A 57,671-nucleotide genomic window follows, 5' to 3' on the forward strand; every position below is an offset into this window, starting at 1 on the left:
GACGTGAAACGCAACAGCGCCGATGATAGTGTGGGGTTTCCCCATGTGAAAGTAGGTCACTGCCAGGCTTCGAATCAGACCCTGTCCGAATGGACGGGGTTTTTTTATGCCTGTCATTTAGGTTAACTCACCGCAGTTATCCTTTTGATCACATCTCTCATGCGGGCTTTCATTTTTTAATTTCATTTTCTTATGTCATTAAGTTATCCGTATTCTTTAGCCATTGCTTTAATGATTGCGCTCTAATTTATTTTTATCCAATACTGGCAGCTTGTGCCAAGAGTCGTTGTCTATCTGCTCCTATTTAATCGGTTATTTTTATATAATTATGCTCAATACATGCGTTATTAGATATTGGTTGTAAATTTATGATTGAGAGCTATCAGTCACTATATCAGCGAGCGGTCGAACGGAAGGGATCGGTTGCGGCTCTGGAGCAGTTGTTATCAAAACCGAGAACTTATGAAGAGCTGATTGCATTAGAAGATTGTGAGTGGCTGGAAGAGTTTACTCGAAAGATTTTTCAAAGTGGCTTTTACTGGTCAGTGGTCAATGCTAAGTGGGCTGGTTTTCGTGAGGTATTTTGGAATTTTTCGATTGAAAAACTATTGTTGATGCCCCCAGAGATGCTTGAGCGTAAAGCGAGCGATCCGCAAATTATCCGTAATTTTAAAAAGGTGAAGACTCTCAGAGATAATTGTCTGATGATCCACGATATTGCGCAAAAGCATGGCAGTTTTAGCACTTTTATCGCAAATTTCGCGAGCGAAGATATTGTGCAGCTATGGGATTATTTGAAAACTCATGGCTCTCGTCTAGGGGGCAATACTGGGGCGTTTGCTCTGCGTGCAATGGGTAAAGATACATTTATCTTATCGCGAGATATTGAGGGCTATTGCCGCGCCTACGAAGTCATTGATGGCGGTTTACATACCAAGCGTTCTCATCAAGCTATTCAGGCAATGTTTAATCAGTTCCGTGAACAAAGTGGTCGTTCTTATCAGGAATTAAGCCAGTTGATTGCTTATAGCTTTGGCGATAATACAGTGGGTTGGCAGAACTAAGCTCGGATTTTTTGGTCTTATCTGAACTTAATTACTGTTAAGATAAGTGATTATCTTACGCCTCTTTATGGATTCTATTTAAATTACCATGCATATCGTTCAAATTCTTATCCTAGCTATTGTTCAGGGTGTCGCTGAGCTATTGCCTGTTTCGAGCTCTGCTCACGTAATCCTCGCTGAAAAATTAATGGGGCTCGATCCCACCACTCCCACCATGACCTTGTTGCTAGTGATGTTACACACCGGAACGATGTTTGCGGTGATCGTCTATTTTTGGCGGAGCTGGAAAAAAACCTACTTTCAATCCACTCAACAATTTTTCCAAAATTTAAGCCGACTAATTATAGCGACCTTTGCCACAGGTGTTATTGGTCTGGCTTTTTTATTTGGCGCGAAAAAAATAATGGCAGGTTCAGCACCTCATTTTGAAATTGAACAGCTATTTGGTAATTTGCATTTAATTGCCGCATCTTTGGCTGTGGTCGGTGTTTTGATCATCGTCTCATCGTTAAGAAAGAGACACCCGCATCATAATATTAGTGCCTCCCACTCGCTCATTATTGGTGTTATTCAAGGTTTGTGCCTGCCTTTTCGTGGTTTTTCACGCTCTGGTGCCACTATTTCGACCAGCCTTTTATTGGGTATTCAACGCCAAAAGGCTGAAGAGTTTAGTTTTGCGTTGGCAGTGATTCTAACCCCTGTAGTGATTGCTAAAGAGGGCTACCGCATCTTTAAATATCATTCAGCAGCTATCACCAGCGGGGCTCCTCATCTATCTGTTTCGCTTGGGCATGCCTTTAGTATGGGATTGTTAGGCATGGTTTTTAGCTTCTTTGCTGGCCTTGGGGCAATGCGTTGGCTTTCTAGTTGGTTAGAGAGCGGTCGCTGGTATTTGTTTGGTTGTTATTGCATTGTGGTTAGTGCACTCGTTTTCACGTTTAGCTAGGGCTACTGCCCTTCGGGTTCATTTAAGCATCCTGAACTTTGTCGCATCCTGATTGCTTAACTCATTAAGCGACACAGGATGCGCCGCGTTCAAAATGCGTTTAATTTGAACAAAATTCAACCGTCAAAGATCAACAGCCCCTAATAGCGTGATAAAAAGCACTTAAATTTTAGCTTGTTAAGTGCTTTTTATTTCGTTAGCTGTAAATAGGTGTTAATCGACTCACCGTAAAAATGGTGATATTTTGAGCGTTTAAATCGTTATATCCGCCTTTGTCATAAAAGCTCTCTTGAGATGGTCTAGACTCAAATTAGGCCTCCGATTTTTCGCCCCGGAGCCGACGAAAACTTGTGCTTTACCATAAACCATGGTGTAGTCATTAAAGACTTAAGTTCAAGTTGATTATCTCTGCCATAGACGGAGGGCCCTTATGGGAAGAAAGCAAGTCTCTACGAAGTTATATATCCTCGATACGAACGTCCTTCTGCACGATCCTCTTGCTGTATACCAATTTCAAGAACACGATGTTGTTATTCCAATGACTGTCCTTGAAGAGCTAGATCGCATTAAAGATCGCCACAAAGATGTTAGTCGAGATGCCCGCGTTGCTATTCGTACACTGGAAAATATTTTCGTTGATGCTTCACCTGAGATGATTCAGGAAGGGGTGCCTTTGGCTAATGCAACGGAACATCACGCCAGTGGCAAAATAGCAATATTTGCCGATCATACACTGGACCAGCAGGCTAAAAGTTTTACCGCTGATGAACCAGATAACCGCATTATTAATACGGCGTTGTATTTACAAAAGCTGCATGAACCGCGCACGGTGGTGCTTGTTACTAAAGATATTAATATGCGTCTTAAAGCAAAAGGCGCTGGCATGGCAGGGGTTGAAGATTATCGCTCAGATCAATTGATCGATGATATTCAGTTTTTAGCGAAAGGCTTTAATCATCTTGAAGGGAGTTTTTGGGGGCGGGTTAAAGATTGTGAGAGTACCAGTGAAGGGCGCGATACTTTTCATAAAATTTCTGCCGACTTGCTCGATGGTGCTTATATCAACCAATACATCATTGATGATACACAGAGCTTTGCTGCAAGGGTTATCAATCAGGATGAGAAGCAAATCGAGCTGCAAGATCTTGGCTATGAGCGCTTAATGGGGCGCAGTGCCTGGGGCGTTCATCCTAAAAATATCTATCAAGCGATGGCTCTTGATGCACTTCTTGATCCTAATATCGAATTAGTGATTCTAACCGGGCCTGCCGGATGTGGTAAAACGCTACTCGCGATGGCTTGTGCTCTTGAATTAGTGATAGAAAGAGCAACTTACAGTAAAGTCATCGTCACTCGTAATACTCCAGAAATTGCCGAATCTATCGGCTTCTTACCCGGTTCTGAAGAAGAAAAAATGATGCCGTGGCTGGCTGCGGTAACTGATACTTTAGAAGTACTTCACAGACATGATGAGTCAATGGACGGCTCTTTGCACTATATTATGGATAAGGCCAATATCCAGTTTAAATCTGTAAACTTTATGCGCGGGCGCAGCATTCAAAATTCATTTGTTTTTTTAGATGAATGCCAAAACTTAACTGCGTCACAGTTAAAAACCATTATTACTCGCTGTGGTGAAGGGACCAAACTTGTGTGCTGCGGTAATTTGTCTCAGATTGATAGTAACTATTTAACGGCAGTAACCTCAGGTTTGACCTACATCGTCGAGCGGTTTAAAAACTTTGAAGGGAGCGCAAATGTTTATCTTAACGGCGTGGTACGCAGTCGTTTAGCGTCCTTTGCTGAAAGGGAACTTTAACTTGCATGCGATAGGAGAAAGTCAATGGTTGTTAGTGCAGAGATGGAAAAACGCTCGTTTATTCGGATGATGGTCGATTCACCCGTTCAAGTGCGTTTTGCCAACATTGAATCTCATGGGCGATGCCATGATTTAAGTGCCAGTGGTATGGGAATTATGTTTAAAGAAACCCAATTGCAATTAGGCGATAAAGTGGCACTTGAATTAAAACCAGGACGCCCGGGTGTACTGGCGTTACAGGCAGAGGGCCATGTTGTACATCTGCAACCAGATCCGGAGGGAATTTTAGTCGGAGTTGAATTCTCTAAAGTTGATTAAACCCCGTTTACGATAAATGAACAGCTGAGCCTGAATGATTCAGGTTAAGCTCATTATTGCTCGCTCTCATCTTCAACTGGCAACGTCTTGACGTAGTTGCTTTTTATATAGCGTAATGTGTCTTCAGATACTTTACCAACTGGCATAATCGCAGGTCCCGTTGGATCCATCACCAACCATGGTTGCTGTTTTATCTTCACTGTTTCTTCGTCGCCTTGCGCTGGCAATTGAACGGCCAGAAAAGCGTGTCCGGGAATATAAACAAACGCTGTTTTAAGACTCGGCTGAGCTTTGAGTAAAATCGCTGCAAGTAATGTCGCTTTGCTATCGCAATCGCCCATGTTATTGCGCAACACCTGAATCGGCGTCATGAAACCTGCGCCTCGATATTGGTCTTTTGTTTGCAGTGTGTTGTATGGAATGCTCTGAATAAATGCCAGCAATGCATCAAGCTGCTTTTTTAAATCTGCCGCTGAAGTATTATCTGATGTTTTAGGAAAAAAGTGCTCAGCAAATGCGCCCAAATATTTTGCACTTTCTCGTGCCAGCTGAGGATGGTCAGGAATGATCCCAGAAGCGCCAGATGGCATCTTGATAATGCGCATCCGATGGTCGGCTAAATACTGCTCGTAACGCTTTTTATAAATAGTATTGAGTTGTTGGCTCAGGCTCACTTGCTCGGCTTTACTGCGAGTGCGAATTTTCCAACTTAAGCGACTGCCATAGGCCTTAATATCGATGATGGCTTTTTTGGGATCTTGCGTTTTTGCTAGCTCCAACATCCCTTGGGCAATAAAGGCATTGGCAGCATGGGGGCGAAACGCGGTGAAAAAACTTAAGTCTCTTGGATATTGTTGCAAGCTAAAAGTTGCCTGCTGTGGTTTATTCTGTCCGGTTTGCCAAACATAGTTTAGCTGCTCGCCAGTGCGTTGAAACAACAGCTGTTTAGCATAAGAGGGCGTACTCAACGAGCCTAGAATCAGCGCTACAATGAGCGCTGTTCTGACTGGTTTTATCTGATTACGCAGTTTTGGAAATCCGCAGTTTTTCCTTTTCTTTAGCAATCGTTTCGGCCCGATGAATATTATTTAATACATGCACAAATGCTTTGGCTGAAGCTTGAACAATATCAGTTGCCAGCCCCATCCCATGGAAAGTACGGCCCTGATATTTCGCTACTATATCGGCTTTACCCAGTGCATCTTTAATATCAGATTTCTGATTCCCTTTACCGCCACCGGCCGCTTTGATTGAATAATCATCAATGGTAATAGCATAGCCTGTCATTCGGCTCAGACAGTGATATGCCGCATCAATTGGACCATTACCTGTGGCGGCTTCTGTCATAACATGATCGCCGCAGCGCAGTTTGACGGTCGCGGTTGAGACAACTTCAGAGCCAGATTGTGCGCTTAAATATTCCAGTTTGAAGAAGTCTTCATCTTCGCGTTGGTTATTAAAAAATACCAATGCTTCTAAATCATAGTCAAAGACCTGACCTTTGCGATCGGCCAGTTCCAAAAAGCTTTTATAAAGCTCATCCAAGTTATAGTCCTCTTCACTATAACCCAGCTCACCCATGCGATGTTTAATAACATGCCGACCTGAACGAGAAGTCAGGTTTAATACGTTTTTCGGCAGGCCAATGCTATCAGGAGTCATAATTTCATAGGTGTTCTGACTTTTTAACATCCCGTCTTGGTGAATGCCTGATGAGTGAGAAAATGCATTTGAGCCGACAATCGCTTTGTTTGGTTGCACGGGCATATTACACAAGCGACTTACCAATTGACTGGTGCGATAAATTTCCTGAGAGTTAATATTGGTTTTTACATTCAGTTGCGCTGAGCGGGTTTGAATCGCCATTGCAACTTCTTCAAGCGAAGTGTTGCCGGCGCGCTCACCAATGCCGTTAATTGTACACTCAATCTGCCGAGCACCTTGGGTTACAGCGGTCAGTGAGTTGGCAACAGACATGCCTAAATCATCGTGGCAGTGTACTGAGATAATCGCCTGATCAATATTGGGGACTCGATTAAACAGCTGCGAAATAATGCCGCCAAATTCGCTAGGGAATGTGTAACCAACCGTATCGGGAATATTGACTGTCGTTGCGCCGGCTTTAATCGCGCCTTCTACCATGCGGCACAAGTTGTCGATAGGGGTGCGGCCCGCGTCTTCACAAGAAAACTCGACATCATCCGTATATTGGCGAGCGTGTTTAACCGCTTTAATCCCCATTTCTAAAACGTCTTCAAAGCTGCGCCGCAGTTTACTCTGCACATGCACATCAGAAGTTGAGATAAACGTATGGATACGAAACGCTTCAGCGACCTGCAAAGCCTTGGCCGCAGCATCAATGTCGGCTGGCAATGCGCGAGAAAGCGCACAAACTCGGCTGTTTTTGATTTCTCTGGCAATGGTTTGGACTGATTCAAAATCACCCGGTGAAGAAATCGGAAACCCAACCTCCATGACATCAACACCTAATTTCTCTAGAGCCAGGGCTATTTGTAACTTCTCTTTAACGGTCAGACTTGCCGCTAAGGCCTGTTCTCCATCTCGCAAAGTTGTGTCAAAAATAATTACCTGGTCAGTCATGGGGCGATCCTTTCAGTTTTAAAAGTGTTCAGTTATAAAAAAACCCGCTGTTAAATAGCGGGTTAGTGATGTTTTCGTGTGAACTAATCAATCAATATACCCGCTCTCAAGCATAGTAGCTCTAGGCCTGATAGTCGTAAGGTAAGTCGTAAAGTCCACATTGATTGCATCATTCCCATCCTCAAAAGCCGGAAATATGTTTAAATCTTCACCGGAATAATTGTGAGTATACTATCTTTTAAAAAGATTCCAATAAATAAAATAAAAAAGATATAAAAAATCCAATACAGTTAAAAGTTAGCAATAAATAATCTTTTTTAAAGTTGAATTTGATGTTTTTATTCTTTTGTTATTTAATCTGATACGTCTACAGCATGATCGTGTTAATGTGATTCACTCAAACGATTAAAACAAACCAGTAGAACAACAAATAAGAGCCTGGAGGCTGGCATGGAGAAGTTATCTGGCGCCGAGATGGTCGTCCGATCGCTACAGGACCAAGGGGTAAAGCATATCTTTGGATATCCCGGTGGTTCTGTACTTGATATTTATGATGCCTTGTTTGATAACTCAGATATTGAACATGTGTTGGTGCGCCATGAGCAAGCCGCCGTGCACATGGCAGATGGGTATGCGCGCTCAACCGGAGAAGTAGGGACTGTGCTAGTCACCTCCGGTCCTGGGGCGACTAATACTATCACTGGTATCGCAACGGCATATATGGACTCGATTCCGTTAGTCATCCTATCGGGTCAGGTCGCAACATCACTTATCGGTGATGATGCATTTCAGGAAACTGATATGGTGGGGGTTTCTCGACCCGTCGTCAAACATAGCTTTTTAGTGAAGAATGCCGCAGATATTCCAACGATTATCAAAAAAGCTTATTACATTGCATCCACTGGGCGGCCTGGGCCTGTTGTTGTTGATTTACCAAAAGATATCCAGAATCCGCAGCAGAAATTTCCCTATCATTATCCGGAATCAGTCAGTTTACGTTCGTATAATCCAACGGTAAAAGGACACACCGGGCAGATAAAAAAAGCTCTGCGCGCATTGCTCAAAGCCAAACAACCGGTTTTGTATGTCGGCGGCGGTGCCATTTTGGCCAATGCTTCTGAGGCGGTGCGTGATTTGGCTCATCAGTTTCATCTGCCTGTCACCTCAACATTGATGGGGCTTGGTGCGTTTGCCGGAGACGACCCGCAATTTCTGGGAATGCTCGGCATGCATGGCACTTATGAAGCCAATCTTGCCATGCACCATAGTGATCTGATTTTTGCCATTGGGGCTCGTTTTGATGACCGCGTCACCAACAATGTGGCAAAATTCTGTCCCGATGCCACAGTGATTCATATTGATATCGACCCAACCTCTATCTCTAAAACGATTGCAGCCGACATTCCGATCGTTGGAACCGTTGATGCTGTATTAGCTCAGATACAAGAGCTCATGGCATCGCGCGAGCCGCCCGAGGCAACACGTCTTGACCCATGGTGGCAGCAGATTAAACAGTGGCGAGCAAAAGAGTGTTTAAAATATGCGACCAAAGAGAATGTCATTAAGCCTCAGCAGGTGATTGAAGCGCTTTATCGTGCGACCGATGGGGATGCTTATGTGGCATCAGACGTTGGTCAACACCAGATGTTTACAGCGCTTTATTATCCATTTAATAAGCCGCGCCGCTGGATTAATTCTGGTGGACTTGGAACCATGGGCTTTGGCCTACCGGCTGCGGTTGGGGTCAAGTTCGCACATCCGCAAGCAACCGTTGTTTGTGTCACCGGCGATGGTTCAATTCAGATGAATATTCAGGAGCTTTCAACATGCATGCAATATCACATTCCAGTGATTATTGTATCGTTGAATAACCGCTCTCTTGGTATGGTTAAACAGTGGCAGAAGATGTTTTACGGTGGGCGTCAGTCGCAATCGTATATGGAGTCCGTGCCCGATTTTGTCAAACTGGCTCAAGCTTATGGCCATTTAGGGATCCAAGTGAGCGCTCCCGATCAGTTAGATGATGCGTTTAAATGGGCATTAGCGAACCGTGATCGAGTTGTCTTTATGGATATTCTGGTTGACCCTGAAGAGCATGTTTATCCGATGCAGATTAAAGCCGGAACCATGCAAGATATGTGGCTAAGCAAAACGGAGAGAACCTGATGCGGCGAATAATATCTATTTTAATTGAAAACGAGGCTGGTTCACTGTCTCGGGTCGTGGGGTTGTTTTCTCAGCGTGGCTATAATATCGACTCTTTAACGGTTGCCGCAACAGATGACCCAACCTTGTCCCGCATGACCATCACCACTTTTGGTGATGAGCGGATGATTGAGCAGATCACCAAGCAACTGCATAAACTTGTGGATGTTTTGAAAGTCACTGAGTTAACCGATAGCGCCTATATTGAACGAGAAATAGCGCTGATTAAGGTGAAAACTCAAGGCGTGATGCGCGCCGAAGTGATGCGCTTAAGTGAAATCTTTCGAGGCCAGATTGTCAACGTCACTGCCAGTGAATATGTGTTGCAGATAACCGGTGATGGGCCAAAAATCGATGCATGCATTCGAACTTTAGCCGAGTTAACTGAGGTTCTTGAAGTAGTGCGAAGCGGAACATGCGGCATAAGCCGCAGCGATAAAATGCTCCATGCCTAAGAAACTCTTAGCAATGAAAGCCAGCTTTTTGCTGGCTTTTTAGGTTGAGCTAAAGAGAACTTGCGTTAACTAAACTGGCCATAAATTTATAACCAGCGTCATTTGGATGCAGGTGATCGCCTGAGTCATATTTTGCTGCCAATTGGGCTGGGTCGCCAGCGGTTTGCATCGCTTTGGCAAAATCAACAACGCCGTCGATATCTTTGCTGGTGCGAATCCAGTGATTGACTGCATCACGTGTTTTTTGCCCTTCAGGAGTGTCATATTTCGCGCCTTTAAATGGCAATAAGGTGCCAACTAACAATTTGATATTGTGAGCATGTAATTGTTCGGCAACTTGTTCAATGCCATTGATGATGGTTTGTGGGTGATAATTGCCGTGACCAATATCATTGATCCCTTCTAAGAAAATGACGCTGTGAACATTGGACTGACTTAGGACATCTTCATCTAATCGAGCAAGTGCTGAAATCCCAAATTTCTCGGTATCTTGCAAGATGCGGTTTCCTGAAATGCCTTCATTGAGAACGACAAAGTGATGAGATTGATTAGCGCTGAGCCGTTGATTTAAATAATCTGGCCAACGGTGATTGCTATCGACACTAGAGCGATGGCCATCAGTAATAGAATCACCAAAAGTAATAACGGTTCCTGCTGTTTTATCTTCGCTTAATACATCAACGCCATCAAGCCAAAACCAAGAGGTAATGGTTTTTGTAAACACTTTTCCATCAACTGATTTAGATTGGTCTCCTGAAGCAATGTAATTGGTTTGCACAGCGTCCTGATGCCAGCAAAGATCCTGAGCTTTCTGCTTGATATAAACGCTAACGACGAGGTTTTCATTGGCCTGAATGGGTTCATTAATGCTGTCGCTAATGGCTTGAGCGCCAGGCAGAACAGTAATTGATGTTTGCCCGTGGTTAAATGTGACGGGATGCAGTGTATTATTTATGACAGCAGCGCCAGTGGCCTGACGAGCGACGCTGACTTGAGCAAATGTGACCGGAGAATGGCCGAAGCGGTTAGAGAAATGCAGGCGTAATTTCTCACCTACCTGATTTGGATGAACAACCATACGCAAAGTTTGTTCAGCAAAGCCGTCATGAGAGATTCCTTGAGTAAACGGTGCTTGTGGTGCACTTGCCCAAGCCGGTTGCCAGTTACTTTGGCAATAGGCACTAAAACTTGAAAATGATGCTAACGCTCCCAATAAACCATAGAGCGCGAAGCGGCTTTGTTTTCCCATGAATGGTTACTCCAATACGATTAATTAAATAATTAGATGATTGTTAATAATTAATCTTGTAGATAACGTGAAGTAAGTCAGGGATTTAGCTTGATGAGATGAATGATATCAACAATAACGTGACGCAGATTAAATAAAAAAGCCCCGCAGGTGCGGGACTTTGGCTGAGAAGTTACATGCCATCGAGAAGCTGCGGCAAAAATAGTGATATTTGAGGGACATAGGTAATGAGTACCAAAAATCCCAGTAAAAGGGCCAGCCATGGCAGACAGGCGTGAATCACCCAACCGATGCTATTACCCGTTATCCCGGCGGTGACAAACAAGTTGAGCCCAACAGGCGGTGTTAACATTCCTATTTCCATATTGACCACCATGATGATCCCAAGGTGAATCGGGTCAATTCCCAGCTGAGTTGCGATAGGAAATAGAATCGGTGCCATAATCAGCAAAATGGCTGAAGGCTCCATGAAGTTGCCCGCCACGAGCAACAGGATGTTCATCACAATCAAAAATCCCCAAGCAGGCAACCCTAATGAGACAATCGTTTCTGCTATGGAGTGAGGGATCCGCTCACTGGTGAGCACATGGGCGAAGAGCATTGCATTGGCAATTATAAACAGAAGCATGATGCTAACTTTGGCGGCGTCTTTGACCACATGGCCAACCTCTTTATGCCAAATTGATTCGATCATCGATTTCGGCAGTAAGATGAGGTTACGAATGAGCGCTTGCAAGAGGCGCTCATTTTCTTTGCGCCAAGGCACACCTTTGAGTGGACCAATATCGCGATAACCAAAAATAGCGATAAAAAATGCATAAACAGCCGCAACGGAGGCTGCCTCAGTTGGGCTGGCAATCCCACCATAAATAGAGCCTAACACAATAATAATCAGCATTAAGCCACCAATGGCCCGGCTCATTGAACCTAACCAATGACCGATGCCAGGAAAAGGCTGAGCGGGTAGTTTCTTAATTCGAGCAACGATATAAATCGCCACCATCAGAATTAAGCCCATCAACGTGCCGGGGATAAAACCTGCCATAAACATGCGCGAGGCGGATACCTCGGTTGCAGCTGAATAGACCAGCATCACAATTGAGGGCGGAATGAGAATCCCCAACGTTCCGGCATTGGCGATGACTCCCGCTGCGAGTGCTTTGGGATAGCCCGCTTTAACCATACCAGCAATGACGATTGAGCCGATGGCTGCAACTGTTGCTGGGCTTGAGCCTGAAACCGCAGCAAACAGCATACAAGCCATCACCGAAGCCATCGCCAATCCGCCTCGAATATGACCGACACTATCCATGGCAAAATTGATGAGCCGTCTGGCGACACCGCCAGTGGATAAAAAAGCCGAAGACAGAATAAAAAATGGAATTGCTAACAGAGTGTAGTGTTCCGATGTTGCTTCAAATAATTTAAGAGCAATGGAAGCTAGTGAATCATTTGAGAACAACAAAATGGTGGTCATACTGGCAAATCCTAGCGCAATTGCGATAGGCATGCCCATTAACATGCATAAAAACAACAGTACAAATAAGGTAAGTGTTGTCATGGCTATTGCTCCCGTGGCGAATCATCATTGGCCAGATGCATACTGTCTCGGCCTTCATCTGCCAGTGAAAAGCCATCTTGCTTGTTGCTAATAACAGCCCAACCTAGTTGCAAGAAGCGAATGGCTAAGAGGACAAAACCGATGATTAAGACACTCATGGCTTGCCATTTGGGAAGCGGAACATCATCCATTTCAATGCCGATTTTGGCCATCTTCGATAGATAAACCCAACTTCCTTGGATAAATAATCCGCAGTAAATTAGGCACAATACGATAGCAAGTAACGTGATGATTCGGCGTTGACGGTTTGGCAGTAGTTTGACAAACGCATCAACTCCAATATGAGCGCCTTCACGTATCCCCCAAGAAGCACCCAGTAATACCATCCAGGCCGAGAGATAAAGAGTGACCTCTTGAGCCCATTCAATCCCGGTGTTAAAACCAAAACGCAGTACCACCTCAACAAACACCAATAGTGTCATTGCAATGAGCAATAATCCGATTAAGCGTTCCTCAAAGTGATGGAGCCAATTGATTAGTTTCATGGCTGCTCTCCTTGTCGGAAAATCTGGCCACCTGAGTCGGTGGCCAGTAGAGGTTAGTTACTGGTTAGATTGAACTGCTGAGTCGATAAGATCTTGACCGATATCTTTAGCAAACTTATTCCAAACTGGTTTCATTGCTTCCACCCACTGTTGACGCTCGGCATCAGTTAGTTCCACAACTTCGCTGCGTCCAGAGTCAATAATTGCTTGTTTGTCGGTTTCGGCTTTTTGAGCTGCGATTTGATTTCCGTAAGCGATTGCTTCATCCAAAGACTTTTTAAGCTCTGTACGGATGTCATCGGGAAGGGCAGTCCAAAATTCAGTGCTGGTTACCACGAGGTAATCTAAGACGCCGTGGTTGGATTCGGTAATATAAGGCTGAACTTCAAAGAATTTTTTCGAATAGATGTTCGACCACGTATTTTCTTGACCATCAATTGCACGGGTTTGCAGCAGCGTAAATACTTCAGAGAACGGTTTTTTAATGGGGACAGCATCTACTTGTTCAAATTGTGCTTGGAGCACATCGGATGACATGATTCTAAACTTCAAGCCATGGGCATCTTCTGGAACTTTGAGCACTTTATCAGCCGAGAGCTGTTTGAGACCATTGTGTAAGTAGCCCAGACCAATCAGTCCTTTGGGTTTCAGTGAGCTCAGCAGTTTTTGCCCATCAGGACCATTTTGAAAACGTTCTACCGCTGCCATATCTTTAAATAAAAATGGCAAATCAAAAATTTGGAGCTTACTGGTATAGCGTTCAAATTTAGATAGCGATGGCGCGGCCATTTGGACATCACCAAGTAACATCGCTTCGAGTACCTTGTTGTCACCAAATAGCTGTGAATTTGGGAAAACTTCTACTTTTACCTTTCCTGCTAAGCGTTCATTGACCAGATCGCGAAATTTAATTGCCATTTGGCCTTTGGGGGTGTTTTCTGCCACAACATGTGAAAACTTTAGTTCAATCGGTGCAGCCATCAGCTGTGTGCTCAATAGCAATGTTGCGCCGGCTAAAATGCTCAGTGTCGATTTGAGTAGGGTCATGGTTGTGTCCTTATTTATCCGTGTAAGGTAGACAACCTTATTAGGCAATTGCTGTACCAGTTCTGTTACATTTTTTTAACAATATGTTTTTAAAACAATAAATATTTGAGGGGCGTTTTTTAAGAAGGGTGTCGATAGTTTTTTGGGGGGAGATTGACTCATTGCATTTGGATAAATGGGGGAATATCCCCCCATTTATCAAAGCTAATCTGCGCGGCTCATGAATTTACGCTCGTTGGTATTAATGCGAACTTTTTCACCACTTGAGATATATTCTGGAACCTGAACAACGAGACCTGTCGCAAAATGAGCAGGTTTTGTCCGGGCACTGGCAGAAGCACCTTTAATTGAAGGAGTGGTTTCTTCAATTACGAGCTCAACTGAGGCAGGTAACTCAATTCCCACCCCTTTGCCATCAACTGTTAAGACTTGTAATCCTTGGGTTTGTTCGGTAATAAACAGTAATTCATCGGCAATCTTGTCATGGCTAAAGATATATTGGCTAAAGTCTTCGTTATCCATAAAGACATACTCTTCACCATCAATGTAAGAGAAGCTCACCGCTCTACGGCTGACATCAACGTCATCTAACAGGTCATCCCCTTTAAAGCGTTCTTCAACTTTTAGTCCGCTTGCTAAGTCTGTGAATCGTACTTTGTACAGTGTGGCCGCACCGCGAGCGCTAGGGCTTGAAACATCAATGTCTTTGACCAGTAAAACTTTGCCTTTATAAAGGACAGCCGCCCCTTTTTTTAACTCGTTTGCTTTTGGCACAATCCGTTCCTCATTAATAAAATTGTCCACAAATTAGCACAACTGAGTTGTCTTGCGCATGATCTGGGTAGCAATCCCTCTCAATTGGCTAAAGATCAAGAATAGGCGGCTATATTAGCGCGCAAAATGGATTTGAGCACTGATATTTAATCATCTTTAAAATCTTGTTTATCTAGCTGGTATTTGCGCATTTTTTCATAAAGCGTCTTGCGTCCCATATTGAGATCTTCTTGAACGGCTTTTAGATTTCCCTGATGGCGAGTTAGCGCATCTTGTAAGAGTGTTTTTTCAAAGCGGGCCAGCTGTTCACTCAGGCTTAGGTCGGCGCCTTGTTGTTCAGTCGATTGCATTTGTTTGAGTGCATCTTCGCCCATCAACACTAACCGTTCCGCTAGATTGCGAAGTTCTCTGACGTTGCCCGGCCAGTCATGGCCGGAGAGCTCTGTTAATACTGTTTTAGAAAGGTTGGGCGGTTCAAGCTGATAGCGGGCGCAGGCAACCTTGATGAAATTTTCCCAAAGCAGTGGAATATCTTCACGGCGCTCGCGCAGTGGCGGTATCTCAATCGTGACCACATTGAGCCGATAATAAAGATCGCGGCGAAACCAGCCTTCATCACTGGCTGTTTTTAGATTGCATTTGGTGGCGGCAACGATGCGAATATCAAGCGCAATACTTTGATTGGAACCCAATGGTTCAACGCAGCGCTCCTCAAGGACGCGCAGTAGTTTGATTTGCAATGGCATCGGCATGCTTTCTATTTCATCTAAAAAAAGTGTGCCACCATCGGCATAAGCAATTTTGCCGACTCGTTTTTTGTTCGCACCGGTAAATGCCCCAACTTCGAAGCCAAACAGCTCGCTTTCGATCATCGTTTCTGGAATCGCACCACAGTTAATGGCAACAAAGTTAGCTTGAGCGCGGTTGCTGTGATCATGTAAAAAGCGGGCGACGAGTTCTTTACCGCTGCCTGTTTCGCCATGAATTAACACATCTGCTGGCATATCTTTTATTTGCGAGAGTATTTTGCGCAGGTGTACCATCGGTGCCGATACGCCTAAAATGCGCGGGCCAGGGCTGCTTTGGGCTTCTATCTCTTGGCGCAGTGAGCGGTTTTCTTGGGTCAGTTGGCGCTTTTCGGCTGCCCTTGCGACAACTTCTAATAAATGGTCACTAGAAAATGGTTTTTCTAAAAAATCATAAGCGCCATCGCGCATGGCTTGAACCGCTGTTGAAATATCACCGTGGCCAGTGAGTAAGATAATGGGTAAGTCGGCATCAATGTCTAAAGCGCGGTGCATAAAGGTTAGGCCATCCATCTGTGGCATGTTGATATCGGTGATAATGACGCCCGGCCAGTCACTATTGAGATTCTTTAAGGCTGTGAGCGCGCTAGAAAAGCTCTGGCAAGGAAAGTCTTCAATCATCAACGTTTGGCCAAGTGAGCGCAAAATATCCGGATCATCATCAATCAACATCACCGGTATGCTCATAATCATCCTCCTTGTTGGCGTTAACCATCGCAGGCAACAGGCAATTGGATGACAAAACAAGCGCCACCCGTTGGATGTTGGTGGGCACTTAGCTTGCCATTAAATCCTTCAATAATGCGCTGAGAAATCGTTGTTCCCAATCCAAGGCCTTGTTTTTTGGTGGTATAGAAAGGATCAAACAAGGTGTCTAATTGCTCGGCTTGAAGCCCACACCCGTTATCCCATACCTTAATATAGACTGCTTTAGCGTCTCGATAGCTTTGAATGCCAATTTGGGGGGCGTAGTCATGGTTTAAAGCATCAATGGCATTGTTAAGTAGATTAATCAGCACTTGTTCAAGTTGCACCGGGTCAACATTGACCCAAAGAGAGTCATCTAGTTCGAGTTGGGGCAGTACGCCTGCGCGTAACAGTCGGTTATGTAACAGGGTTAAGGCGGCTTTAATCACTTCTTTGACGGCAGTTAACTGCGTCACCGGCTCGCTTTTGCGCGCAAAAATTTTAAATCGAGCGATGATATCGCGCATCAATCCGGCGGCTCGGACAATTTGTGACAGATTATCATCGACCAAATCCAGTTGGTTGCGTTTAAGTAGTTTTTGCGAATTTTGCGCGTAGGTCAGCATTGCCGTAAGTGGTTGGTTAAGCTCATGGTTGAGTCCGGCTGATAGTTCCCCCAACATTGCCAGTTTAGCCGCTTGTTTGAGCTCCGCTTCAGTTTGTTTAAGTGTTTGAGAGGTTTGCTGGTGGCGCTGCAGTGCCTGTTTTAGTTGGTAATTACTGTCAGTGAGTTGTCGGGTTCGTTGTGCGACCTCTTGCTCTAGTTGTTGGTTCAGTTTGGCCAATAACAACCGCCGATCTCGCAGATTTTGCCAATAATGCAAAATTAACATCACCAGTAATCCAACAAATAACGTAGCAAGCTCTGCACGCAGCACCGCTTGCCATGGAAACTGATTGACCAGTAAGGCGTACAGTTTCCAGTTGGGCTGCGCCAATTGTTGGCTAACGCTCAGATAACGCTGCAATTGGCCATCAGGGCTGGGTAATTCAACAATGCTCTGAGAGTTTTGTTCCATTGCAATGGTGCTGATGGGGTTATTTCCATATTGGCGAGAGTTTTGAAGCTTTGCTTGTACAGCTTTGCTAAGAGGTTTCAGGCTGTGATAAAGCCAGTTCTTTTGTGAGGCATAAAATATTACGCCATGTTCATCGCTGATTAAGTAATCGGCATTGGGGTACTGCCAACTGGAGTCAATAATGCTCAGGTGCACCTTTAATACCAACACCCCGACGATTTGTGAATCTTGGTAGACTGGGGCCGAAAAATAGTAGCCACGTTTGCCTGAGCGCGAACCTAATGCAAAGTAATGGCCATCTTCTGCGCGTAAAGCTTGCTGGAAATAGGGGCGAAAAAAGTAATTTTCACCTACAAACGAATCGGCCCTATCGTAATTGCTTGAGGCGATGGTTTGGGCATTGCGATTGAGTAGGTAGGTCACATCACTACCTTGGAGTTGATTGAGTTTTTTTAGCAGTTTTGAGAGCGCAATGGAGCGCTCTGAATGGGGCACAACATCTTTAATTTTTTGTAACTTCGGGTGGGCGGCACCGAGCCGTGGCAGGTGAGTGAAACGCGCTAGTTCTTGAACAATATTTTGTTCCATGCGGTTGAGCTCGGCGGTGAGCTCAATCTGGTGTTGCTGGCGTTTCTGATGATTTGTGGTCAGTGCAACTGCCAGCATCACCAGAAACCACAACGCCAGATAAGAACCAAAACGAGTAAAGCTTAATAGCTCAAATTGGAATTTACGCTTCCCCAAATACTAATCCTGTAGTTGTGGAATATTGATATTTTCCTGAAACAGGTGCCATTCATCTTTGATGACATCATCATTGATAGCATTTGCATTGGATAACAACTGCTTGGTTTGGCGAACCAGTAATTCTGGTAATTGCGCCAGTTGATTACTCCATTTTTCAATCAACAGGTCTCGCTCTTGACGATGGCAAACCTGATTAATCAGCCCCCAATGGCAAGCTTGCTCTGCACTAAATTGCTCGCCAAGTAACAATAAAGCGGCGCTGCGTTGTGGTCCGATTCGTTGTGGCAGCAGGGTGCTACAGGCAAATATTGGCATCAATTCTCGACGAATAAATGGCAGTTGGAAGTGGCTATTAGGGTCGGCAACGATCAAATCGCAGTGCAGTAATAGCGCCATACCGAAACCAAACGCATTGCCGTGGACATTAGCAATAATTGGTTTGGGGAAAATAGCAAATTCCCGCATAAAGGTCAGGGCCGGATGGCGATAGTCTAGTTCTGAGTTGGCTAAATCTTGAAGGTCTTCGCCGAGGCTAAAATGTTCTCCGCGTGAATCAATAACAATCACCCGAATATCATTATCATTGGCTGCCTGTTTGAGCCTGTCGCGCATTAAGCGGAACATAGAGCAAGTAAAGCAGTTGTCTTTTTCCGGACGGTCTAACGTGACGGTCAAAATATGATTAACTAACTGAGACTGAATCATAAACACCTCCTAGCGAACCAGTTTGTCCATGGTTAGTGAAAGGATGCTGGCATTACCTCACTGGAACCTTATTAGACTCTAGATGATAGTTTGACAAAATCATGAATATTTTGGGTAAAAAACAATCAGAAAAGCGATCGTTGTCGAGTTATTCACTTTATTTTTTCGGGATTTGTGCTCAAGCTCGGAAAATATTAGCCGATAGATAAAGTCGGCAATGACGGATTTTTCGGTTACACTTATGAAGTGTTTAATTGCGTAAAATAACGACTAATCGGACTGATAATTATGAAAAAATTTGCAGCGTTGACCATTCTTGCCTTAGCTGGGATGTTTGGCTCAACTGTCGCTCAGGCGGATACGCTAGGCTTGCATGCCGGGGTTGATTTCTGGAATACCACTCACAATGGCGAGTCAGTAAAAAAAGATGGCACTACCTATCACCCGGATTACGACACAAATATCCGTCCGGGATTTTATGTGGCGTTTGAGCATCCAATCCCAATGGTTCCGAACGTCATGCTGCGTTATCAGGACTTAGATACCGATGGTAGCTCTGGTGGCACTCATATTACCAGCGATCAACAGATGTATGATGGCGTTTTTTACTATCAGTTGTTTGATAACACAGCGTTTGGTCTGGATTACGGTTTAAACATTAAACATTTCGAAGGCACAATTCACGGTGCGGGTTCTTCTAAAGATTATACCAAGACTATTCCGACAGTTTATCTGGCTGCTAACGTCAACCTGCCGATGACTGGCGTACAAATTTTCGGTAACACATCACTGATGCATTTTGATGGAGACCATGTGGCGGATACTGAAGTTGGGATTTCATATGATGTTTTGCCGATGGTTGTGACTGATCTGCAACTGCGTGCGGGTTATCGTATCTTGGATATGGATTTAGATGATGCCGATGGCATGGATCTTAAACAAACCGCTCAAGGTTGGTTTATGGGTGTAGGTTTGCACTTCTAAGCGCTTTTTTGAGTGAGATGAAATAGCCGGGACCATCATGTTCCGGCTTTTTCGTTTATATATTTTAGCGACAATATTCCATCCTGTTATAAAGCATCCCCATTTATTCTTTCTGTTGTTGAATAGCTCTCCGGTAGACTGTTAACACTCAGTCAAAGCCAACTTATAAATAAAATAGACTAGCTAACTTGGGCTGAGCTCGTTAGTTGATCGGTGAGCGTCACAAAAATCAAATAGTAGAGTCCTAATCTAGTTGCGTTAAGATGGACTTAAATGAGTGACAATCATTGATAATTAGATGTTTAAAATTAGGAATCAGCTATGTCTTTAAAGGATCTCAACGCGTTAAGCTGTCCACTCAGTAGCGAACAGCTTAAGGCGCTGGAGCAAGCGCTCGGTGATCTAAGCCCGCTGCAGCAGGCTTGGGTGAGTGGGTATTTGTATGCGAAAAATGCGTCAGGGCAAATCGCGCCGACCACGGCTGCGACTAGTTCTGCACACGTAACGATTTTATATGCGTCTCAAACTGGCAATGCCAAAGCAGTTGCCGAGCAATTATTTGAGAAAGCGCAGCAACAAAATGTGCCAGTGCAGCTACAAAATGTTGCTGATTACAAGCCCAAGTCTCTAAAAAAAGAGCAATTTCTAGTCATGGTCGCCAGCACTAATGGTGAAGGCGAGCCACCCGATGATGCAATGGAGTTCCACGAATTTTTGGTCTCAAAAAAAGCACCGAAAGTTCCAGAATTACGTTATGCCATTCTCTCTTTAGGAGACAGCAGCTACGAGCATTTCTGTAAATGTGGTGTGGATTTTGACGAGCGTTTAAGTGCGCTTGGTGCAACTGCTCTGCTCGCTCGTGTAGACTGCGATCTCGATTATGAACAACCTGCTAGCCAGTGGCAGCAAGAGCTGTTGGAAATCCTTAAAGCGCAGGCCAGCGAACTGGTCGCAGAGCAGCCTGTTGCGCTTACAAGCCCATCTGTTGCGTCAACTAAATACGACAGAGCGCATCCAGCTGTTGCAACGGTGTTAACCAATCAGAAAATTACCGGGCGTAATTCACTTAAAGATATTCGTCATCTTGAGTTTGATCTTGAAGGCGTTGGTTTGACCTATCAAAGTGGTGATGCCCTCGGTGTTTGGTTTGAGAATGATGCGGTGCTGGTGGATGAACTGCTTGCTGTTCTATCACTTGATGGCGAACAAACGGTTGTTGTTGATGAGCAATCTGCCACGTTAAAAACGGCTTTGATTCAATCGTATGAGCTCACTCAAACGCCTCCGGGATTTGTAGAGTTTTGGGCAGATAGAAGCGGGGCTGATGAACTTTTACAGCTAAAAGCTCAAAAACCATTATTGCGTGAATATGCCGCAACCCATCAGATTATTGATGTCGTCAGTGCCTATCCAGCTCAGGTGCCAGCAGATGAACTGCTAGCTGCGCTGCGCCGTCTTACGCCGCGTATGTACTCTATCGCCTCAAGTCAGAGTGACGTTGAAGACGAAGTGCATTTGTGTGTGGCCGTGGTCAGTTTTGAGCAGGGTCAAGCGCTGCGCTTTGGTGGTTGTTCTGGGTTCTTATCTCGTCTTGGTGAAGGCCAAAACGTGAAGATTTTTGTTGAACCGAACCAGAACTTCAAACTACCGCAAGATGATTCAACCCCAGTTATTATGATTGGTCCCGGTACGGGGATTGCACCGTTTCGTGCGTTCTTGCAAGAGCGTGATGCCAAAGGTGCAAGTGGCGATAACTGGTTATTTTTTGGTAATCCACATTTTACCGAAGATTTTCTCTATCAGAGCGAAATTCAAGGCTATGTTAAATCAGGATTACTCTCTCGCATTGATTTAGCTTTCTCGCGGGATCAGGCGGATAAAATATATGTCCAAGATCGCCTGCGTGAGCGCTCAAAAGATGTCTATGACTGGTTAGCTAATCGAGGGGCGCACCTGTATGTCTGCGGCGATGCAACCCGAATGGCTAAAGATGTCGAACAAACATTATTAAGTATCGCAAGTGAACAGGGGCAGATGAGTCAGCAAGAAGCAAAAGACTGGCTCAAATCGCTTCGCCGCGACAAACGTTACCAGAAGGATGTCTACTGATGAGTGATACCAAAGTATCTGCAAATGAAATTATTAAAGCTCGCAGTAACTTTCTGCGTGGCACCATCGAAGAGGGCATTAACGATCCTCTCACCGGTTCAATTGCCGAAGATGACACACAGTTAACTAAATTCCACGGCTTTTATCAGCAGGATGACCGAGACTTGCGTAATGAACGTAAATCTCAAAAGTTAGAGCCGCTTTATAGCTTTATGCTTCGGGCGCGCGTTCCTGGTGGGGTCTGTACCGCTGAGCAGTGGTTAATCATCGATGAGATTGCTCAGCATCTTACGCGCGGTAATATCCGTTTAACCACGCGTCAGACTTTTCAGTTTCATGGAATATTAAAACGCAATCTGAAAACGGTGATTCAGAAACTGCATCAGCGGCTACTCGACTCAATTGCCGCTTGCGGTGATGTGAACCGAAATGTGATGTGTAACTCTAATCCGGTTGAGTCACAGGTTCATCAGCAGGTGTATGAATTTGCAAAAAGTTTATCTGAGCATTTTATGCCGCAAAGCCGTGCTTATGCTGAGATCTTTTTAGATGAAGAGCCACTGAACAAACCCGATGTTGAGTCATTATATGGGCCAACTTATCTGCCGCGTAAATTTAAAATTGCAGTTGCAGTGCCACCACATAATGATGTGGACGTGTTTACCAATGATTTAGGTTTTATTGCCATCATTCAAGATGGTGAAATTGTCGGTTATAACGTCTCTGCTGGCGGCGGTATGGGCACAACGCACGGTGATACCAAAACGTATCCTCGCCTTGGTGATGTACTTGGTTTTATCCGTCCGGAACAAGCGCAAGCGGTTGCTGAAGCAATTTTCTTAATTCAGCGCGATAACGGCGATCGAGAAAATCGTAAACACGCACGGCTTAAATACACCATTGATGACATGGGTCTTGAAACATTCAAAGCTGAAGTTGAAAAACACTCTGGCGTGAGTTTTGCCCCTGCTGTTGATGTTACCTGGACAACCCGTGGTGACCGCTTTGGTTGGCTACAGGGCTACGATGGCCGCTGGCATCTGACTTGTTATCTGCCAAATGGGCGGATTGCCGATACTGAACAGGGACAACTGATGACGGGCCTTCGTGAGATAGCCAAAATTCATCAGGGCGACCTTCGCATGACCGCGAATCAGAACATCGTGATTGCCAATGTCAGTGAACAAGATAAAGATAAAATTGAGCAGCTCGCCAATCAATATGGTTTGATTCGAGACGATTTGACCTGGCTTCGAAAACTCTCGATTGCCTGTGTTGCACTGCCAACTTGTGGCCTAGCGATGGCTGAAAGTGAACGCTATATCCCTAAACTGATTACCAAAGTCGATGCGCTTTTGGCAAACCATGGCTTAGCCAATCAACCGATAGTGATGCGCATGACCGGTTGCCCGAATGGTTGTGCTCGTCCATTTGCCGCAGAAATCGGTTTTGTTGGTAAGGGCCCAGGTCATTACAACCTCTATTTAGGTGCCAGTCCGGTTGGAACTCGCCTGAATAAACTTTATCGTGAAAATATCGATGAACAGCAGATCCTGACCGAGTTAGATGGCTTGTTTGAACGTTATGCTAAAGAGCGTGATGGCGAGGAAGCATTTGGCGATTATGTCGTTCGTGCCGGGATTATCGCACCTGTTTATCAGGGGAGAGAATTTCATGCTTGAGATATTAAATGATGTGGCCAGCCAATGGCCACAACTTGATGAAAAAGAGCAGCAAGCTTGGCTTGCTGCCCAAAACGGTGAGTTAGAAAGCTTATCAAGTGAGCAGCGTATTCGTTGGGCCATTGAAAATTTGCCAGAGAATCACGCACTCTCTTCTAGTTTTGGGATTCAGGCTGCAGTATTGCTGCACATGGTGACGCAAATCCGTCCGGATATTCCAGTTGTGCTGATTGATACGGGCTATTTGTTTGATGAAACCTATCATTTTATCGATCAACTCACTGATAAGTTGGATTTGAATTTAAAAGTTTATAGTAATCCAATGACGCCAGCTTGGCAGGAAGTTCGTTATGGCAAGCTTTGGGAGCAGGGGCTTGACGGTTTAACGCGGTATAATCAGATGAACAAAGTAGAACCGATTGAGCGCGCATTTGATGAGCTTAAAATCCAAACTTGGTTTTCTGGATTGCGCCGTGAGCAGTCGCAAAGCCGCTCTCATCTGCCCGTATTGCAAGTACAAAACGAGCGCTTTAAAGTTTTACCTATCATCAACTGGACTAACCGACAGGTGTATCAATACCTGAAAAAACATGAGCTTAGCTATCATCCTTTATGGGAAAAAGGCTATGTTTCTGTCGGCGACTGGCATACATCGCGCCCGCTTGAGCCAGGAATGAGTGAAGAGGACACGCGCTTTTTTGGCCTTAAACGCGAATGCGGTATCCACGAAGAACATCACGGTAGTGGTATTTAACGGTATTTCTGGCTTGGGGCAACACCCAAGCTTTTCTTTATTTTCCCATCGTCTTTGACTTTGACAAAAGTATGATCGATTTCAGACTTAGCTGTTATGTCATCGTTTTGTCATTTTTTAGTCATCCTTAGTTCATATTTTCTCGATTAACTGAAAGCTTATTGTTGACTCTTTTTATGGATAAAAGGTGGCTCTCAGTGTTTTTAAAAAAAACTTGCAGTGCATTCATTCTCTTTGGTTTTAGCATTCTCTCGGCTGGCATTTGTGCCCAGACACTCACGGTGTACTCAGCTGGACCTAAAAAACTTTCTGCTGAACTTATCAAAGGATTTGAAGCGAAAACTGGCGCACAAGTGAGCCTTTATCAGGCGACGGCTGGAAAAATTATGGCTCGCTACATGGCAGAGAAGAACAATCCTCATGCGGATGTGATGATCTCTTCCTCTTGGGGCCATGCACTGAGCCTCAGTCAATCTGGTGATTTGCTCTCATATATCTCGCCCAACGCCAAACATGTGCCTCAAAGTTTGCAAGGCCCCGGCTTTGTTGCGCAGGGCGCCGCTGCGCTTTCGATTGCCTATAACACTGACAGTAAAGTGCCGGTTCCGCACCGTTGGCAAGATTTGAGTCAATCAGCGTATGCCGGGCAGGTCACTATGCCGGATCCCGCCGCATCTGGTAGCGCGCTGACCTTAGTCGAAGGGCTTGTTGCCGACGAAGGTGAAAAAGCGTGGACACTGTTTAAAGAGCTCAAAGCCAATCAAATGATCATTCCTGGCGCGAATAAAGCGGCATTAGCTCCGGTACTACAGGGCAGTCGTTCTGTTGTATTTGGGGCAGTTGATTATGTTGTGTTAGGGGCAAAAGCTAAAGGTGAGCATATTAATGTGGTTTATCCTCAAGAGGGAACCGTGCTGGCCCCGCGTCCGGTGATGATTATGAAATCAACCCAACATGCCAAGCTTGCGAAAGAATTTGTTGATTATGTCCTCTCCAGGAAAGGTCAGATGCTGGTTGCAAAACAATTTATTTTGCCAGCGCGCACCGATGTGAAAGCACTTCGCCCCGGCTTTGATGAGCTTAAATTCTTGCATTTTGATTTAGCCAATGCAGCTAAGGATGCTGTGAAAACGAAAAATCAATTTGCTCAAATTATGCGTTAACGATGCATAGTGTATTTACTCGAACTCGAGACCAGAGCTTGCGTTATGTGATGATGTATGGCTCGTCTCTGGTGCTGTTGGTGATTGTTGGACTGCCCATTATTGCTATCGTCTTATATGCGATTTTCCCGCATTTAAATCAAGGGAGCTTTGCATCTGCCTTTAGCCGCTTTAGCGAGCAATTTCACTCCAGCTCTTTGATTGGTGCAACCATTAATTCGGTGACTCTGGCCTGCGGCGTGATTGTTTGGACGCTTGTTATCGCGTTACCACTTGCGGTTGTGCGCCAGAGCCTTCGCGCTGGATTTGGGCGCATGGTCGATATGTTGTTGATGGTTCCATTGTTAATCCCTCCTTATATTGGTTCGATGGCTTGGATACAGTTGGGTCAGTCGCATGGCTTTATTGAGCAGTGGTTCGGTTTTAATTTTCATCAGTTGCTCTTTTCTCCCATTGGCTTGAGTTTAGTGATGGGATTGCACCTGTTCCCATTGACCTATGCCAGTGCCAATACTGCGATAACAGCAACTGGGCGCGGATATATGGAAGCGGCCATGATTTATGGCGCCAATACTTGGCAACGGTTTAGCAAAATTTGGCTGCCGCTGATTATGCCTGCGCTTGTTGCAAGCTCATTGATGATCTTTGTGTTGTCGATTGAAGAGTTTGGAACGCCAGATATTATTGGGCGGCGCTTTGGCTTTGAAGTGATGGTGACTGCCATTCACAATAAATTATCCGACTGGCCTATCGATTTGAGCGGTGCAGCTATTTTATCGCTGTTATTAATTGCTTTGGCGATGGTGGCTTATCAGTGTTATCGGTTGCTCAACCATTGCTATCGAGCGCATTTAGACGGCGCTCAAATGGGTAATCAAATGACGGAGCGTTGTACTCATCAGTTTCTCAAACTTGCATTGTTTATGGTGTGGATTGTGATAAGTGTGGGGTTGCCGTTATTAGCCATTACGCTTTCGGCTTTGATGAAAACTCAATCGGGCGGTTTGCATTGGTATAACTTGGGCTTTGGTGCATTTGCTGCGCTATTTTCTGGTGTAAGTGATGCCATGCGTGCCTTGATGACCAGTTTATCGCTGGCTTTTGCGGCGGCCATTTTATGTTGTTTAATTGCACTGGTTGTTAGCTATACACTCATCCGTCTTCGCCCTAAAGGCGCGAATATTTTAGAGCTGCTCACGGTTTTACCCAATGCTATTCCGGGCATGGCTGTTGCTGTCGGACTTATTCTAACGTGGAATCAGCCATTTTGGCATTGGAGCCCTTATAACTCTTTAGCCATATTGTTATTGGCGTATCTGTGCTTAATGTTGCCTTATCCGATGCGGATGTTAACCGCAGCTTTGCGAAGTTATCCAAAGAGCCTTGATGAAGCGGGCTTTATCAGTGGGGCAAATGATTGGCAGGTACTTTGGAAAATTTTATTGCCATCACTTGTCTGTGTAGGGTTTGCATCCGCAGTGATTGTTTTTGCTGTCAGTACGCGTGAACTCGTTGCTTCGTTAATGCTCGCGCCACCTGGGGTGGAAACGGTCGCAACCTATGTATTTAATCAGTTTGATCAGGGCTCAGTGAATGTTGGAATGGCGATGAGCCTAATGACGATTGTGCTTTGTGGCGCTTTGATAAGTTTGGGTCAGTGGGTTCAGAAGAAGGTTTCGTCATGATGGAATATATTAAGATAGAGCAGCTTAGCAAAGCGTTTGCTGAGCAATCAGTGCTTAACGATATAAATCTGAACATTGAACAAGGCCAGTTCGTCACTCTGCTTGGCCCTTCCGGGTGCGGTAAAACAACCTTGCTACGCATTATTGCCGGTCTTGAGCAAGCTGATGCTGGATGCATCATGGCAAATCATAGGCAATTTATGCATGTTGAAAAGGGGATTTTTGTGCCGCCCCAGCGCCGAGAGCTTGGATTTGTTTTTCAAGATTATGGTCTTTGGCCGCATATGAATGTGTTTGATAATATTGCATTTACGCTGAAAATCTCAGGTCACTACAATCGGGCCCGCATTCGAGACAAGGTTCACCAAGCTCTTAATTATGTGCAATTAGATGGTTATAGCGATTATCGTCCGGCTCAACTTTCTGGTGGGCAAAAGCAGCGCGTTTCCATTGCCAGAGCACTAGCCGCTGATCGCCAATGTATTTTGTTTGATGAACCTTTATCTAATTTAGATGCCAATTTGCGCGATGAGCTTGGCCACCAGATAAAAAGATTAGCAAGTTCGTTGGAGTTAACGTGTCTGTATGTCACCCATGATCGCCGTGAAGCACAGTTATTGTCGGATAAAATAGCGCTTTTAAAAGATGGTCAAATCCATCGCTTCGACTCGCCCGAACAGTTATTTCGCCATCCTTGTGATGAGTGGACGGCCAGTTTTTTAGATTGTGGCAATATTGTTCCCTCAAGCATACTAGCCAAAGGTGACGCAACGCTTTGGCTGATTCCTCGTCGTGCTTTAGAGGTTAATCCTGCCGGTTCACTTAAAGCGCAAGTCATTAGCTCTCATTTTTTAGCCGACCAATATGAGATCCTCGCTAAGGTTGCGGATGTAAATTTGCGTTTTTACCACAATAAGCCGCTGCAAAGTGATCAACTGATTCACCTTGCTGTTAATTTTAATGAGCTTAAGCCGTTAAATAGCCTAAATTCTCGGCTTGCTCAATATGCGGCATAAAATAGGTGTTACGCTCAATGAGTATTTACGGGGTATGCGGTTCATCTGAACTTTCAGCGAGAATATCATACACAAGCCGATAGTTTGTGAGCTTAATGTCATCTATGCTCGGGGCGCGAACACTTGTTAGAAACTGCTTATCTGATGCACCGTGAACGATAAAATTAAATCGCGCTTGTTTTAACGAAATATGGTTGGGGCCACCGCGATTGACTAATTGATCGTCATCATCTTGTCCATCATCTTCCCAAAAACAGATTTCACAAATCTCGTAATTTCCCCGCTCAGCAAGCGTGGCGTAGCCGCAACATGGGCATGCAAAGAGTGAATTGATGGCTTGTGTTTTTTTCATATTCCATCCTTGGATGTCTAATGTGTCGTCTGTATTTTTGAGTGTACAGCATCTAATGAAGTAGGTTTTGTGTAAATAGGGCTAAGTCGCTACTTGCATAGCACTATATCATCGCCATGATTTAATCTTTGGTGCTAATCTATGGATTAAATTACGGTTAGGCCAACAGCTGTTTGGTTTTTTCGATATCATCGACACCAAAGACAAACCGGTTATTTTCTGCTGGGTAGCCAAATTTAATGGTAATCCCATTTTTATAAAGTAACTGACATATGCTGCCAAATGAGCCAGGTTTTCCTGTCACTTGTTTTTGATCTTTAAAAAGAATGAATACGTCAGAGAATGATTCAATTGCTATGTGATGTTCTTGAAGGGCGCTGATGGCGATTTTTTCATCCATAACGAGCAGATGAACGATGGATGATTCTTGTAAGGATGACAGGCTCAGCCCTTCAATATTAATTCCTGATTGACCCAATGCTTGTCCGATTTTTATTAATAAGTTCGGGGTTTGCGGTTGAATAATGCATAAATCTTTCACGCGAGATCTCCTTAATGTCACGCTTTCCAGACTAACTCAGTGCGATGTTCGCGGCAATTAAGCACACAGGAAAATATCATTTTTATCATTTATCTCAGAGCGTTTGAGCGGGTGGCGTTGGCAAATACTGGCTCAGTGACAGTTGTCGGTGTATGGTAAAACGAGAGGAAATTTTTTAGGTTTTGAGCGCGTTGAGCCGCTTATCCATTACATTATTTATCATCTTCAGGAGGTTCTATGAAATCCACAATTGCCGTTTTTGCTAAGATTTCTGATGCACTCAAACAAGTCCTCGAGCAGCATTTTAATGTGCTTTATGTGAGTGCCATTGATGAGCTAACAGATGAACAATGTCAGCAAACGCAGGGCATTCTGGCCTCTGGTGGCTTTGCGCTAGGGAGCGAGCAGCTAGCTAAACTACCTAATTTAAAAGCGGCCTCAACAGTATCGGTTGGCTATGACAGCTATGATGTTGAGTCGTTGACTGAGCGACAAGTGATTTTAACTCATACCCCAGGTGTACTGGATGAGACCGTTGCTGATACGGTGTTTGCACTGATGTTAGCAAGCGCCAGACGGGTCGTTGAGTTGGCCAACTGGGTTCGCTCAGGTCAGTGGCATAGCAGTTTAAGTCCTCAATATTTTGGCCGCGATGTGCATCATAAAACTATCGGCATTGTTGGGATGGGCCGGATTGGAATGGCTGTTGCGCGGCGTGCTCACTTAGGGTTTGGTATGCCTGTTTTGTATCATAATCGCCATCCTAAAGAGATTGCACAAGAGCAATTCGCTGCACAGTTAGTTACTTTGGATGAGCTTTTAGAGCGTTCAGATTTTATCGTGATGCTCACGCCGCTATCCGAGCAGACCTATCATTTAATTGCTAAACCACAGTTTGAGAAGATGAAACCATCGGCGGTATTTATCAATGCGGCCCGTGGTGATGTGGTGGATGAGCAGGCATTAATTAGCGCCCTTGAAGATGGGAAAATTGCCGCAGCTGGGTTGGATGTTTTTCATCAAGAACCCATCGACCCTGATTCTAAACTACTTTCTATGCCACAGGTTGTCGCACTGCCACATATCGGTTCGGCAACGACACAAACCCGCGAAGCGATGGCAGAACTGGCGGTGAATAGTTTAGTTGATGCATTGGTGCATAAAAATGTGCACCATTGTGTGAATCCATCGGCGTGGTCTTTATAACAACGGTTCGTTAGTTTGCCATAATAAATCGTATTTTTAGATCATAATCATCTATGCGATAGACATTGGTTCTTTCGTAATCACGATGAAGGTCGGTATAGTGCAGGGTAGATTCTTTTATTAATTGATAGATTATGGCTTTATTTTCACTGTTTGTTAAAGCTGAGCCAACTCTCAAAGGGCATAACGCTCGCCCTACCAGTTGGTTGCGTCAGAGTATTAGCTCCCTTTGGGCGGCAAAAGATGTAACGTTGAATGCTCGAGCATACGCCGTTGCCAAGCCCTTAAAAAAGGGCGAAGTTGCATTAGTGGGTGCCGGTCCTGGAGCGCCAGAGCTGTTAACGCTAGCCGCTTTACAGATGCTCAGTGAAGCAGATGTAGTTGTCTATGATCGCCTGGTCAGTGATGAAATTCTCAATTTAATAAACAAAGATTGTCAGCGAATTTGTGTGGGTAAGGCCGCGTCCTATCATAGTGTCCCTCAGTCGCGAATTAATGAAATTCTGATTGAGCGCGCCTCATTGGGAATGCGTGTCGTGCGCCTTAAAGGCGGTGACAGTTTTATTTTTGGTCGCGGCGGTGAAGAGCTTGAACAGCTTGCGCAAAGCGGTGTTCAGTTTCGCGTGATCCCAGGAATTACCGCAGCATCTGGTTGTACAACCTATGCGGGGATCCCTTTAACGCACCGTGATTATTCCCAAGCTGTGACATTTGTCACCGGCCATTGTAAAAAAGATGGTAAACCGCCTGAATGGGCATCGTTGGTTGCGCAAAATCACACATTAGTGATTTATATGGGCCGACTGGCAGCATCACAAATTCAACAAAGCTTGCAAGAGCACGGAATGAGTGAACAGATGCCTGTGGCTGTGATTGAAAATGGCACGCGGCACAATCAACGTGTCCTTGTCGGTCACCTGTCGCAATTATCTCAATTAGCTGAGCAAGCCGCATCACCGGCATTGCTGGTGGTTGGTGAGGTTGTGAAGCTGAGTAAAGAACTTGAATGGTTTAATGTTGCAAGTCAAAAAAGTCCTGCAGCATCTGCGCTAAATCATCTTGATAATGAGAAATAGGCGTTGGTTCAATGAGCTGCGCTAATTCATCACCAATGGGCGTCATACGATAATATAACAGCTTACATTGGCGGTAACGGGGGCGCAGCAGCCACATTTTACCGCCTTGCTCAAAGCTCAAGTCAAACTGAGCGGCAAAACTGCTCTCTAATTCCCTATCATAAATAAGCCCCAGCTCAGCCAGTTGCATAATCTGGTTATAGGCGAGCCGATAGCGCCCCAATGATAGCCGTCTAATCCGTTGGCGATGAATACCGAATCGTCCTGGCAGACGAATGGCTCCAATCAGCAGTTTATGACTTTGCTCTCCACCTAAACGACTCGCCAGTTGCACGGCTCTTTGAAACCATTTGGCTTCGCGCTGGGTCATCTGGGTGAGTATTTTTAACGCTTTAATCGAAAAATGGCCAGGTGTTACAACTTCCATCGATAAAATCTGTGCCCAAAGCCGCTGCATCGCTGGTGTTTGACTGTTTTTGGCAAGCTCTAAATACGCACTGAACCAGTCAGGGTCAATTCGGCTACCGGCTTCATCGCCACAAATTCGCTCCGCGCGGGCCATTATTTGTTCTAAGTTTTTCTGAGTTCTAGCTTTTTCTAAACGTTCTCGCGCCATGGCGCGTTGGATATAACTGCTTTGAGGTGAAGATTCTTCAATGAGCGTGTGTAAGCCATGACGTTTCGCCAATTGTAAGGTGCGTTGTTTGGCAGAGGTGACCGATGAATCGGTTTTAATCGTCGTCTCACTCATGGAGGTTCAGGATGTTCCTTCGGTCATTTGGTCAAAATGGGAAGCGTTGAGAGCGCTAAGCTAATGGCAAGATGAATTCCTGCATTCCTGTCTATAACGGCTTAAGTTGATTTAACTTTAACCCAATTGGCAAAAATTGAGAAATAAATAAATACCAGTACGAATGCTATCGGTATGTGTCAAATGAGTAATTTGATTGTAAATTGATGTTAATATGTTAAATTATGTTGTATCAAAGTTAACAAAATATGTTTATTTGAGGACTTATCTGTTTTGATGTACATCAGACGGGCGTTGAAATATACAAAAGCAGTATGTTTGCTTGGGGTTTATTTTGCAGTATTAGTCGTTTTGGCGATGTTCTTTTAGTCCCTCATAAAAGGCCTCTGCAGAGGCCTTTTATCTGCTCTGAAATTATTTTTTCTGAGCACGTTCGTAAGATGAGGTAATTTCAGCTTCAGCAGCTGCTTTATTATCCCATCCATCTACTTTAACCCATTTTCCTGCTTCTAAGGTTTTGTAGTTTTCGAAGAAATGTTGGATCTGATTTTTCAGAAGTTCTGGCAGATCGTCGATATCTTGAATGTGATCGTATTCTTTGCTCAGTTTGCTAACTGGAACTGCGATGATTTTTGCATCTTCGCCAGATTCGTCAGTCATTTTTAGAACACCAACTGGACGAGCACGAACCACAACACCTGTTTGCAGTGGATATGGAGTTGGGACTAAAACGTCAACAGGGTCACCGTCTAAAGACAGTGTATGGTTAACGTAACCATAGTTGGCAGGATAGAACATGGGAGCTGTCATAAACCGGTCAACAAAAACGGCACCGCTCGCTTTATCAACTTCATATTTAATTGGAGAAGCATTGGCAGGGATTTCAATGATAACATTGATATCATCTGGCAGGCTTTTGCCTGCAGGGACATCGTTCAGGCTCATGAGTTTTCCTTACAGATAAATGTAGTGTATAAGTGAGCTTATTATAACGACCTTAGTAATAATCACCAGTCGAATGAGGCGAGCAATAAAACAATGCATATTCATATTTTGGGGATTTGTGGCACTTTCATGGGAGGAATCGCCAAACTAGCAATTGAAGCTGGGCATCAGGTAAGTGGCAGCGATCAAAATGTCTATCCACCGATGAGTACTCAGCTTGAGTCCCTCGGTATTGAGCTGATTGAAGGATATGACCCGATTCAGCTTGAATGCCAACCTGATTTAGTCCTGATTGGCAACGCTTTAAGCCGTGGTAATCGGTGTGTCGAAGCCGTTCTAAACCAAGGAATTGCTTATACTAGCGGGCCTCAATGGCTGCATGATCATGTGCTGGGTGGCCGTTGGGTTTTAGCTGTTGCAGGGACCCATGGCAAAACCACTACCGCCAGTATTTTAGCGTGGATTCTACAGGCAAACGGTCTTGAACCTGGCTTTTTAATCGGTGGGGTTGCACAGAATTTTGCTCAAACTGCAAGGCTTGGCAAGACGCCATTTTTTGTCGTTGAAGCCGATGAATATGACAGCGCTTTTTTTGATAAACGCTCAAAATTTGTTCACTACAGTCCGCGGACCGCTATCTTAAATAATCTTGAATATGATCACGCCGATATTTTCCCTGACTTAGCAGCCATTGAACGGCAGTTCCATCATCTGGTGCGCACCATTGCTGGCAACGGACAAATTATTGTTCCCGGAGATAGCCAAGCGCTAAATCGCGTTCTGGATATGGGATGTTGGAGTGAGTTGGTTCGAACTGGTGCTGATTACGATTGGCAAATTGAAAAATGCGCGGATGATTGGCATCAGTTTCAAGTTGTTTTTAAAGGCCAGCTCCAAGGGCGTGTGCATTGGCCGTTAATTGGCATTCATAACGCAAAAAATGCGCTGATGGCCATCATCGCAGCGCGTCACGTCGGCGTTCTCCCAACAGATGCAATTGCCTGCTTGAGTGATTTTATTCCGCCAAAACGGCGCCTTGAAAAAATAGCGCAGATGAATGGCGTGACTATTTATGATGATTTTGCGCATCATCCGAGCGCTATCGCAACAACCTTGCAGGCGATGCGGGCCAATCTTGGAGCCGATACGCCGATTATCGCAGTATTAGAGCCTCGCTCAAATACGATGAAGCTCGGGGTTCATCAGCAAAGCCTACTGGATAGTTTAAAAGAGGCCGATCAGAAAATTATCTACAGCGGTGATGCAAAATGGGATGTGGCTGGTCTATTTGCCAATGAACCAAATGCTCGCTGCTACGATGATATTGAATCGGTCGTGGCTGATTTAAAAGCGCATCAAAAAAATGGCCAACATATTGTTTTAATGAGTAATGGTGGTTTTGCGGGACTTCGTGAAAAGCTCTTAAGCGCTTTGCAAAAAGATTAATGAATTTAAATTTATCTTAGATACAAAAACAGCGCCTAGGGCGCTGTTTCTCATGCGTGATTACATTTAATAAAATTAACGTAATGGGCGCAGTAAAGATGTGACGTAATCATTGATGAAATCAATAACAACTTCGCGTGAAGGCTGGTCAGGGCGGTTAACCATCTGAACTGACAAATAGAAAGATGCTGTCAGAGCCTGAGCTGCGTTATCGGCATTCATAGCACTGGTGAGTTCATCTTTTTCGAACCCTTTTTGCAGAGACTGACCGATGATTTCGTTGATACGGCTTTGAATTTTAGTAAAACGAGGCCATACATCTTCACGAACAGAAGAACTCCATTCTAACCAGATATGGACAACATCAGGTTCGTTGAAGGTTGTATCAACTAATGCTTCGACATAATCGTGAATGCTTTGCAGCGGAGTTTTATCTTGGCTGAAGGTATTGTTAACTAGTGCTAGAATACGTTTTTCAACTTCTGCCAAGACATCATCAACGAGATCTTCGCGAGTGTTAAAATAATTGAACACGGTAGCCACAGACACGTTAGCCAGTTCGGCAATTTCAGCGTGTCCAGCACGGCCAATACCGCGTTTAGAGAATACTTTGGTTGCACACTCCATCAGCTGTTTTCTACGGGCTTCTGGAGACAGACGTGTACGACGACGTACATCGTTATTGTTGGTGGTATCCATAATTTGTTACTCGTTTAGTTACTTTAAAATTATTTATAATTGGCTCAAGGCCTATATTTTAGAAAATTTGGAAGAGAGCGCTTAGCGCATATATCATTGCATTGGCAAAATTAGCAATAATCTCCACAAATCGGGGTTAATGATAGATTATTCATTACAAAAATAACAGAATGAAATGCCCAAATTACACAAAATTACATAACTCATTGAACTGTCAGTATTAATTTGAGAAATGCATAGACAGATTCGCTAATAGATCAAAAAATCCGAACGAAATATTCACTTTTTTATAATGGATATCCCTTATATGATGAAGCATTCTATAGAGCTTTTAATTACAGAACAACAAATTGCAGAGCAGGTTCACGTGATTGGTGAACAAATCAATGAGCGTTATGCTGACCATGATAGGCCATTGATTTTAATTGGTTTGCTGCGTGGGTCTTGTTTATTCCTCGCTGATCTGTGTCGTCAGATCACACGCCCAGTCATTCTGGATTTCATGAATGTGTCCAGTTATGGCAATTCAATGCAGTCCACGCGTGATGTCAGAGTTCTTAAAGATCTCGATGAAGATATTAGCGGCGCTGACTTGGTTATCGTTGAAGATATCATTGATACAGGCAATACCTTAAGCAAGGTTAGAGAGATGTTATTGCTGCGTAATCCGAACAGTTTAGCTATCTGTACATTGCTTGATAAACCATCCCGGCGGGAAGTGAATGTCCCGGTTGATTGGATCGGTTTTTCTATCCCTGATGAATTTGTGATTGGATATGGGATTGATTACGCACAGCGTTATCGTAATTTGCCATATATCGGCAAAGTCATTCCAGAATAAATTCAGAGCAGACTTTGAACTGATTCATCAGTTGTCCTTCTTAATTTGTTTATCAAAACTCAAATAGGAGCTTTATGAGCAGTCCAGTGGAGCATGAACCACAGGCTTTGGAAATTGAGTCGCTAAAAAAAATATATAAAGGTGGTGTCGAGGCCCTCAAAGGGTTGACGTTGACCGTTAAAAAAGGCGATTTCTATGCCTTATTGGGACCTAACGGTGCCGGTAAATCAACCACGATCGGAATTATTACCTCATTGGTGAATAAGTCATCCGGTCGGGTGAAAATTTTTGGTTATGATTTGGACAGTCAACTTGAGTTAGCTAAATCTCAAGTAGGCTTAGTGCCGCAAGAATTTAACTTTAACCAATTTGAAACCGTTAAACAGATTTTAGTCCAGCAAGCGGGTTATTACGGCGTTCCTAAAGATCTTGCTAATGAGCGCGCTAAAGAGCATCTGTCACGGCTCGGTTTATGGGAAAAACGCCATCAGAGTGCCCGTAATCTATCCGGCGGGATGAAGCGACGACTCATGATTGCCAGAGCGCTCATGCATAATCCGCAATTGTTGATTCTTGATGAACCAACTGCGGGTGTGGATATTGAATTGCGCCGGTCCATGTGGGAGTTTTTGCGTGATCTTAATGAGCAGGGAACCACGATTATTCTCACAACTCACTATCTTGAAGAAGCAGAGATGCTGTGTCGCCATATCGGGATTATCGATAATGGGGTGCTGATTCAGAACACCACAATGCGCCAGTTGCTCGGTCAGTTGACCAAAGAAACATTCATTCTTGATCTGGCTAAACCTAGTTTTGCCCCTGAATTGAGTGGGTTTGATAGCCACATGGTTGATAGCACTACGCTTGAAGTGACGGTAAATAAAGAAGCCAATTTGAATGACGTTTTTTCTCAGTTAAGTGAGCAGGGCATTACCGTTGCCAGTATGCGCAACAAAGCGAACCGGCTAGAAGAGTTATTTGTCACGATGGTTGAAAACGGCAGGAGCGCATAATGAACGCAAGAACCTACTGGATCGCTTTTCAAAGTATCTTAACCAAAGAAGTACACCGTTTTACCCGAATTTGGGTGCAGACGATTGTGCCGCCAGCGATTACGATGACGCTGTATTTTGTTATTTTCGGTAACATTATCGGGAGTCGCGTAGGGGTTATGGCAGGCGTTGGGTATATGCAGTTTATTGTCCCAGGGTTAATCATGATGGCGGTCATCACTAACTCATATTCTAATGTCGCATCCTCTTTTTTCAGTGCTAAATTTCAGCGTAACATTGAAGAGATGCTGGTCGCTCCTATTCCTAATTATGTAATTATTTTAGGTTTTGTGGGCGGCGGTATGGCGCGCGGATTGTGCGTTGGATTGTTGGTGAGTTTAGTTTCACTGTTCTTTGTGCCATTTCATGTGCACAGTGTAATAGTGGTTGTGGCAACGGTGCTGTTTACCTCGGCGGTATTCTCATTGGGCGGGTTAATTAACGCCATTTATGCGCAATCGTTTGATGATATTAGTATCGTTCCGACCTTTGTGTTGACCCCTCTGACGTACTTAGGTGGTGTGTTCTACTCCATCACTTTGCTGCCTGATTTTTGGCGCGGGGTGTCGCACTTTAACCCGGTCGTCTATATGGTCAGTGCCTTTCGATTTGGGTTCTTAGGAATTAAAGATGTGTCGCTGTGGTTCTCATTTGGGGTGTTATCTGCCTTTGTGGTTGGGTTATATATTTGGGCTCACATATTAATTAAGCGTGGCTATGGACTTCGAAGCTAATCAAATGCACTCAAAGATTGTGACCTCACCGCAAAGCGGGCTTCATAATCGTCTATTGGAAGTGGTGAATCGTCATCGGCAGTCAGTTTCTATGCGACCGGTTGCCGCTCACAGTCAAAGCGCTTTTGATGCGCTTTTGCTCTGGCTTGAAGATAAACCGCCGCGACCAATTATTCTCGATTCCTGTTGTGGTGTTGGCCAAAGTACCGCCATGATTGCGCAAATGCATCCCGATGCTTGGGTGATAGGCGTTGATAAATCTGGTGTGCGTCTTGAAAAGCACCACGCTTATGCGAACGCACAAGATAATTATTTGCTGCTGCGTGCTGATCTGTTTGATCTGTGGAAATTGCTGTATCAACATCAATTTAAACTGGCTAAGCACTTTTTATTATACCCAACCCCATGGCCAAAACCTGCACATCTGCAACGGCGTTGGTATGCGTGTAATGCGTTTCCATTTTTGGTGGCATTGGGCGGTGAACTGACTGTTCGCAGCAATTGGGCATTGTATATTCAGGAGTGTGAAGCAGCGCTTAAATGCTACGGCATTGAATCTCAGTGTGGCCAATTTGTTAGTGAAACACCATTGACACCGTTTGAGCGAAAGTATCAAGCCAGCGGTCAGCCTCTCTGGCAATTGAGCGCACAGCTTAAACCATCACTATAAAAACAGGGCCCTTCAATGAAGGGCTTTCTTTTTTCCCACAAGCCTGCAATTATTAACCATAATTGAACGAATAACCAACAAAGCTGTTTCATTCCATTCCTGTGTGCGACCCACAATTCGAGGAATTTTTATGGTTATCAAGAAAACTACTCAGCTCAAAGAGTCAGATGTCACCCCTGAAGTTATCTATAAAGCGCGGCGTTCTTTTATCAAAAGTGGCGCTATCTTGGGGCTTAGTGCGTTATTGCCTGCAACGGCTCTGGCAACACCTGAAAATAGTGCCGGTTCATTTAGTAATGCTCTACCTGATTGGCTCAAACAAAAAATCCTTGGCTCAAGCGCTAACACCCAACCGATTAAAGAGGCTTTAACGCCTTATAAAATTGCCACGACGTATAATAATTTTTATGAGTTTGGTTATAACAAAGATGATCCGGCGAAAAATAGCGATGAATTTCAGCCTTTCCCGTGGAAGGTTGAAATCGCAGGTGAAGTGAATAAGCCCGGACATTACGATTTAGATGATTTATTAAAAAATATCGATTTAGAAGAGCGTATCTATCGGCTGCGCTGCGTGGAAGCTTGGTCGATGGTTTTACCCTGGATTGGTTTTCCATTGCATAAGTTGCTGAAACGGTTTGAACCGACCAGCCGTGCTAAATATGTGAAATTTACCAGTGTGTTACGTCCCAAACAGATGCCTGCGCAAAATAGTGCATTCAGCACTATTGATTGGCCTTATGTTGAAGGGTTACGTATGGATGAAGCCATGCATCCGTTAACATTGATGGCAGTCGGGCTATATGGCAAGAATCTGTTAAATCAAAGTGGGGCGCCACTGCGACTAGTGGTTCCTTGGAAGTATGGTTTTAAAAGTGCTAAATCCATTGTCAAAATCGAGCTTGTTGAACAACAACCGTTGAATACGTGGCAACAGATTGCGCCTAATGAGTATGGCTTCTATGCCAATGTTAATCCGCATGTTGATCATCCTCGCTGGAGTCAAAAAGAGGAGCGGCGTTTGCCATCGGGGTTATTTCATCCAAATATAATTCCAACCCGGATGTTTAATGGATATGAGCAGGTGGCAAGTTTGTACAGGGCAATGGATTTGCGCAAAAACTTTTAAAAGGTTTCGATATGCCTGTTTGGTTAAGACGTTGGACTATTTTTATCGTTGCGCTGATTCCCTTTGCTCTGTTGGTTTATGGGGCGATAAATCAGAGTTTGGGCGGCGATCCTGCCAAAGCTATTTTGTTGGACACTGGTTTTTGGGCCATGCGATTTTTGTTAATTACATTAGCAGTTACACCGCTGGTTCGATATTTAAAATGGCGTTGGTTGATGCCGCATCGACGTATGTTAGGGCTATTTGCGCTGTTTTATGCGCTGCTTCATCTGCTTTCGTACTATCAATTTATTCTCGGTGGGAATCTGGCAATGTTGGCTGAAGAGTTAGTCAAACGCCCCTATATATTGGTGGGGGCTCCGGCATTACTGATTCTTGTCGCGCTGGGGATTACTTCGACCCGCGGTTGGATGAAGCGCCTTGGCAGACGCTGGCAACGTCTGCATCAATTAGTTTATTTAGCCTTTATTCTGGCTTGGATTCATCTCTATTGGCAGGTTCGCTCAAGTTATTTTGACGCCGTACTCTATGGTGTTATCGGCTTGGTGTTGTTGTCATTTCGTGCCCGTAAGTTTCTGATTAAAAGAATATAATCTGCTATTTCTTGCCGTATTCTTGTGACAACTTGTCGTCTACGGCTCTGTTCTTTTTTATTCTTTTTTAAGTTTCGATATATCTAAACTTGATCATTTTTATATCTTAGGCTAATTTAGATATATCTTTTTTTAGATATATCGAAAACAAGGAATAAAAATGAAAGATATACAAAGTAAACATCGTGAGCATTCCAGAGCTCGCCGAGCAGATGGTCAAAAAGGTGGCCGAACAGCCATGCGCGGGTTTGGACGAGGCGGCGAACATCGCCATCAAACACACAACGAAGAGCCATCTCGAGAATGTGGCCACAGAGGTGAACACCATGGCGGTGAACATCATGGCCGCCGTCATAAGTTGGGACGGTTATTTGCTCATGGTGATTTGAGATTGATGGTCTTAGCCTTTATTGAAGAGCATCCATGTCATGGCTATGAACTGATGAAATCGATTGAAAAAGCAAGTTCTGGTTTGTATTCACCAAGTGCTGGGGTCGTTTACCCAACGTTGAATGTTCTTGAAGATCAACTGCTGATTGAGGTGCAAGATGGTGGGGAAGGTGGGAGAAAAATCTATCAACTGACCCAATTAGGAGCCCAAGAAGTTGATGCTCAGCGCAATTACATCGATAAATTAAAAGAGCGACTGGCGCAATTTGGCAAACCGCAAAATACTCAACAATATGATCAATTGAGTGAATCGATGCATCGCATTAAAAAAGCACTCCGTCAGCAGATGTTAAATCAGCAGCCGCAGATGGATTTTTCTGCTTACATTGAGATTTTAACGAAAGCCGCTGAGCAGCTTGAACAGCTCAATGAAGAAAATGAATCAAAAGGAGCTCATTAATGGCTGGATATCGCTACGAAATTACGGTTAAACCGCTTGAAGATCGCAAAGGTCAGCTGATTGATAAGCCTGCGTTGGTATTTGAAGTATCGAATCATGACGAGATCTTATCGATAGTAGAAAAAATTCGCTCTCGCAGTGACCTTGATTTTCCGGATGAGCAAAAAACCGCTTTTGCGGTTGGGTTAAAGTTATTCTCAGAAATTATGATCGAACACCGTAAGCATCCTATTTTTGCACCGCTTCGGGATGCGTTTAAAAACTTTATGATGGGACTGAAAAAAGGCAATGGAGGGAAAAATGATGGGTGACCCAACGACGTTACTCAGACAAGCCGCGCTGAAAGTGACTCAACCACGCCTTGAGATTTTACGTCGTTTTATAACTCAAGAGCATACTCATCAAAGCGCTGAAAATATTTATCAGAGCTTTTTAAAATCAAAGCATCCGATTGCATTGGCAACGGTTTATCGGGTGTTAGAGCAGTTCACTCAAGCTGGGTTATTAAAACGTCATTATTTTGATGGTAAAGTGGCGATGTTTGAGTTGAATCAGCACAGTCAGCATGCTCATTTAATCTGTAATCAGTGTGGTGAAGTGATTGAATTTGAAGATGATATAATTTCTGCTCGATTAAAGCAGATAGCTGCATCTCATCAGTTGAAAATTGTGGATCAGACGGTGTATGTCTATGGCGAATGTGAGTGTCAGCAACCCGTATAAATGTTAGAAAGGATTGCTCATCTTTTACAAACGAGCAATCCGAAGTGCGGTTATGCCATCTGCATTTGAATCCGATCTTTGGTGCCTTTCATGACATTATTTTCATCAAATAATACGATTTGAGGATGATGATTTTTTGCTTCACTTTCATCCATTGTGGCAAAGGTGCAGATGATCAGTTTATCCCCAACAGCAGCTTTTCGAGCAGCAGCGCCGTTTACAGAGATAATTTTAGAACCTGGTTCGGCGGCAATTGCATAGGTTGAAAAGCGCTCGCCATTATCCACGTTATAAATATCAATAGCCTGATATTCTAAAATTCCAGCGGCTTCTAAAAAATCTTTATCAATAGCACAAGAGCCTTCATAGTTGAGCTCTGCCAGAGTGACGCGCGCGCGATGTAGTTTCGATTTGAGCATAGTTAACTGCATAAATAACTCCTTAAATCCTTGCTTAGCAATTAAAGTTTGACGACTAAATTGTCGATTAGTCGGATTTTGCCTAAATAGGCTGCAGCCAAAATGACCGCGCGCTGACTACTTTGAGTCAAGGGGGTTAGCGAATCAGCATCAACAATATCAATTGCATCGGTTTTAAAGTCTAATTCATTGAGTTTTTGCGCGGTTTCTAGGCTGACTTGGCGAGCATCGAGCCCGCTGGCCAATTGTTGGCCTGCCCATCTTAAAACCTGGGCTAATTTAGGAGCGTGAGCGCGTTGCTCGGCACTTAGCAAACTATTACGAGAGCTCATTGCCAAACCGTTGTCATAGCGAACAATCGGCACTGAAGCAATTTCAACTGGAAGCATTAACTCTTCACACATGCGCCGAATGATCGCGACCTGCTGAAAGTCTTTTTCACCAAAGCAGGCAACATCAGGCTGAACAATATGAAACAGTTTAGCCACGACGGTTGTGACGCCGAGAAAATGCCCTGGACGTTTAGCGCCTTCAAGGGCCTCGCTCAAACCTGCAACATGCACTGTGGCAGGATTATCCAGACCATTTGGATACATGGTTGACTCCTCAGGAGCAAACAAAATATCGGCTTGGGCCTCAACTAATTTTTGCTGATCAGCTTTAAAGCTACGAGGATAATTTTGTAAATCTTCCAAGCGGTCAAACTGCAATGGATTAACAAAAATGGAGACAACCACTTTGTCGGCTATCTGTTTGGCATATTCAATCAGATGGATATGGCCCTGATGAAGATGTCCCATGGTTGGTACTAATGCGACGCGTAAACGATCGGCTTTGTACTGCTCTACAAGAGTTTTTAGTGGTGCTATTTGGTTGAAAGTTTGCATTTTATTTATTCGTTAAAGATATGATCTTGACTAGGAAAAATGCCCTGGCGGACTTCCTGTATATATTGGCAAACGGCATCGGGAATGCTGTTTGCTTGCTCCATATAATTTTTTGCAAATTTAGGTAGTTTCCCTGGGGTAATACCGAGTAAATCATGCATGACTAATATTTGTCCGTCGGTATCAACGCCAGCTCCTATACCAATCACTGGGATGGTTAGCGCTTCACTGAGCGCTTTGCCTAATGACGCGGGAACGCATTCGACAACCAGTAATTGAGCCCCTGCATTTTCAACAGCTTTTGCCTGAGCTATAAAATCAGCTGCTTGCTCGGCTGAGCGCCCCTGAACTTTATAACCACCAAACAAATGCACTGATTGCGGCGTAAGCCCCATATGCACACACACTGGCACGGCTCTTTGAACTAACGCTTGAATTGTCTCACAGAGCCATTGTCCGCCTTCTATTTTGACCATGTTGGCGCCTGCACGCATCAACGTTGCGGCATTTAGCAAAGTGGTTTCTAAAGAGGGCATCGACATAAAAGGCATGTCGGCAAGTATCAGTGCATTTTTACAGCCCTGTGCGACAGCTTTGGTGTGATAGGCAATGTCTTCGACACTCACTGGTAGTGTGGATGATTGTCCCTGGATGACCATTCCAAGAGAATCGCCAATTAACAGAGCATCGATACCAGAGTTATCAAATAGGTGAGCAAAGCTTGAGTCGTAGGCTGTGAGTGTTGCTATTTTTTCTCCAGCTGCTTTCATTGCAGCCAGTTTAGTGGTGGTAATTGCCACAATATCTCCCTCGCCACAACATCAATCAATAGGCGTTAACTGACCCACTGCTGCGCTGTTTCCCGGCGATATAAACCGTTACGTTCAATCTGGTTGGCCAGTTGCGCAACGCTTACCCCGTTGGGTAATACTAACGATGGCGCGATTTCAGCCAGTGGTAAAACGACGAACTCACGCTCTTGCAGACCATAATGTGGCACACATAGGCGGGGTAAGTCGAGTGTTTGTTGACCAAAAAGCAGAATATCTAAGTCTAGCGTCCGAGGTCCCCAACGCTCTTTTTTACGTACTCGTCCGTGTTGTTGCTCAATTGCTTGGGTTGCATCAAGTAGCGAAAGAGGTTCAAGTTCGGTTTCAATGGCAACAACCGCATTGAGATAATCCGGTTGATCTTGTGGCCCCATCGGTCTGCTGGCATAAAGCCCCGATGCTGCGACAACGTGAGTGTTTGCAACATCACTCAGGGCTTTTCGAGCGCTGACTAATTGCGCTCGAGGGGCATTTAAATTACTGCCCAGAGCGATGTAACAAAGAGTGCTCATCATGCATCCCGATGATTGCTTGAGTTAGCTGATGAATTGGGTTTGCGTTTTTTTACTCGGCGCCGTTTGGTCGCAGTTCTTGTGCCTTTGCCAAGCGCTTTGGTCATATTAAAGCGATCTTTATCATTGGCTTTTTGAAATTGCGTCCACCATTGCACTAATTCCAGCAGTTCTTTATCGCTACTGGTTTTAGCACGAAGCTCTAAAAAGTCATAAGCTGCGCGAAAGCGAGGGTGCTCGAAACAGCGCTGTGCGCGTTTACCTTGACGGCGAGTTAATCGTCCTTGTAGCTCCCAAATTTCGCGAATGGCACTGGTAAAACGTCGCGGAATCGCAATACTTTTACATTGCGTTGCGAGTACTTGGTTCATCGCCATCGCTAGAGCATCGGCACTGGGTAAGGATAATTCAGTCAGTAGTTCTTGAATGCGAATTTCCAGTACTGGATAGAGAATCGCTGCAAAAATAAATGCAGGAGTCACCCGCTGCTCGTTGCGTACTCGCCTGTCTGTGCTATCAAGAGCTGCGCTGATAAATTCAAGCGCTGTACTTGGCTCACCACTGGCTAATAACGGTTTGAGTTGCGGAAATAAAGGCAGCAACAAGCCGTGTTCTTTAAGCCCCAAGAAGGTATTTTTACCTTCACCAGCTAAGAACATTTTAAGGCATTCTTCAAATAATCGTGCTGCTGGAATATCACGCAGTAATCCAGCTAAACGATGAATAGGCTCACCCGTACTATGGCTGATGTTAAATCCAAGTTTCACGGCAAATCGCACCGCTCGAAGCATTCGCACTGGATCTTCGTGGTACCGGGTATCAGGATCGCCGATTAGGTCGATGCGTCTTTCTTGGATGTCTTTAAGACCATTAGCAAAATCAATGAGCGAGAAATCAGCGATATTGTAATAAAGAGCATTAATGGTGAAATCGCGGCGTTCGGCATCTTCATCTAACGAGCCATAAACGTTATCGCGCAGCAGCATTCCCTGTTCAGATTGTAAATGCTGTTTATTGTCATTTTCGGATGCATCATGGTGGCCACGAAAAGTTGCTACTTCAATGATTTCACGACCAAATAAAATATGGGCAAGCCGGAATCGACGACCGACTAAACGGCAGTTACGAAATAGTTTTTTCACCTCATCCGGAGTGGCATTGGTGGTGACATCAAAATCCTTGGGCTTTTTGCCAAGCAATAAGTCACGTACACCACCACCGACTAAATAGGCCTCGTAGCCCGCTTTATGCAAGCGATACAACACCTTTAGCGCGTTATCGCTGATGTCTTGACGTGAAATTGTATGCTCAGAACGTGGAATGATGGTTTTACCTAGACCACTTTGTTCGGCTTCGTGCTGCTGCAGAATTTGGCTGCATGCTTTAAAAATTCGGCGAAAAATAGCTATTCCTCCCCCTATAATCCTGATAGGTCGCTAATATAGCCCAGCTTGGCGCAAATGAAAACGATCTCAGATGTCCAAATGGGTTGGGATATTTCGTTTATCCCAGACTTGGGCCATGTTGGCCAATAATTTTTGTGGCGGCAGCTGCGCCCAACTGTTGGGAACTTCATGTCCCAAAAATGCCAGTGCATCCTGTAACTGCTTAAGAATATGTTCTTGGCTCAGTGCCGGAGCATGATTCTGTTTACTTAATTTGTGCCCGGAACTATCACATGCCAACGGCAAATGTAGATAATCCGGTTCGTCATGATTGAGCATCCGATAAAGATTACACTGTCGAGCTGTGGGTTCTAATAGGTCACTGCCACGAACAACTTCACTTACCTTGGCATCAATATCATCTAAAACAACGGCTAAATTATACGCATATAAACCATCACGGCGAAATATTACTAGATCTTCGTGGGCAAGCTCACTTTTTAGCGGTTGCCAGCCTCGTAACTGGTCGGTAAATCCAGTCGCAGGTTTCGTGCAATGCAAACGAATTGCCCGGCCGGGGGCTTTTTCAAGTGCTAAATGGCGGCAGTGGCCATCATAAATCCCGCCATCGCGAGATTGAATCTGTTTTCGGGTGCATTGACAATAATAGGCATCACCTGTTGCTAACCATGCATCTATTTGGCTCTGATAGCGACTAAGATGTTGACTTTGGTAGATGACTTCATCATCCCAATAAAGTCCAAAATCAGTCAGTTGCTTTAAAATCATATCGCTAGCACCGGGAACTTCCCGAGGTGGATCGATATCTTCAATACGAACTAACCAACGGCCATAAGAATGTCGGGCTTGCAGAAAACTACCAACGGCTGTAACCAGTGAGCCGAAGTGGAGAGGACCGGACGGTGAAGGTGCAAATCGTCCAATATATGAAGTGTGTGCCATAACTTAACCAGGCAGCAAAGCTGCCTGATCTACAACCATTAACCTGCCATCTGTTTTTCTTTAATTTCAGCCAAGGTTTTACAGTCGATACATAAATCAGCTGTTGGTCGTGCTTCTAATCGGCGAATCCCAATTTCAACGCCACATGATTCGCAAAAGCCAAATTCATCGTCGTCGATTTTTTGCAGAGTTTTCTCAATTTTCTTAATCAGCTTACGTTCCCGGTCGCGGGTACGTAGTTCTAAACTGAACTCTTCTTCTTGAGCTGCACGGTCAACCGGATCAGGGAAGTTAGCTGCCTCATCCTTCATATGGGTGACAGTTCGGTCTACTTCTTCACGTAATTGACGTCGCCATGCTTCCAGAATTGTCCGGAAGTGTTCAAGTTGGCGTTCGTTCATATATTCTTCGCCGGGTTGTTCCTTATAAGGTTCAACGCCTGCGATAGAAAGTACACCTAGCGTCTTTTTTTTGCCTTCAGGCATGCCTTCTCTCCTAAATTAGTCCTCGACGTTTGGCCGCCGAAAATCCAATGGCCGCTATCTATATCAGAAAGTTCCCGCTAGCGCAATTGAAATACGATGAATTTATTCAGTTTTGCAGGTTTTCATCATATTGCAAAAGGCAACGGCAAATCGGCTACGATCTGCTCGTGATTGCAATCGAAGCGCTGACAAATCACCTCGACACCAGCTGCCATTGCGTTATTTAGTAACTCACCATAAAGAAGGTCTATATGGTGGGCAATACTGACTTTTTCAATACCCTGATGCATCACAGCGAATAATAATACGGCTCGCTGTGCATTTTGTGCCACGGCAGTCAATTCCCGTAAATGTTTCTGGCCGCGGCTCGTTTTTGCATCCGGGAATAAGCCTAGACCATCTTTGTCCAATAGCGTGACACTTTTTACTTCAATGTAGCAGTCAGGGCGATTATCAGAGCGAAGTAATAGGTCAATACGGCTGTTTTCTTGACCATATTTCACCTCAGTTTGTATTGTCTCATAGCCGTCAAGTGCCTTTATTTGCCGGTTACGAATTGCTTCACCAACCACTTCGTTGGCCCGCGCGGTATTGATGCAGATGGTCTGCCCTTGGTCGTTTTCCACCAGCTCCCAGCTATAGCGACATTTACGTTTAGGATTTTGACTATCACGCAGCCAGACTCGCCAGTTTGGCTCAGCGCAGCCAGTCATGGCACCCGTGTTTGCGCAGTGGGCGGTAATTACTTCGCCATTATCAAGTTCAACATCAGCTAAAAAACGTTTGTAGCGACGAATTAGTGTTCCGCTAACTAAAGGAGGAGAAAATTTCACAAGCACACCCAATTCAGTTTGATAGGGCATCATAACTGAAGCGCTCTGAGCTGTCAGTCGCGCAGAGCGAAGTGCTCAAGGTGTTGATATAAAGCGCCATTGCCATTGGAGCGGTATAAATCAAATCCTTTCACCTGTAAGTTAAGATTTGTCTCAGTTATCTTTGGCAGTGTGGCGTCGGTGAGCTTTCGCATTAAGCTTACATGGGGTTGGTAAGGCTGACTATTTCCTAATTGGTAAGCTAAAGAACACAATGTTTTCGTGTTTTGAATGCTCAAGTAGCCCGTTTTAGCCTTGGCAAAATAGCCAAGTCCGTTTGATTGAATCTTAAATGAGTTCGCGCTTATATTGTTTGCTCTCTCTTTTGCCTTTTGTAACTCATCGCTCGTCTGCGGGCCTAAAAAATGTAAGGTTAGATGAAAATTTTCCGGAGCAATTAAACGTATTTGGGGTTGGCTCCTGTTTAACCGTGTCAAATGTTCCAGCCACTTTTGCTGTAACATTTGTAGCTGCAAAGACTCTTGATGAATAGGTATCGCGAAAAAATATCTTGGCAGTGACATAGGCTTTACCTCGGCTGACTGATGACTGGTTTTGACGAGCGATTCGTTTTATATACACTAGGCTAAGAAATTTTTTGTGTAAGAGACCATGACGAATCCGCTTTCAAAGCTTCCTGTTGGTAGTATTTTAGATGATTTACTCCAAGGTTTGAGCCAACAATCGCAGCTGTTACTTGCCGCGCCTCCTGGTGCGGGTAAATCAACTGCTGTGCCTTTAGCCATTTTACAAAAAGCACAACTCGATGGACTTATCGTGATGCTCGAGCCGCGCCGCTTAGCTGCGCGACATATTGCCCAGTTTTTGGCAAAAACGCTGGGTGAATCGGTTGGTGAGCAAGTAGGTTACCAGATGCGTGGTGAGTCAAAACGCTCTAAAGCCACTCGCTTGTTGATTGTCACCGAAGGTATCTTAACGCGAATGCTGCAAGATGACCCGATGCTCGAAGCGGTCAGTCTGGTGATTTTTGATGAGTTTCACGAGCGCAGCTTAAATGCCGACCTTGGTTTAGCATTATGCCTTGAAGCATGCGAGGTGAACGAATCCCTCAAATTATTGGTGATGTCGGCAACGCTTGATATCTCGGCGGTGCAAAAAGTATTACCTGATGCGCAGGTGATTACCTCTCAAGGGCGCTCTTTTCCTGTGCAAATTGATTATGCCCCATTGCCCAACCGAATGACCCTTGAGAGCCATTGTACGGGCGTTATTCAGTCGTTGCTGGAGCAATATGACGGCAGCATTTTGGTCTTTTTACCAGGTAGCGGTGAAATTCGTCAAGTGGCACAACTACTTGAGAAAATAGATCTTGGTGAAAATGTAAGTGTTCACCAACTTTTTGGTATGTTATCGATAGAGCGCCAGCAACAGGCCATTCAAGCGCCTTTAAATGGGCAACGTAAAGTGGTCTTAGCCACCAATATTGCAGAAACATCGTTAACTATTGAAGGCATCACGATTGTCGTTGACAGTGGCTTAGAGCGAGTTGCCCAGTATCATAGTGCCAGCGGTGTCACTCGCCTGAATACTAAGATGATTTGCCAGTCATCTGCCGAGCAGCGCTCCGGGCGAGCCGGACGCTTGTCAGCGGGTTTATGTGTGCGATTATTTAGCCAAGAGCAATTTAACCATCGACCTCGCTTTAATGATGCGCAGATTCTACGTAGTGACTTAACCACGCTTTTAGCACAGCTTAAACTTTGGGGCTCGGATGTTACCTCGTTAAATTGGATTGACCCACCACCAATTGGCGCGCTGACGAAGGCCGAAGCACTATTAAAGCAGCTTGGATTCTTGGATGATGCCGCTCATCTAACGGCAATGGCTCAGCAGGTCGGCCACTGGAGCGCTGACCCTCGAGTGGCAGCTTTATTATATCAAGCAACTCAATTGGCTAAGGTAGAGTCTCGTGACATATTGGCGCGTGGTGCGTATTTGGCAGCTGTACTTGAACAACGTTTATCTGGCCAGCAGAGCGATTTTCATCAATTATTGAGCCAGCTTGATGCCTCTTCCCGTCGTCAAATTGCTCGCCAAGGGCGAATATATCAAAAGATGATTGGCGCAGAAACGCTTGATGAGAGCTTCGAACATCCCCTTGATGGCGTGTTATTGGCAGCGGCTATGCCCGATCGTGTCGGTTGTCGGCAAGGCTCTCGTTATCAACTAGCCAATGGGTTTGCGCTGCAAAGCGCTCAAATGCACGCCGATTGGATAGTGGCTTTAGAGCTAGGTTGGCAAGAAGCTCGTAGTGCCGGCCAGCTGTATTTAAGTTGTGACATCCCCCAAGAGCAACTGGAGCAATTTTATCCCAAGTGGTTTTATCACCAAAAAGTCTGCGAATATGATGCCAGTCGCCAGGCATTTATTGCCCAGCAGCGATACTGTCTTGGGGCAATTGTCCTTAAATGTGTAAATGATAGTGAGCGCTCACCTGATGCACTACTCAAAGGCTGGTCTGAGCTGATAACTAAACGCGGATTAAGCTGGCTTCCTATGGGGAACAAAGCGCAAGATTTTCTTGTGCGTGTTAACTGTTTGAATCAGTGGCTGAGTGATTCACCATTGCCCGATATGAGTGATAAAACGCTGTTATCGAGTTTGTCCGATTGGTTGTGGCCGTATCTTGATGGTGTTTATCAGTACAAATCTTTAAAAAGCCTCGATTGGCTCGGGATGTTTAAATCGCTATGTGATTGGTCTCAACTGCAGTTGATTGATAGCTTAGCGCCTACCCGTTATCAGGCGCCATCTGGTCGCAATGTCGCAATTGATTATCAGCTTGGTGACGCGCCGCGGATCTCATTAAAACTTCAGGAAATGTTTGGTCAGCCACAGAGCCCAACGGTGGCCCGAGGTGTGCCTATCACCATTGAGCTTTTATCTCCGGGAGGGCATGTATTACAGCTCACTCAAGATCTGGCGAGTTTTTGGCAAAATGCCTATCCGCAGGTTCGTAAAGAGATGCGCGGTCGTTACCCGAAACATCCTTGGCCTGAAGATCCTATCCATAGCCAAGCAACGCGTCAGACGAACCGTCAGCTGCGCCAAAGTGGTCATTAATTCCATCCTATTATTTGATGACTAGCAAAATGGTGCGAGAGAGAATGGTTAAACCAATCAGGATAAAAATAGCGCTGCATATGAAGTCAATATATCGACCTGCTCTTTGCAGTTTGAGCTGAACTCGCTGAGATGACAAAAGCCAGGCCAGTGCGGCAAACCAGCTAAATGACAATCCCCAAAGAATAACTACTGCTTGGGCTTTTGCGATGAGCGGAAAATCGACCGGGATAAGCGTTGACACCAAGCTGATAAAAAATACCAGTGCTTTCGGATTCAGAATATTGGTTAAATAGCCTTTAGAGAGTGCTTGGCCATGATTTTCAAGCTGCAGGGCTTTATCTAAGTGCGCACTATCATCTGAAACATTCTGGTTAAAGAGGCCTTTAAGTGCCGAAAGACCTAAATAAAGTAGATAACTCCCACCTAGCAGTTCAATGATGCTAAACCAGTAGTAATGCTGACTCACTAATAAGCTGATGCCAGTAATACTTAACAATGCGTGCGTTAAAATTCCAAGCGATAATCCAAGCGCGATATAAATGCCGCGTTCTCGACCATAGCGGCTGGCATTTTGCACAACTAATGCAAAATCGGGCCCGGGGCTTAACAGGGCAACAAAATGGACTAAAGCTAATGTAATCAGCACATGGGCTTGGCTCATAAAACATCTCCGCGATAAAAATAAGATTGTCGCAATCAGAAGTTTTATGCGCTTGTAAAATAGTGACTAACGCACTTGCGAAGGTGTTACGCCATAAGCGCGTTTGAATGCTTTGCTAAAGTGAGCCTGATCGTAAAAGCCAACTTGCTGAGCAACATCGGTTCCTGGAATTTTGGCTTTAATCAGACCCATCGCCTGCTCAAGACGTAAGCGTAATAACCAAGCATAAGGGGTGATGCCCATGGCCGCTTTAAAATGGCGTTGAAACTGTACTGGGCTCAACTGGCAGATATTTGATAACTGGTGTAAATGGATGGGTTGGTCTAAATGCGCCAGCATAAATTCACGCAGTGTCGCTAATGTTTGTTGGCCCAATTGAACCGCTTGACGCTCTTTTATTGTCGCATAATGCTCGACTAACATTGAAAGTGCTTCGTAGGGGATGCAATCTTTGGCAAGTTGACTGAGCGTCTTATCATGCATTAACAGATGGGCCTGAATGAGCCGATAAAAAAGTGCTCGGTCTTTAATAATGAGCTGCTTAAAGGATAATATGGTTGGTTTTGCCAAATTTAAATGGGAGTCGAACCACTGCGGAGTGATGCTAAAAACTCGAACTTGATAACCGTAGGAGTGGGGTGCATAGCCATCATGAAGCTCATCTGGCTGCATGATCACCAGCTCCTCGGGGCCAATGCGATGGTGTTCGCCACGATATAAAAAACGCTGTTCACCCGCTGTAATCAGGCCAATATGGTAATCAAGATGATAGTGGCGCTCAAAGGCAAACTGCTGGTAGCTGCCGTGGATTAAGCCGATGCCTTTTTCATCGGTACTTTGATAATGAACTTTATCCATAGTGATTTGTTTGGCCTCTTTGTCATCAGTCTAGCTATGAGCAATAACGAGCGCTTGTAAAAAATGATCAACGAGGCCAAATCAGTGGCAGTTTATTTATACTTGACTGGCATCAAGCGCTTGGGTTAAATCCGCAAGAATGTCGTCAATATGTTCGATTCCAACTGATAGACGAATCATCTCTGGTTTTACCCCGGCTTCGGCTTGCTCTGATTTGCTCATTTGCCGGTGTGTTGTGGATGCTGGATGACAAGCCAACGATTTGGCATCACCGATGTTGACTAACCGCTTAAACAGATTTAGCGCATCATAGAATTTCACGCCTGCTGCATATCCGCCTTTTAGGCCAAAAGATAAAATAGCTGAGGCTTTACCTTTCATATAGCGTTCCGCCAATGGGTAAAATGGGCTATCGTCAAGACCGGCGTAGCTGACCCATTCCACTAGTGGATGTTCTTTAAGATAGTGGGCAACAGCGATTGCGTTCTCGCAGTGGCGCTCCATTCGCAGTGCAAGTGTTTCAAGTCCTTGCATAATTAAAAATGAATTCATGGGCGCAAGGGCCGCGCCTGTGTTGCGAAGAGAAACTGTGCGTGCTCGAGCAATATAGGCCGCGGGGCCAAACTCTTCGCTGTAGACAACACCGTGATAAGATGGCTCAGGCTGGTTAAGTTGTGGAAAACGGCCGCGGTCAGCCGTCCAGTCAAACATTCCTGAATCGACAATTGCTCCAGCAAGAGTAGTGCCATGGCCACCGATGTATTTGGTCAGTGAATGCACCACAATATCAGCACCATACTCAAATGGTTTACAAAGCGCGGGGGTCGCAACGGTGTTATCGACAATTAACGGAACACTCTGGGCGTGGGCGACCAAACTGAGCTCTTCAATATCAATGATATTCCCTGCAGGGTTACCGATGCTTTCACAATAAACCGCTTTGGTATTGCGATCGATGAGTTTCGCAATAGCTTGCGGGCTGTCATCTTCGGCAAAGCGCACTTCAATGCCTTGTTTGGGTAACATATGGGCAAAAAGAGTGTAGGTTCCACCATATAATTGTGGCGTAGACACAATATTGTCGCCCATCTGCGCTAAATTCTGAATGGCATAGGTAATTGCCGCAGCTCCTGAACCAACGACTAATGCGCCAACACCGCCTTCAAGCGCTGCTAGGCGTTTTTCTAACACATCGTTAGTTGGATTCATTAGCCGAGTATAAATATTGCCGGGTACGGCCAAGTCAAATAAGTCGGCACCATGCTGGGCATTGTCAAATTCGTAAGCGGCAGTTTGATAAATAGGAACGGCGACCGATTTAGTGGTCGGTTCGCTTTGATATCCGCCATGGATAGCGATGGTTTCATCTTTCATCGTTACTCCTTGTGTAAATACTCATTATTATTTGAATGATACTCTACAGGGTTTTAGTTTAAAGGTCAGAAACAAATCAAGTCGTCATTGGGGCAATTGGATATATGATTGTAAAATTTACCCAGTTAGTATGCTTTACTGCTCTTATTACATATAGCTGTCATACCAAGCCTATGATAGCCTTTTAGCGCTTATGTCAGATGGCCTTTGAATTTTATGGCAAAAAAACCACAAAACCAGCAATCGAAACCTCGCGTCACAAAAACGTCACCGTCAAAACGTCGTCCCAGCTCAAAAAAACCGCCTCGTCGCAGGCGCTGGAGAGGGTTGTTTATTAAATGTTTTGTCGCTTTTGTTGTGATTATTGGCGCTTGGGGTGTCTACCTTGATAGCAAAATCCGATATCGATTTGATGGCCACAAATGGCAACTTCCGGCCGTTATTTATGGTCGCGAACTGAGCTTATATCCAAATCTTCGCCTAACTCGGCAAGAGGTCGAGCGCGAACTAAAACAGCTTAACTATCGTAAAGTGGCACATCCGCTCTCATCGGGTGAGTTCTCGGCTTCTGACTATAAAATCGCGATGGTGCGCCGTCCTTTTACTTTCCCTAATGGTTCGCAGGGCGCTGTTCCGGTGCTCTTAAGCTTTTCAAAAACGCGGTTGGTAAAAATTCAGAACCGTGACACTGGCGCGCCACTTTCGCATTTGCGCCTTGATCCGGTATTGATTGACCGTATTTCCACAGGTAGCAGTGAAGATCGCTTGTTCGTCCCACTTTCGCAAATACCTAAATCGCTAACCCAAGCTCTCATTGAAACTGAAGATCGAGATTTTTATCACCACGAGGGGGTTTCGCTCACCGGCATTGCTCGTGCGTTTGTGGTGAACTTAATGGCTGGTCACACCGTTCAAGGCGGTAGTACGATTACCCAGCAGCTGGCAAAAAATCTCTTTTTAACCCGCCGCCAGACGCTCTGGCGAAAAATCCAAGAAGCTTATATGGCGGTGTTAATTAGTCTTCGTTATTCCAAACAAGATGTTTTGGAAACATACTTAAATGAAGTCTATTTAGGACAGAACGGCAGTCGCTCGGTGCATGGGATTGGACTTGCCAGTTATTTTTATTTTGGTCGTCCGGTTAACGATTTGAGTATGGACCAGCAGGCATTGCTGGTGGCATTGGTCAAAGGCCCATCTTATTACGACCCATGGCGCCATCCGCAGCGTGCACGTCAGCGGCGCGATGTGGTGCTGCGATTAATGGTTCAAGCGGGCTATCTTGATGGCTATCAGTATCAAGAAATGGTAGCTCGGCCATTGGATTTAGTACCGCGTGGCGAGATGGGATATCAGCGTATCCCTGGGTTTGTTGAGTTGGTGCGCCAATCGCTTGATGCACATTTTCAAAATTGGCAAAAAGCCAGTGGCCTACGCATCTTTACCACACTTGAACCAATTGCGCAGCGCCAAGCACAAAATGCTGCAAAAGAACGTCTTCATGCGATGCACAGGCCTCACTTGCAAGCGGCGATGGTGGTTACCGATCGCCATAGCGGAGCCATTCGGGCGCTAGTTGGCAGCCGTGACGGCGATGACACAGGGTTTAACCGCGCTTTAAATGCGCATCGTCAAGTCGGCTCTTTGTTAAAACCATTTATTTATCTGACCGCCTACGAAACTGGCCATTCGCCGGGTGAGCTATTAGATGATAGTCCTTTGAGTGTGAAGTTGGATGATGGTCAAACTTGGCAGCCGCATAACTACAGCCGTAAATTTGGTCCACCTGTGATGCTCTATAAGGCGTTAGCAGAGTCTCTTAATGTCCCAACGGTGCGTTTAGGAATGTCAGTGGGCGTGGATGAATTTATCGATACTCTGCACCAAGCAGGGCTTGATATGTCGCTAAAACCCTACCCATCATTATTACTTGGCGCGGTTGAGTTATCCCCCATGCAGGTTGCTCAGATTTATCAGACGATTGCTAACGAAGGGGTTTATCAGCCGCTTTATAGTATTTCCTCGGTCGTGGATGCTCACAACAAAGTGATTTATCGCCACCAGAGTCAACCGCAGCGGCGTTTTGCTCCCGTTCCCACCTATCAAATTTTGTTTAATATGATTCAGGTTGCCCGTATTGGTACAGGACATTCACTTAAATGGCGAATTCCGCGGGTGAATGTGGCGGGTAAAACCGGTACGACTGATGATTTACGTGACAGTTGGTTTGTCGGATTTGATGACCGTCAATTGGTGACGACTTGGGTTGGGCGAGACGATAATAAACCCGCTAATGTGACAGGTGCCACAGCGGCGCTACCTATTTTTGCCAATTATTTGAAAGCCACAGGCGCTCAATCTCTACGATTGGTGAGCCCGCAGCATTTAAGTTGGTTAAACTTTTCACCTGATACCGGGCAGGTGGTCGATAGCCATTGTAAAGGCAGTGTGCTGTTACCTGCCCCAGAATCGTTTGCGCAAAATAAACAACCCTGTCAAAGCGGTGGGTTGGGCGCATTTTTCAGAAAAGTATTTTAAGTTGTTTACCTCTATCGATGTGAATACAAATAGCGCTAAGTAGAAGTAAAACCTTCACTATTCACCCCTCCCAAATGGGCTATAGAGTTGCCCGTATATGAGGGGTGAATTTATCTGGCAAATCGATATAGCGGCTTTAGCGAACGCGCACTAATATTCATTACAACGAATGAATATAGGACATCTAGTGAGGTTGGAATGAAAAAAACATCGATAGCAGTCATGCTGGGGATTTTAGTGAGCACTGGTTTAACAAGTACAGTTTTTGCGGCAAGCACTGATACTCAAAGTGCTGTGTTTATCCGTGCTCCCCAAGATGGCGCAAGACCTTCTGATCCCAATGCGCAGGGCGCACCAAACCAGTTATTAGCTTATAACCAGCATAGCGACACTACTGCTGAGCCAAGTGAACAGCCAGCGGCTGAAACCGCTACAACAGCGCAAGAGCCTGCGGCAACCGACACCGTTGAAGAACCTGCGATGATTGTGTTAACTGGCCCTATGGCAAAACATGTTCACCTGAACGAAGAAAAAACTGAAATTGTTGGCTTTGATCCGGTGCATTTTGCACTCAATAAAAGCACGTTGACACCGAAAGATCAGCAGATGCTAGGCTATTACGCACAGGTTTTAAGTGAACATCCAACTCAGGTGATGCTCAGTGGTTATGCCGATGGCAGTGGTAGCTCCAAATACAATCAACGTTTGAGTACTTTGCGTGTGCAACAAGTTCAGCAGTATCTGGTTAATCAAGGTGTAGATGCAAAAATGGTCAAAAGTGAAGCGTTTGGTGAAAAAGACCCGATTGCGTCAAATAAAACCCCTGAAGGTCGCGCTGAAAACCGCCGTGTTGAGTTAGTCGTTCAGCCATAAGGTTGCTTGTTGCCATAATGGGTTGTGGCAGATGAAATAAACAGATAACTAAAAAGCCAGTGAAATAAATTCACTGGCTTTTTTATAAGCAAAATAGTTCCTAAAAAAGAGATATAAACTGCTTATTCTCTGCGGATATATCATTAAAAACCCTATTTTAAGGGTGGTATTATTAATCCTTTCATGTACTATACATCCGTCAATTGTCATGATGAATTCTTCTTTGTTTTTAGTTAGTTATGCTAAATAAAATGTTTATTTATTAGGTGTTAAACCACTTAAAAGTATTAGATTTATTTATTTAAAATCATTCTT

55 protein-coding genes are annotated in these 57,671 nt (G+C 44.7%); 28 read left to right on the plus strand and 27 right to left on the minus strand.

Translation table 11 applies throughout. The annotated features are described in order from the left end of the window. The first annotated feature begins 371 nt into the window (after positions 1-371). The 4 genes from ABTQ23_RS09755 (at position 372) to ABTQ23_RS09770 (ending at position 4,147) form a co-directional block, all read left to right on the plus strand. Positions 372-1,064, plus strand: a complete 693-nt coding sequence (locus ABTQ23_RS09755) for a DNA-3-methyladenine glycosylase I (protein ID WP_408615697.1) — start codon at positions 372-374, stop codon at positions 1,062-1,064. An 88-nt stretch (positions 1,065-1,152) separates the two neighbouring features. After that, positions 1,153-2,010 carry an undecaprenyl-diphosphate phosphatase gene (locus ABTQ23_RS09760; protein WP_408615529.1) on the plus strand — a complete coding sequence of 286 codons (858 nt, stop codon included), beginning with the start codon at positions 1,153-1,155 and terminating at the stop codon, positions 2,008-2,010. Positions 2,011-2,440: 430 nt separating this feature from the next. Beyond that, complete coding sequence (locus ABTQ23_RS09765) at positions 2,441-3,829, plus strand: PhoH family protein (RefSeq protein WP_408615530.1); 1,389 nt, start codon at positions 2,441-2,443, stop codon at positions 3,827-3,829. A gap of 24 nt (positions 3,830-3,853) precedes the next feature. Beyond that, the gene (locus ABTQ23_RS09770; protein ID WP_408615531.1) at positions 3,854-4,147 is read left to right on the plus strand and encodes a PilZ domain-containing protein; all 294 of its coding nucleotides are present in this window, start codon (positions 3,854-3,856) and stop codon (positions 4,145-4,147) included. Between the two features lie 53 nt (positions 4,148-4,200). Here ABTQ23_RS09770 and ABTQ23_RS09775 read toward each other — a convergent pair whose 3' ends face one another. Together ABTQ23_RS09775 and leuA are read right to left on the minus strand one after the other, a co-directional pair. After that, positions 4,201-5,211, minus strand: a complete 1,011-nt coding sequence (locus tag ABTQ23_RS09775) for a transglutaminase-like domain-containing protein (RefSeq protein WP_408615532.1) — start codon at positions 5,209-5,211, stop codon at positions 4,201-4,203. Then, a complete protein-coding gene (gene leuA, locus ABTQ23_RS09780) occupies positions 5,168-6,748 on the minus strand; it encodes a 2-isopropylmalate synthase (protein ID WP_408615533.1) in 1,581 nt (526 codons plus the stop codon). Before leuA ends, ABTQ23_RS09775 begins: the two co-directional genes overlap by 44 nt. A 450-nt stretch (positions 6,749-7,198) precedes the next feature. Between leuA and ABTQ23_RS09785 the strand changes: the two genes are divergently transcribed. Continuing rightward, entirely contained in the window at positions 7,199-8,914 is a 1,716-nt protein-coding gene (locus tag ABTQ23_RS09785; protein ID WP_408615534.1) for an acetolactate synthase 3 large subunit, read from the plus strand. Then, a complete protein-coding gene (ilvN, locus tag ABTQ23_RS09790; protein WP_408615535.1) occupies positions 8,914-9,408 on the plus strand; it encodes an acetolactate synthase small subunit in 495 nt (164 codons plus the stop codon). The genes ABTQ23_RS09785 and ilvN overlap by 1 nt, the downstream gene beginning before the upstream one ends. A 49-nt stretch (positions 9,409-9,457) precedes the next feature. On the opposite strand, the gene ABTQ23_RS09795 is transcribed toward ilvN, so the two are convergent. The 8 genes from ABTQ23_RS09795 to ABTQ23_RS09830 all read right to left on the minus strand — a co-directional run bounded on the left by ABTQ23_RS09795 (position 9,458) and on the right by ABTQ23_RS09830 (position 18,608). After that, complete coding sequence (locus ABTQ23_RS09795; RefSeq protein WP_408615536.1) at positions 9,458-10,657, minus strand: SGNH/GDSL hydrolase family protein; 1,200 nt, start codon at positions 10,655-10,657, stop codon at positions 9,458-9,460. Between the two features lie 172 nt (positions 10,658-10,829). After that, positions 10,830-12,218: a TRAP transporter large permease gene (locus tag ABTQ23_RS09800; protein ID WP_408615537.1), complete on the minus strand. Its 1,389-nt coding sequence runs from the start codon at positions 12,216-12,218 to the stop codon at positions 10,830-10,832. 2 nt (positions 12,219-12,220) lie between these two features. Beyond that, a complete protein-coding gene (locus tag ABTQ23_RS09805; RefSeq protein ID WP_408615538.1) occupies positions 12,221-12,763 on the minus strand; it encodes a TRAP transporter small permease in 543 nt (180 codons plus the stop codon). Positions 12,764-12,820: 57 nt separating this feature from the next. Next, on the minus strand, positions 12,821-13,810 hold the full coding sequence (locus tag ABTQ23_RS09810) for a TRAP transporter substrate-binding protein (protein ID WP_408615539.1): 990 nt from the start codon (positions 13,808-13,810) through the stop codon (positions 12,821-12,823). Between the two features lie 204 nt (positions 13,811-14,014). Beyond that, positions 14,015-14,584, minus strand: coding sequence for an elongation factor P-like protein EfpL (gene efpL, locus ABTQ23_RS09815; protein WP_408615540.1), 570 nt, complete (start codon positions 14,582-14,584; stop codon positions 14,015-14,017). Positions 14,585-14,730: 146 nt separating this feature from the next. Continuing rightward, positions 14,731-16,077, minus strand: a complete 1,347-nt coding sequence (locus ABTQ23_RS09820) for a sigma-54-dependent transcriptional regulator (RefSeq protein WP_408615541.1) — start codon at positions 16,075-16,077, stop codon at positions 14,731-14,733. A gap of 20 nt (positions 16,078-16,097) precedes the next feature. Next, entirely contained in the window at positions 16,098-17,900 is a 1,803-nt protein-coding gene (locus ABTQ23_RS09825; protein ID WP_408615542.1) for a sensor histidine kinase, read from the minus strand. Between the two features lie 3 nt (positions 17,901-17,903). Beyond that, positions 17,904-18,608, minus strand: a complete 705-nt coding sequence (locus ABTQ23_RS09830) for an enoyl-CoA hydratase-related protein (protein WP_408615543.1) — start codon at positions 18,606-18,608, stop codon at positions 17,904-17,906. 288 nt (positions 18,609-18,896) lie between these two features. Between ABTQ23_RS09830 and ABTQ23_RS09835 the strand changes: the two genes are divergently transcribed. The 7 genes from ABTQ23_RS09835 to ABTQ23_RS09865 all read left to right on the plus strand — a co-directional run bounded on the left by ABTQ23_RS09835 (position 18,897) and on the right by ABTQ23_RS09865 (position 28,001). Next, positions 18,897-19,592 (plus strand): TIGR04219 family outer membrane beta-barrel protein, encoded by a 696-nt coding sequence (locus ABTQ23_RS09835; RefSeq protein WP_408615544.1) that lies wholly within the window; start codon positions 18,897-18,899, stop codon positions 19,590-19,592. A gap of 321 nt (positions 19,593-19,913) precedes the next feature. Beyond that, a complete protein-coding gene (locus tag ABTQ23_RS09840) occupies positions 19,914-21,701 on the plus strand; it encodes an assimilatory sulfite reductase (NADPH) flavoprotein subunit (protein WP_408615545.1) in 1,788 nt (595 codons plus the stop codon). Next, positions 21,701-23,383, plus strand: coding sequence for an assimilatory sulfite reductase (NADPH) hemoprotein subunit (gene cysI / locus ABTQ23_RS09845; RefSeq protein WP_408615546.1), 1,683 nt, complete (start codon positions 21,701-21,703; stop codon positions 23,381-23,383). Before ABTQ23_RS09840 ends, cysI begins: the two co-directional genes overlap by 1 nt. Next, complete coding sequence (locus ABTQ23_RS09850) at positions 23,376-24,137, plus strand: phosphoadenylyl-sulfate reductase (protein WP_408615547.1); 762 nt, start codon at positions 23,376-23,378, stop codon at positions 24,135-24,137. The genes cysI and ABTQ23_RS09850 overlap by 8 nt, the downstream gene beginning before the upstream one ends. 197 nt (positions 24,138-24,334) lie before the next feature. Next, on the plus strand, positions 24,335-25,300 hold the full coding sequence (locus ABTQ23_RS09855) for an ABC transporter substrate-binding protein (RefSeq protein WP_408615548.1): 966 nt from the start codon (positions 24,335-24,337) through the stop codon (positions 25,298-25,300). 2 nt (positions 25,301-25,302) lie between these two features. Continuing rightward, positions 25,303-26,985 carry an ABC transporter permease gene (locus ABTQ23_RS09860; RefSeq protein ID WP_408615549.1) on the plus strand — a complete coding sequence of 561 codons (1,683 nt, stop codon included), beginning with the start codon at positions 25,303-25,305 and terminating at the stop codon, positions 26,983-26,985. After that, complete coding sequence (locus ABTQ23_RS09865; RefSeq protein WP_408615551.1) at positions 26,982-28,001, plus strand: ABC transporter ATP-binding protein; 1,020 nt, start codon at positions 26,982-26,984, stop codon at positions 27,999-28,001. Before ABTQ23_RS09860 ends, ABTQ23_RS09865 begins: the two co-directional genes overlap by 4 nt. Positions 28,002-28,026: 25 nt before the next feature. Here the strand turns inward: ABTQ23_RS09865 and ABTQ23_RS09870 are convergent, their stop codons facing one another. After that, positions 28,027-28,353 (minus strand): CPCC family cysteine-rich protein, encoded by a 327-nt coding sequence (locus tag ABTQ23_RS09870; RefSeq protein WP_408615552.1) that lies wholly within the window; start codon positions 28,351-28,353, stop codon positions 28,027-28,029. Positions 28,354-28,510: 157 nt separating this feature from the next. Beyond that, on the minus strand, positions 28,511-28,894 hold the full coding sequence (locus ABTQ23_RS09875; RefSeq protein WP_408615553.1) for a hypothetical protein: 384 nt from the start codon (positions 28,892-28,894) through the stop codon (positions 28,511-28,513). A gap of 237 nt (positions 28,895-29,131) precedes the next feature. Between ABTQ23_RS09875 and ABTQ23_RS09880 the strand changes: the two genes are divergently transcribed. Both ABTQ23_RS09880 and cobA read left to right on the plus strand, forming a co-directional pair. Then, positions 29,132-30,100: a 2-hydroxyacid dehydrogenase gene (locus ABTQ23_RS09880; protein WP_408615554.1), complete on the plus strand. Its 969-nt coding sequence runs from the start codon at positions 29,132-29,134 to the stop codon at positions 30,098-30,100. Positions 30,101-30,234: 134 nt separating this feature from the next. Beyond that, positions 30,235-31,176 carry a uroporphyrinogen-III C-methyltransferase gene (gene cobA / locus ABTQ23_RS09885; protein ID WP_408615555.1) on the plus strand — a complete coding sequence of 314 codons (942 nt, stop codon included), beginning with the start codon at positions 30,235-30,237 and terminating at the stop codon, positions 31,174-31,176. On the opposite strand, the gene ABTQ23_RS09890 is transcribed toward cobA, so the two are convergent. Together ABTQ23_RS09890 and ppa are read right to left on the minus strand one after the other, a co-directional pair. Continuing rightward, complete coding sequence (locus ABTQ23_RS09890) at positions 31,112-31,927, minus strand: TIGR03899 family protein (protein WP_408615556.1); 816 nt, start codon at positions 31,925-31,927, stop codon at positions 31,112-31,114. The genes cobA and ABTQ23_RS09890 overlap by 65 nt on opposite strands. 414 nt (positions 31,928-32,341) lie before the next feature. Continuing rightward, complete coding sequence (gene ppa, locus ABTQ23_RS09895) at positions 32,342-32,872, minus strand: inorganic diphosphatase (protein WP_408615557.1); 531 nt, start codon at positions 32,870-32,872, stop codon at positions 32,342-32,344. A 93-nt stretch (positions 32,873-32,965) separates the two neighbouring features. Here ppa and mpl point away from each other — a divergent pair, with 93 nt between their 5' ends. After that, complete coding sequence (mpl, locus tag ABTQ23_RS09900; RefSeq protein ID WP_408615558.1) at positions 32,966-34,318, plus strand: UDP-N-acetylmuramate:L-alanyl-gamma-D-glutamyl-meso-diaminopimelate ligase; 1,353 nt, start codon at positions 32,966-32,968, stop codon at positions 34,316-34,318. A 75-nt stretch (positions 34,319-34,393) separates the two neighbouring features. Here mpl and ABTQ23_RS09905 read toward each other — a convergent pair whose 3' ends face one another. After that, positions 34,394-35,017 carry a TetR/AcrR family transcriptional regulator gene (locus tag ABTQ23_RS09905; RefSeq protein ID WP_408615559.1) on the minus strand — a complete coding sequence of 208 codons (624 nt, stop codon included), beginning with the start codon at positions 35,015-35,017 and terminating at the stop codon, positions 34,394-34,396. Between the two features lie 310 nt (positions 35,018-35,327). On the opposite strand from ABTQ23_RS09905, the gene hpt reads away from it, so the two are divergent. The 9 genes from hpt to fur all read left to right on the plus strand — a co-directional run bounded on the left by hpt (position 35,328) and on the right by fur (position 41,612). Beyond that, positions 35,328-35,858, plus strand: a complete 531-nt coding sequence (gene hpt, locus ABTQ23_RS09910) for a hypoxanthine phosphoribosyltransferase (protein ID WP_408615698.1) — start codon at positions 35,328-35,330, stop codon at positions 35,856-35,858. A gap of 74 nt (positions 35,859-35,932) precedes the next feature. Beyond that, positions 35,933-36,874: an ABC transporter ATP-binding protein gene (locus tag ABTQ23_RS09915; RefSeq protein ID WP_408615560.1), complete on the plus strand. Its 942-nt coding sequence runs from the start codon at positions 35,933-35,935 to the stop codon at positions 36,872-36,874. Beyond that, the gene (locus ABTQ23_RS09920; RefSeq protein WP_408615561.1) at positions 36,874-37,647 is read left to right on the plus strand and encodes an ABC transporter permease; all 774 of its coding nucleotides are present in this window, start codon (positions 36,874-36,876) and stop codon (positions 37,645-37,647) included. The genes ABTQ23_RS09915 and ABTQ23_RS09920 overlap by 1 nt, the downstream gene beginning before the upstream one ends. A gap of 4 nt (positions 37,648-37,651) precedes the next feature. After that, positions 37,652-38,317 carry a tRNA (guanine(46)-N(7))-methyltransferase TrmB gene (trmB, locus tag ABTQ23_RS09925; protein WP_408615562.1) on the plus strand — a complete coding sequence of 222 codons (666 nt, stop codon included), beginning with the start codon at positions 37,652-37,654 and terminating at the stop codon, positions 38,315-38,317. Positions 38,318-38,447: 130 nt separating this feature from the next. Beyond that, on the plus strand, positions 38,448-39,446 hold the full coding sequence (gene msrP / locus ABTQ23_RS09930) for a protein-methionine-sulfoxide reductase catalytic subunit MsrP (protein ID WP_408615563.1): 999 nt from the start codon (positions 38,448-38,450) through the stop codon (positions 39,444-39,446). A gap of 11 nt (positions 39,447-39,457) precedes the next feature. Next, entirely contained in the window at positions 39,458-40,039 is a 582-nt protein-coding gene (gene msrQ / locus ABTQ23_RS09935) for a protein-methionine-sulfoxide reductase heme-binding subunit MsrQ (RefSeq protein WP_408615564.1), read from the plus strand. Between the two features lie 160 nt (positions 40,040-40,199). After that, complete coding sequence (locus tag ABTQ23_RS09940) at positions 40,200-40,889, plus strand: PadR family transcriptional regulator (protein ID WP_408615565.1); 690 nt, start codon at positions 40,200-40,202, stop codon at positions 40,887-40,889. After that, positions 40,889-41,200: a DUF3861 domain-containing protein gene (locus ABTQ23_RS09945; RefSeq protein ID WP_408615566.1), complete on the plus strand. Its 312-nt coding sequence runs from the start codon at positions 40,889-40,891 to the stop codon at positions 41,198-41,200. Before ABTQ23_RS09940 ends, ABTQ23_RS09945 begins: the two co-directional genes overlap by 1 nt. Further along, positions 41,190-41,612 carry a ferric iron uptake transcriptional regulator gene (gene fur / locus ABTQ23_RS09950; RefSeq protein ID WP_408615567.1) on the plus strand — a complete coding sequence of 141 codons (423 nt, stop codon included), beginning with the start codon at positions 41,190-41,192 and terminating at the stop codon, positions 41,610-41,612. The genes ABTQ23_RS09945 and fur overlap by 11 nt, the downstream gene beginning before the upstream one ends. Before the next feature lie 50 nt (positions 41,613-41,662). Here fur and panD read toward each other — a convergent pair whose 3' ends face one another. The 9 genes from panD to thpR form a co-directional block, all read right to left on the minus strand. Beyond that, a complete protein-coding gene (gene panD, locus ABTQ23_RS09955) occupies positions 41,663-42,043 on the minus strand; it encodes an aspartate 1-decarboxylase (protein ID WP_408615568.1) in 381 nt (126 codons plus the stop codon). A 29-nt stretch (positions 42,044-42,072) separates the two neighbouring features. Next, a complete protein-coding gene (gene panC, locus ABTQ23_RS09960; RefSeq protein ID WP_408615569.1) occupies positions 42,073-42,918 on the minus strand; it encodes a pantoate--beta-alanine ligase in 846 nt (281 codons plus the stop codon). Between the two features lie 5 nt (positions 42,919-42,923). Next, entirely contained in the window at positions 42,924-43,721 is a 798-nt protein-coding gene (gene panB, locus ABTQ23_RS09965) for a 3-methyl-2-oxobutanoate hydroxymethyltransferase (protein WP_408615699.1), read from the minus strand. A gap of 32 nt (positions 43,722-43,753) precedes the next feature. Next, the gene (folK, locus tag ABTQ23_RS09970) at positions 43,754-44,260 is read right to left on the minus strand and encodes a 2-amino-4-hydroxy-6-hydroxymethyldihydropteridine diphosphokinase (RefSeq protein WP_408615700.1); all 507 of its coding nucleotides are present in this window, start codon (positions 44,258-44,260) and stop codon (positions 43,754-43,756) included. After that, positions 44,260-45,630 (minus strand): polynucleotide adenylyltransferase PcnB, encoded by a 1,371-nt coding sequence (pcnB, locus tag ABTQ23_RS09975; RefSeq protein ID WP_408615701.1) that lies wholly within the window; start codon positions 45,628-45,630, stop codon positions 44,260-44,262. The genes folK and pcnB overlap by 1 nt, the downstream gene beginning before the upstream one ends. Before the next feature lie 102 nt (positions 45,631-45,732). Continuing rightward, positions 45,733-46,608 (minus strand): tRNA glutamyl-Q(34) synthetase GluQRS, encoded by an 876-nt coding sequence (gluQRS, locus tag ABTQ23_RS09980; protein ID WP_408615570.1) that lies wholly within the window; start codon positions 46,606-46,608, stop codon positions 45,733-45,735. 38 nt (positions 46,609-46,646) lie between these two features. Then, positions 46,647-47,093 carry an RNA polymerase-binding protein DksA gene (gene dksA, locus ABTQ23_RS09985; RefSeq protein ID WP_408615571.1) on the minus strand — a complete coding sequence of 149 codons (447 nt, stop codon included), beginning with the start codon at positions 47,091-47,093 and terminating at the stop codon, positions 46,647-46,649. A 125-nt stretch (positions 47,094-47,218) separates the two neighbouring features. Next, positions 47,219-47,926, minus strand: coding sequence for a DNA/RNA nuclease SfsA (gene sfsA, locus ABTQ23_RS09990; RefSeq protein ID WP_408615572.1), 708 nt, complete (start codon positions 47,924-47,926; stop codon positions 47,219-47,221). 53 nt (positions 47,927-47,979) lie between these two features. Continuing rightward, positions 47,980-48,489: an RNA 2',3'-cyclic phosphodiesterase gene (thpR, locus tag ABTQ23_RS09995; protein ID WP_408615573.1), complete on the minus strand. Its 510-nt coding sequence runs from the start codon at positions 48,487-48,489 to the stop codon at positions 47,980-47,982. A gap of 88 nt (positions 48,490-48,577) precedes the next feature. Here thpR and hrpB point away from each other — a divergent pair, with 88 nt between their 5' ends. Further along, positions 48,578-51,049, plus strand: coding sequence for an ATP-dependent helicase HrpB (gene hrpB, locus ABTQ23_RS10000; protein ID WP_408615574.1), 2,472 nt, complete (start codon positions 48,578-48,580; stop codon positions 51,047-51,049). Positions 51,050-51,059: 10 nt separating this feature from the next. Here hrpB and ABTQ23_RS10005 read toward each other — a convergent pair whose 3' ends face one another. The 3 genes from ABTQ23_RS10005 to ABTQ23_RS10015 all read right to left on the minus strand — a co-directional run bounded on the left by ABTQ23_RS10005 (position 51,060) and on the right by ABTQ23_RS10015 (position 53,945). Then, on the minus strand, positions 51,060-51,713 hold the full coding sequence (locus ABTQ23_RS10005) for a LysE family translocator (RefSeq protein ID WP_408615575.1): 654 nt from the start codon (positions 51,711-51,713) through the stop codon (positions 51,060-51,062). A gap of 66 nt (positions 51,714-51,779) precedes the next feature. Next, positions 51,780-52,571 (minus strand): AraC family transcriptional regulator, encoded by a 792-nt coding sequence (locus ABTQ23_RS10010; protein ID WP_408615576.1) that lies wholly within the window; start codon positions 52,569-52,571, stop codon positions 51,780-51,782. Positions 52,572-52,667: 96 nt separating this feature from the next. Continuing rightward, a complete protein-coding gene (locus ABTQ23_RS10015; RefSeq protein WP_408615577.1) occupies positions 52,668-53,945 on the minus strand; it encodes an O-acetylhomoserine aminocarboxypropyltransferase/cysteine synthase family protein in 1,278 nt (425 codons plus the stop codon). Between the two features lie 327 nt (positions 53,946-54,272). Between ABTQ23_RS10015 and mrcB the strand changes: the two genes are divergently transcribed. Further along, positions 54,273-56,483 carry a penicillin-binding protein 1B gene (gene mrcB, locus ABTQ23_RS10020; protein WP_408615578.1) on the plus strand — a complete coding sequence of 737 codons (2,211 nt, stop codon included), beginning with the start codon at positions 54,273-54,275 and terminating at the stop codon, positions 56,481-56,483. Positions 56,484-56,681: 198 nt separating this feature from the next. Beyond that, positions 56,682-57,356, plus strand: coding sequence for an OmpA family protein (locus ABTQ23_RS10025; protein ID WP_408615579.1), 675 nt, complete (start codon positions 56,682-56,684; stop codon positions 57,354-57,356). The last annotated feature ends 315 nt before the right edge of the window (positions 57,357-57,671 follow it).

The organism is Celerinatantimonas sediminis (assembly GCF_046054195.1).
Lineage (GTDB): Bacteria > Pseudomonadota > Gammaproteobacteria > Enterobacterales > Celerinatantimonadaceae > Celerinatantimonas.

Bases quoted from the DNA above. Each gene is read 5' to 3' on its own strand.
- ABTQ23_RS09760 (WP_408615529.1), top strand. From the start codon at position 1,153: ATGCATATCGTTCAAATTCTTATCCTAGCTATTGTTCAGGGTGTCGCT.
- ABTQ23_RS09765 (WP_408615530.1), top strand. From the start codon at position 2,441: ATGGGAAGAAAGCAAGTCTCTACGAAGTTATATATCCTCGATACGAAC.
- ABTQ23_RS09770 (WP_408615531.1), top strand. From the start codon at position 3,854: ATGGTTGTTAGTGCAGAGATGGAAAAACGCTCGTTTATTCGGATGATG.
- leuA (WP_408615533.1), bottom strand. From the start codon at position 6,748: ATGACTGACCAGGTAATTATTTTTGACACAACTTTGCGAGATGGAGAA.
- ABTQ23_RS09785 (WP_408615534.1), top strand. From the start codon at position 7,199: ATGGAGAAGTTATCTGGCGCCGAGATGGTCGTCCGATCGCTACAGGAC.
- ilvN (WP_408615535.1), top strand. From the start codon at position 8,914: ATGCGGCGAATAATATCTATTTTAATTGAAAACGAGGCTGGTTCACTG.
- ABTQ23_RS09795 (WP_408615536.1), bottom strand. From the start codon at position 10,657: ATGGGAAAACAAAGCCGCTTCGCGCTCTATGGTTTATTGGGAGCGTTA.
- ABTQ23_RS09800 (WP_408615537.1), bottom strand. From the start codon at position 12,218: ATGACAACACTTACCTTATTTGTACTGTTGTTTTTATGCATGTTAATG.
- ABTQ23_RS09805 (WP_408615538.1), bottom strand. From the start codon at position 12,763: ATGAAACTAATCAATTGGCTCCATCACTTTGAGGAACGCTTAATCGGA.
- ABTQ23_RS09810 (WP_408615539.1), bottom strand. From the start codon at position 13,810: ATGACCCTACTCAAATCGACACTGAGCATTTTAGCCGGCGCAACATTG.
- ABTQ23_RS09820 (WP_408615541.1), bottom strand. From the start codon at position 16,077: ATGAGCATACCGGTGATGTTGATTGATGATGATCCGGATATTTTGCGC.
- ABTQ23_RS09830 (WP_408615543.1), bottom strand. From the start codon at position 18,608: ATGATTCAGTCTCAGTTAGTTAATCATATTTTGACCGTCACGTTAGAC.
- ABTQ23_RS09835 (WP_408615544.1), top strand. From the start codon at position 18,897: ATGAAAAAATTTGCAGCGTTGACCATTCTTGCCTTAGCTGGGATGTTT.
- ABTQ23_RS09840 (WP_408615545.1), top strand. From the start codon at position 19,914: ATGTCTTTAAAGGATCTCAACGCGTTAAGCTGTCCACTCAGTAGCGAA.
- cysI (WP_408615546.1), top strand. From the start codon at position 21,701: ATGAGTGATACCAAAGTATCTGCAAATGAAATTATTAAAGCTCGCAGT.
- ABTQ23_RS09850 (WP_408615547.1), top strand. From the start codon at position 23,376: ATGCTTGAGATATTAAATGATGTGGCCAGCCAATGGCCACAACTTGAT.
- ABTQ23_RS09860 (WP_408615549.1), top strand. From the start codon at position 25,303: ATGCATAGTGTATTTACTCGAACTCGAGACCAGAGCTTGCGTTATGTG.
- ABTQ23_RS09865 (WP_408615551.1), top strand. From the start codon at position 26,982: ATGATGGAATATATTAAGATAGAGCAGCTTAGCAAAGCGTTTGCTGAG.
- ABTQ23_RS09870 (WP_408615552.1), bottom strand. From the start codon at position 28,353: ATGAAAAAAACACAAGCCATCAATTCACTCTTTGCATGCCCATGTTGC.
- ABTQ23_RS09880 (WP_408615554.1), top strand. From the start codon at position 29,132: ATGAAATCCACAATTGCCGTTTTTGCTAAGATTTCTGATGCACTCAAA.
- cobA (WP_408615555.1), top strand. From the start codon at position 30,235: ATGGCTTTATTTTCACTGTTTGTTAAAGCTGAGCCAACTCTCAAAGGG.
- ABTQ23_RS09890 (WP_408615556.1), bottom strand. From the start codon at position 31,927: ATGAGTGAGACGACGATTAAAACCGATTCATCGGTCACCTCTGCCAAA.
- ppa (WP_408615557.1), bottom strand. From the start codon at position 32,872: ATGAGCCTGAACGATGTCCCTGCAGGCAAAAGCCTGCCAGATGATATC.
- mpl (WP_408615558.1), top strand. From the start codon at position 32,966: ATGCATATTCATATTTTGGGGATTTGTGGCACTTTCATGGGAGGAATC.
- ABTQ23_RS09905 (WP_408615559.1), bottom strand. From the start codon at position 35,017: ATGGATACCACCAACAATAACGATGTACGTCGTCGTACACGTCTGTCT.
- hpt (WP_408615698.1), top strand. From the start codon at position 35,328: ATGAAGCATTCTATAGAGCTTTTAATTACAGAACAACAAATTGCAGAG.
- ABTQ23_RS09915 (WP_408615560.1), top strand. From the start codon at position 35,933: ATGAGCAGTCCAGTGGAGCATGAACCACAGGCTTTGGAAATTGAGTCG.
- ABTQ23_RS09920 (WP_408615561.1), top strand. From the start codon at position 36,874: ATGAACGCAAGAACCTACTGGATCGCTTTTCAAAGTATCTTAACCAAA.
- trmB (WP_408615562.1), top strand. From the start codon at position 37,652: ATGCACTCAAAGATTGTGACCTCACCGCAAAGCGGGCTTCATAATCGT.
- msrP (WP_408615563.1), top strand. From the start codon at position 38,448: ATGGTTATCAAGAAAACTACTCAGCTCAAAGAGTCAGATGTCACCCCT.
- msrQ (WP_408615564.1), top strand. From the start codon at position 39,458: ATGCCTGTTTGGTTAAGACGTTGGACTATTTTTATCGTTGCGCTGATT.
- ABTQ23_RS09940 (WP_408615565.1), top strand. From the start codon at position 40,200: ATGAAAGATATACAAAGTAAACATCGTGAGCATTCCAGAGCTCGCCGA.
- ABTQ23_RS09945 (WP_408615566.1), top strand. From the start codon at position 40,889: ATGGCTGGATATCGCTACGAAATTACGGTTAAACCGCTTGAAGATCGC.
- fur (WP_408615567.1), top strand. From the start codon at position 41,190: ATGATGGGTGACCCAACGACGTTACTCAGACAAGCCGCGCTGAAAGTG.
- panD (WP_408615568.1), bottom strand. From the start codon at position 42,043: ATGCAGTTAACTATGCTCAAATCGAAACTACATCGCGCGCGCGTCACT.
- panC (WP_408615569.1), bottom strand. From the start codon at position 42,918: ATGCAAACTTTCAACCAAATAGCACCACTAAAAACTCTTGTAGAGCAG.
- folK (WP_408615700.1), bottom strand. From the start codon at position 44,260: ATGAGCACTCTTTGTTACATCGCTCTGGGCAGTAATTTAAATGCCCCT.
- gluQRS (WP_408615570.1), bottom strand. From the start codon at position 46,608: ATGGCACACACTTCATATATTGGACGATTTGCACCTTCACCGTCCGGT.
- dksA (WP_408615571.1), bottom strand. From the start codon at position 47,093: ATGCCTGAAGGCAAAAAAAAGACGCTAGGTGTACTTTCTATCGCAGGC.
- thpR (WP_408615573.1), bottom strand. From the start codon at position 48,489: ATGTCACTGCCAAGATATTTTTTCGCGATACCTATTCATCAAGAGTCT.
- hrpB (WP_408615574.1), top strand. From the start codon at position 48,578: ATGACGAATCCGCTTTCAAAGCTTCCTGTTGGTAGTATTTTAGATGAT.
- ABTQ23_RS10005 (WP_408615575.1), bottom strand. From the start codon at position 51,713: ATGAGCCAAGCCCATGTGCTGATTACATTAGCTTTAGTCCATTTTGTT.
- ABTQ23_RS10010 (WP_408615576.1), bottom strand. From the start codon at position 52,571: ATGGATAAAGTTCATTATCAAAGTACCGATGAAAAAGGCATCGGCTTA.
- ABTQ23_RS10015 (WP_408615577.1), bottom strand. From the start codon at position 53,945: ATGAAAGATGAAACCATCGCTATCCATGGCGGATATCAAAGCGAACCG.
- ABTQ23_RS10025 (WP_408615579.1), top strand. From the start codon at position 56,682: ATGAAAAAAACATCGATAGCAGTCATGCTGGGGATTTTAGTGAGCACT.